At 67.0% G+C, this 55373-nt stretch carries 52 protein-coding genes (1 of these 52 running past the window's edge); 34 read left to right on the forward strand and 18 right to left on the reverse strand.

Annotated elements, in window-relative coordinates; genetic code table 11:
• Window positions 1–468: 468 nt before the first annotated feature.
• A complete protein-coding gene (locus AB4Y43_RS31425) occupies window positions 469–1110 on the reverse strand; it encodes a C39 family peptidase (RefSeq protein ID WP_368619137.1) in 642 nt (213 codons plus the stop codon).
• Between the two features lie 321 nt (window positions 1111–1431).
• Between AB4Y43_RS31425 and AB4Y43_RS31430 the strand changes: the two genes are divergently transcribed.
• On the forward strand, window positions 1432–2286 hold the full coding sequence (locus AB4Y43_RS31430; RefSeq protein WP_069268748.1) for a helix-turn-helix domain-containing protein: 855 nt from the start codon (window positions 1432–1434) through the stop codon (window positions 2284–2286).
• A 37-nt stretch (window positions 2287–2323) separates the two neighbouring features.
• Here the strand turns inward: AB4Y43_RS31430 and AB4Y43_RS31435 are convergent, their stop codons facing one another.
• Window positions 2324–4174, reverse strand: coding sequence for a hybrid sensor histidine kinase/response regulator (locus AB4Y43_RS31435; RefSeq protein ID WP_368729589.1), 1851 nt, complete (start codon window positions 4172–4174; stop codon window positions 2324–2326).
• 52 nt (window positions 4175–4226) lie between these two features.
• Complete coding sequence (locus AB4Y43_RS31440) at window positions 4227–4763, reverse strand: molybdopterin-dependent oxidoreductase (protein ID WP_368729561.1); 537 nt, start codon at window positions 4761–4763, stop codon at window positions 4227–4229.
• Between the two features lie 283 nt (window positions 4764–5046).
• On the opposite strand from AB4Y43_RS31440, the gene AB4Y43_RS31445 reads away from it, so the two are divergent.
• On the forward strand, window positions 5047–5994 hold the full coding sequence (locus tag AB4Y43_RS31445; protein WP_342950261.1) for a phosphoribosyltransferase: 948 nt from the start codon (window positions 5047–5049) through the stop codon (window positions 5992–5994).
• Between the two features lie 12 nt (window positions 5995–6006).
• Here AB4Y43_RS31445 and AB4Y43_RS31450 read toward each other — a convergent pair whose 3' ends face one another.
• Complete coding sequence (locus AB4Y43_RS31450; RefSeq protein WP_368729562.1) at window positions 6007–7683, reverse strand: ATP-binding domain-containing protein; 1677 nt, start codon at window positions 7681–7683, stop codon at window positions 6007–6009.
• Window positions 7684–7900: 217 nt separating this feature from the next.
• Between AB4Y43_RS31450 and AB4Y43_RS31455 the strand changes: the two genes are divergently transcribed.
• Together AB4Y43_RS31455 and AB4Y43_RS31460 are read left to right on the forward strand one after the other, a co-directional pair.
• Window positions 7901–8527 carry a glutathione S-transferase family protein gene (locus AB4Y43_RS31455; RefSeq protein WP_069268745.1) on the forward strand — a complete coding sequence of 209 codons (627 nt, stop codon included), beginning with the start codon at window positions 7901–7903 and terminating at the stop codon, window positions 8525–8527.
• A 57-nt stretch (window positions 8528–8584) separates the two neighbouring features.
• On the forward strand, window positions 8585–9208 hold the full coding sequence (locus tag AB4Y43_RS31460; protein ID WP_368729563.1) for a Fur family transcriptional regulator: 624 nt from the start codon (window positions 8585–8587) through the stop codon (window positions 9206–9208).
• Window positions 9209–9316: 108 nt separating this feature from the next.
• Here AB4Y43_RS31460 and AB4Y43_RS31465 read toward each other — a convergent pair whose 3' ends face one another.
• The 3 genes from AB4Y43_RS31465 to AB4Y43_RS31475 form a co-directional block, all read right to left on the reverse strand.
• Window positions 9317–9727, reverse strand: a complete 411-nt coding sequence (locus tag AB4Y43_RS31465) for a response regulator (RefSeq protein WP_069268743.1) — start codon at window positions 9725–9727, stop codon at window positions 9317–9319.
• 198 nt (window positions 9728–9925) lie between these two features.
• A complete protein-coding gene (locus tag AB4Y43_RS31470) occupies window positions 9926–11488 on the reverse strand; it encodes a deoxyribodipyrimidine photo-lyase (RefSeq protein WP_368729590.1) in 1563 nt (520 codons plus the stop codon).
• An 89-nt stretch (window positions 11489–11577) separates the two neighbouring features.
• Window positions 11578–12306, reverse strand: coding sequence for a TetR/AcrR family transcriptional regulator (locus tag AB4Y43_RS31475; RefSeq protein ID WP_368729564.1), 729 nt, complete (start codon window positions 12304–12306; stop codon window positions 11578–11580).
• Window positions 12307–12403: 97 nt separating this feature from the next.
• On the opposite strand from AB4Y43_RS31475, the gene AB4Y43_RS31480 reads away from it, so the two are divergent.
• Window positions 12404–13969, forward strand: a complete 1566-nt coding sequence (locus tag AB4Y43_RS31480; protein WP_368729565.1) for an MDR family MFS transporter — start codon at window positions 12404–12406, stop codon at window positions 13967–13969.
• A gap of 260 nt (window positions 13970–14229) precedes the next feature.
• Window positions 14230–15534, forward strand: coding sequence for an MFS family transporter (locus AB4Y43_RS31485; RefSeq protein ID WP_368729566.1), 1305 nt, complete (start codon window positions 14230–14232; stop codon window positions 15532–15534).
• A gap of 18 nt (window positions 15535–15552) precedes the next feature.
• Here AB4Y43_RS31485 and AB4Y43_RS31490 read toward each other — a convergent pair whose 3' ends face one another.
• The gene (locus AB4Y43_RS31490; RefSeq protein ID WP_368729567.1) at window positions 15553–16971 is read right to left on the reverse strand and encodes a PLP-dependent aminotransferase family protein; all 1419 of its coding nucleotides are present in this window, start codon (window positions 16969–16971) and stop codon (window positions 15553–15555) included.
• 123 nt (window positions 16972–17094) lie between these two features.
• On the opposite strand from AB4Y43_RS31490, the gene AB4Y43_RS31495 reads away from it, so the two are divergent.
• The 4 genes from AB4Y43_RS31495 to kch all read left to right on the forward strand — a co-directional run bounded on the left by AB4Y43_RS31495 (window position 17095) and on the right by kch (window position 20838).
• Window positions 17095–18018: a DMT family transporter gene (locus AB4Y43_RS31495; protein WP_368729568.1), complete on the forward strand. Its 924-nt coding sequence runs from the start codon at window positions 17095–17097 to the stop codon at window positions 18016–18018.
• A gap of 97 nt (window positions 18019–18115) precedes the next feature.
• Complete coding sequence (locus AB4Y43_RS31500; protein WP_368619142.1) at window positions 18116–18652, forward strand: N-acetyltransferase family protein; 537 nt, start codon at window positions 18116–18118, stop codon at window positions 18650–18652.
• 123 nt (window positions 18653–18775) lie between these two features.
• On the forward strand, window positions 18776–19660 hold the full coding sequence (locus tag AB4Y43_RS31505; protein WP_069268735.1) for a mechanosensitive ion channel family protein: 885 nt from the start codon (window positions 18776–18778) through the stop codon (window positions 19658–19660).
• Window positions 19657–20838: a voltage-gated potassium channel protein gene (gene kch, locus AB4Y43_RS31510; protein WP_368729569.1), complete on the forward strand. Its 1182-nt coding sequence runs from the start codon at window positions 19657–19659 to the stop codon at window positions 20836–20838. The genes AB4Y43_RS31505 and kch overlap by 4 nt, the downstream gene beginning before the upstream one ends.
• Before the next feature lie 18 nt (window positions 20839–20856).
• Here the strand turns inward: kch and AB4Y43_RS31515 are convergent, their stop codons facing one another.
• Window positions 20857–21438 carry a putative glycolipid-binding domain-containing protein gene (locus tag AB4Y43_RS31515; RefSeq protein WP_368729570.1) on the reverse strand — a complete coding sequence of 194 codons (582 nt, stop codon included), beginning with the start codon at window positions 21436–21438 and terminating at the stop codon, window positions 20857–20859.
• Window positions 21439–21634: 196 nt separating this feature from the next.
• Here AB4Y43_RS31515 and AB4Y43_RS31520 point away from each other — a divergent pair, with 196 nt between their 5' ends.
• The 7 genes from AB4Y43_RS31520 (at window position 21635) to AB4Y43_RS31550 (ending at window position 27485) form a co-directional block, all read left to right on the forward strand.
• Window positions 21635–22582 (forward strand): urea transporter, encoded by a 948-nt coding sequence (locus AB4Y43_RS31520; RefSeq protein ID WP_368729571.1) that lies wholly within the window; start codon window positions 21635–21637, stop codon window positions 22580–22582.
• 10 nt (window positions 22583–22592) lie between these two features.
• Complete coding sequence (locus tag AB4Y43_RS31525) at window positions 22593–23369, forward strand: class II aldolase/adducin family protein (protein ID WP_368729572.1); 777 nt, start codon at window positions 22593–22595, stop codon at window positions 23367–23369.
• Window positions 23370–23411: 42 nt separating this feature from the next.
• Window positions 23412–23600, forward strand: coding sequence for a 4-oxalocrotonate tautomerase (locus tag AB4Y43_RS31530; protein WP_028205614.1), 189 nt, complete (start codon window positions 23412–23414; stop codon window positions 23598–23600).
• 407 nt (window positions 23601–24007) lie between these two features.
• Window positions 24008–25447, forward strand: a complete 1440-nt coding sequence (locus AB4Y43_RS31535; protein ID WP_368729573.1) for a cytochrome ubiquinol oxidase subunit I — start codon at window positions 24008–24010, stop codon at window positions 25445–25447.
• A 37-nt stretch (window positions 25448–25484) separates the two neighbouring features.
• Window positions 25485–26489 carry a cytochrome d ubiquinol oxidase subunit II gene (gene cydB / locus AB4Y43_RS31540; RefSeq protein ID WP_254319536.1) on the forward strand — a complete coding sequence of 335 codons (1005 nt, stop codon included), beginning with the start codon at window positions 25485–25487 and terminating at the stop codon, window positions 26487–26489.
• Window positions 26464–26619 carry a hypothetical protein gene (locus AB4Y43_RS31545; protein WP_321927253.1) on the forward strand — a complete coding sequence of 52 codons (156 nt, stop codon included), beginning with the start codon at window positions 26464–26466 and terminating at the stop codon, window positions 26617–26619. Before cydB ends, AB4Y43_RS31545 begins: the two co-directional genes overlap by 26 nt.
• Before the next feature lie 86 nt (window positions 26620–26705).
• The gene (locus AB4Y43_RS31550) at window positions 26706–27485 is read left to right on the forward strand and encodes a hypothetical protein (RefSeq protein ID WP_342950247.1); all 780 of its coding nucleotides are present in this window, start codon (window positions 26706–26708) and stop codon (window positions 27483–27485) included.
• Window positions 27486–27492: 7 nt separating this feature from the next.
• Here AB4Y43_RS31550 and AB4Y43_RS31555 read toward each other — a convergent pair whose 3' ends face one another.
• Window positions 27493–28197, reverse strand: a complete 705-nt coding sequence (locus tag AB4Y43_RS31555) for an isoprenylcysteine carboxylmethyltransferase family protein (RefSeq protein WP_246089213.1) — start codon at window positions 28195–28197, stop codon at window positions 27493–27495.
• A 46-nt stretch (window positions 28198–28243) separates the two neighbouring features.
• The gene (locus tag AB4Y43_RS31560; RefSeq protein WP_368729574.1) at window positions 28244–29110 is read right to left on the reverse strand and encodes an arylamine N-acetyltransferase; all 867 of its coding nucleotides are present in this window, start codon (window positions 29108–29110) and stop codon (window positions 28244–28246) included.
• A 321-nt stretch (window positions 29111–29431) separates the two neighbouring features.
• Between AB4Y43_RS31560 and AB4Y43_RS31565 the strand changes: the two genes are divergently transcribed.
• The 6 genes from AB4Y43_RS31565 (at window position 29432) to AB4Y43_RS31590 (ending at window position 37358) form a co-directional block, all read left to right on the forward strand.
• The gene (locus tag AB4Y43_RS31565) at window positions 29432–30946 is read left to right on the forward strand and encodes a carbohydrate porin (protein ID WP_368729575.1); all 1515 of its coding nucleotides are present in this window, start codon (window positions 29432–29434) and stop codon (window positions 30944–30946) included.
• Between the two features lie 94 nt (window positions 30947–31040).
• A complete protein-coding gene (locus AB4Y43_RS31570; RefSeq protein ID WP_069268726.1) occupies window positions 31041–32201 on the forward strand; it encodes a hypothetical protein in 1161 nt (386 codons plus the stop codon).
• Window positions 32202–32203: 2 nt separating this feature from the next.
• Entirely contained in the window at window positions 32204–33511 is a 1308-nt protein-coding gene (efeB, locus tag AB4Y43_RS31575; protein WP_368729576.1) for an iron uptake transporter deferrochelatase/peroxidase subunit, read from the forward strand.
• A gap of 105 nt (window positions 33512–33616) precedes the next feature.
• Entirely contained in the window at window positions 33617–34573 is a 957-nt protein-coding gene (locus AB4Y43_RS31580; RefSeq protein WP_368729591.1) for an iron ABC transporter substrate-binding protein, read from the forward strand.
• Window positions 34574–34627: 54 nt separating this feature from the next.
• Window positions 34628–36271 carry an iron ABC transporter permease gene (locus tag AB4Y43_RS31585; protein WP_342950265.1) on the forward strand — a complete coding sequence of 548 codons (1644 nt, stop codon included), beginning with the start codon at window positions 34628–34630 and terminating at the stop codon, window positions 36269–36271.
• A 37-nt stretch (window positions 36272–36308) separates the two neighbouring features.
• The gene (locus tag AB4Y43_RS31590; RefSeq protein ID WP_368729577.1) at window positions 36309–37358 is read left to right on the forward strand and encodes an ABC transporter ATP-binding protein; all 1050 of its coding nucleotides are present in this window, start codon (window positions 36309–36311) and stop codon (window positions 37356–37358) included.
• Here AB4Y43_RS31590 and AB4Y43_RS31595 read toward each other — a convergent pair.
• On the reverse strand, window positions 37346–38215 hold the full coding sequence (locus AB4Y43_RS31595) for a LysR family transcriptional regulator (RefSeq protein WP_069268722.1): 870 nt from the start codon (window positions 38213–38215) through the stop codon (window positions 37346–37348). The two genes, AB4Y43_RS31590 and AB4Y43_RS31595, sit on opposite strands and share 13 nt — an antisense overlap.
• 136 nt (window positions 38216–38351) lie before the next feature.
• On the opposite strand from AB4Y43_RS31595, the gene AB4Y43_RS31600 reads away from it, so the two are divergent.
• The gene (locus tag AB4Y43_RS31600) at window positions 38352–39278 is read left to right on the forward strand and encodes a DMT family transporter (RefSeq protein WP_368685595.1); all 927 of its coding nucleotides are present in this window, start codon (window positions 38352–38354) and stop codon (window positions 39276–39278) included.
• A 21-nt stretch (window positions 39279–39299) separates the two neighbouring features.
• Here the strand turns inward: AB4Y43_RS31600 and AB4Y43_RS31605 are convergent, their stop codons facing one another.
• The gene (locus tag AB4Y43_RS31605) at window positions 39300–40601 is read right to left on the reverse strand and encodes an MFS transporter (RefSeq protein ID WP_368729578.1); all 1302 of its coding nucleotides are present in this window, start codon (window positions 40599–40601) and stop codon (window positions 39300–39302) included.
• 217 nt (window positions 40602–40818) lie between these two features.
• Here AB4Y43_RS31605 and AB4Y43_RS31610 point away from each other — a divergent pair, with 217 nt between their 5' ends.
• Genes AB4Y43_RS31610 through mdcH form a run of 8 tightly spaced genes read left to right on the forward strand, consistent with a single transcriptional unit; the run spans window position 40819 to window position 47821 of the window.
• Entirely contained in the window at window positions 40819–41610 is a 792-nt protein-coding gene (locus tag AB4Y43_RS31610) for a GntR family transcriptional regulator (protein WP_368606190.1), read from the forward strand.
• Window positions 41594–43267 carry a malonate decarboxylase subunit alpha gene (gene mdcA / locus AB4Y43_RS31615; RefSeq protein WP_069268719.1) on the forward strand — a complete coding sequence of 558 codons (1674 nt, stop codon included), beginning with the start codon at window positions 41594–41596 and terminating at the stop codon, window positions 43265–43267. The genes AB4Y43_RS31610 and mdcA overlap by 17 nt, the downstream gene beginning before the upstream one ends.
• Before the next feature lie 5 nt (window positions 43268–43272).
• Window positions 43273–44229, forward strand: a complete 957-nt coding sequence (locus AB4Y43_RS31620) for a triphosphoribosyl-dephospho-CoA synthase (protein ID WP_368729579.1) — start codon at window positions 43273–43275, stop codon at window positions 44227–44229.
• Window positions 44217–44519, forward strand: coding sequence for a malonate decarboxylase subunit delta (locus tag AB4Y43_RS31625; protein ID WP_042265098.1), 303 nt, complete (start codon window positions 44217–44219; stop codon window positions 44517–44519). Before AB4Y43_RS31620 ends, AB4Y43_RS31625 begins: the two co-directional genes overlap by 13 nt.
• Entirely contained in the window at window positions 44516–45397 is an 882-nt protein-coding gene (locus AB4Y43_RS31630) for a biotin-independent malonate decarboxylase subunit beta (RefSeq protein ID WP_368729580.1), read from the forward strand. The genes AB4Y43_RS31625 and AB4Y43_RS31630 overlap by 4 nt, the downstream gene beginning before the upstream one ends.
• Entirely contained in the window at window positions 45394–46209 is an 816-nt protein-coding gene (gene mdcE, locus AB4Y43_RS31635) for a biotin-independent malonate decarboxylase subunit gamma (protein WP_368729581.1), read from the forward strand. The genes AB4Y43_RS31630 and mdcE overlap by 4 nt, the downstream gene beginning before the upstream one ends.
• A complete protein-coding gene (locus AB4Y43_RS31640) occupies window positions 46209–46886 on the forward strand; it encodes a malonate decarboxylase holo-ACP synthase (RefSeq protein ID WP_368729582.1) in 678 nt (225 codons plus the stop codon). Before mdcE ends, AB4Y43_RS31640 begins: the two co-directional genes overlap by 1 nt.
• Window positions 46883–47821: a malonate decarboxylase subunit epsilon gene (gene mdcH, locus AB4Y43_RS31645; RefSeq protein WP_368729583.1), complete on the forward strand. Its 939-nt coding sequence runs from the start codon at window positions 46883–46885 to the stop codon at window positions 47819–47821. Before AB4Y43_RS31640 ends, mdcH begins: the two co-directional genes overlap by 4 nt.
• Before the next feature lie 134 nt (window positions 47822–47955).
• Here mdcH and AB4Y43_RS31650 read toward each other — a convergent pair whose 3' ends face one another.
• Both AB4Y43_RS31650 and AB4Y43_RS31655 read right to left on the reverse strand, forming a co-directional pair.
• Window positions 47956–48552, reverse strand: a complete 597-nt coding sequence (locus AB4Y43_RS31650) for an alpha-ketoglutarate-dependent dioxygenase AlkB (RefSeq protein WP_368729584.1) — start codon at window positions 48550–48552, stop codon at window positions 47956–47958.
• A 115-nt stretch (window positions 48553–48667) separates the two neighbouring features.
• Window positions 48668–49003 carry a hypothetical protein gene (locus tag AB4Y43_RS31655; protein ID WP_069268713.1) on the reverse strand — a complete coding sequence of 112 codons (336 nt, stop codon included), beginning with the start codon at window positions 49001–49003 and terminating at the stop codon, window positions 48668–48670.
• 445 nt (window positions 49004–49448) lie between these two features.
• On the opposite strand from AB4Y43_RS31655, the gene AB4Y43_RS31660 reads away from it, so the two are divergent.
• Both AB4Y43_RS31660 and AB4Y43_RS31665 read left to right on the forward strand, forming a co-directional pair.
• Complete coding sequence (locus AB4Y43_RS31660; RefSeq protein WP_069268712.1) at window positions 49449–50606, forward strand: metallophosphoesterase; 1158 nt, start codon at window positions 49449–49451, stop codon at window positions 50604–50606.
• A gap of 102 nt (window positions 50607–50708) precedes the next feature.
• Window positions 50709–51800: an AI-2E family transporter gene (locus tag AB4Y43_RS31665; protein WP_069268711.1), complete on the forward strand. Its 1092-nt coding sequence runs from the start codon at window positions 50709–50711 to the stop codon at window positions 51798–51800.
• A gap of 8 nt (window positions 51801–51808) precedes the next feature.
• On the opposite strand, the gene AB4Y43_RS31670 is transcribed toward AB4Y43_RS31665, so the two are convergent.
• The 3 genes from AB4Y43_RS31670 to AB4Y43_RS31680 all read right to left on the reverse strand — a co-directional run.
• The gene (locus tag AB4Y43_RS31670) at window positions 51809–53248 is read right to left on the reverse strand and encodes a heavy metal sensor histidine kinase (RefSeq protein WP_368729585.1); all 1440 of its coding nucleotides are present in this window, start codon (window positions 53246–53248) and stop codon (window positions 51809–51811) included.
• Window positions 53245–53934, reverse strand: a complete 690-nt coding sequence (locus AB4Y43_RS31675) for a heavy metal response regulator transcription factor (protein WP_042265081.1) — start codon at window positions 53932–53934, stop codon at window positions 53245–53247. The genes AB4Y43_RS31670 and AB4Y43_RS31675 overlap by 4 nt, the downstream gene beginning before the upstream one ends.
• A gap of 148 nt (window positions 53935–54082) precedes the next feature.
• Window positions 54083–55373, reverse strand: partial view of an efflux transporter outer membrane subunit gene (locus tag AB4Y43_RS31680; RefSeq protein WP_368729592.1) — the 3' portion only. The gene runs 215 nt beyond the window's last position; the window shows 1291 of its 1506 coding nt (coding positions 216–1506); its start codon lies off the right edge, out of view; it ends in the stop codon at window positions 54083–54085.

Genomic DNA, 55373 nt, shown 5'->3' on the forward strand with positions numbered 1-55373 from the left:
CCTGCCACAGTTCACATCTCGACGTAAATGGTGAATGGCTCCGGAGCGTCTGTCACCTCGCACCTTCAAAGGTAGTGACAAGGCGCTCATCCTTCCGGCGGCGCTGCGCGCGCCGAATGGCATAACCGAAAACTATTGGTGCGCGTGCGTTCTCGCGAAGCTTGACAATCCCCCCCTGGTTTCCCATGCAGACCCAACCGCAGCGAGCGTAGCGAGCAGCGGAATGAATGACTGCCTTGTCACTCACTTTGGTGGTGCGAGGTGACAGACGCTCCGGAGCCATTCACCATTTACGTCGAGATGTGAACTGTGGCAGGCGCTAGCGGTTTGAGCGGCTTTCTTTGCCTACTTTCTTTGCCGCCGCAAAGAAAGTAGGTGCCGCCCCGCACAGGGGCAACGCCTGCATACCGACGCGAAAACAAGAAAAGGCCAAAGCAGCCAGGAACCACAAAAAAAAACCACGCGCGATCAGCACGGCCGCCTAAGCGCCATACCCCGCCGGGCATGAAACCGTGCAACCGTCTCATAGGGCAGCCAGGCGTCAGCCTGGTACGGCGCGATGCCCGAAGGATTGTGAAACCACACACCGCCATCGCCACGTCCGTGCAGCAGGATCAGATGCCCGCCCCGGCCGGGGTCCATCCGCTCGGGATAGCGGATCTCGGGGCTCACGGAAACGATGGCGAGCGTTTCGGCATCAACGCGCCCTGCACTCGCCGCAATGTCCTCGTCGATCATTACCTCCACGTGCACGCCGAACGCGGCTTCCACCCATCCGGCGAACGGGCGGTAGATCAAGCCATCCACGCCGCCATCTTCGCGCACGCGATATACACCGTGCCGCAACGCCTCTTCGAGCATCTGCGCGCGCGGCGCATGCGCGACGCCCCAATAGTCGAGCGCCGATTCGAGGCAGGTCAGGCCGCACAAGCGCTTGGCCCAGAAGCGATAGGCGTCGGCCTCGGTGAAGCCGCTCGCCCGCCAGCGCGGGTCCTCGCACGGGTCGGCGCCACGCTCGACGATAGGCGCCACCCAGTCGGCGCTGCCCCACTGGCTGTAATACGGCACGCCTTCATGCCGCCATGTCCCGCCGTTGCGCACGTCGTCCAAACGATACCCCTCGCCCCAGTAAGGTTGATTCGCCGCGCGCGAGCGCACGGCGTTCAAAATCGTGCATCTTCGCAGTCGCGCGCCGTCCCCGCAATGCCGCGAATATCGCAAGCCATGTGTAAACGAAGCCGAATATACGCTTACATTCCCGTATTCGGCGCCGCATTACATTTCGCTAAAATAACGCCGTCGTCTGGCATTTTATGCGTTTAGAATATCGTGCTCCCGTGCGCAGGCCGCAGGAGGTCCGGTCAAACCGGCCCCGCGGCACCACGGCATGATCAATCAGAAACTGAATCCACGAATCTCCCTTCAAGCAGTATGTCGAACGTTGCATACACAACCGACTCGGCCTCGGTGGCGGAGCGCGTACGCGAGCTGATGAGCCGTCACGGCATCGGCAAGCGTCAGCAAACGACCGAGCTGTGCCGGATTCTTGACCTGAGCTTTTCACAGGGGCACCGCAAGCTGCGCGGCAACAGCCCGTGGACGCTCGCGCAGATCAAGAAAGTGGCCGAAGCGTTCGGCGAACCCGCGGGCCAGCTGTTCGGGGCGCAACTGCTCGACCCCGGCATGGTCGGGGCCAGCGCTCAAGAAGCGATCCTCTGCGTGAGCGCCGCCGAACTGCCCTGCACCGCCTGGATCGGCGCACCGGTCGAGGCGGGCAGCCGCCCCGACTTCGTCGCCTACGAAAAGCAGGGCCAGTGGCGCGTGGTGCGCCCGGACGGCGCGCTCTACCAGAACGCGCGCGAAGTCCACAAGATCGAGATCTACCCGCGCCGCGCCGAGTCCGACAAGCCGCTCATCGCCGTCGTGGACGACGACCGCTCTTCCGCCGACAACCTGCGCGACTACCTCGAGCACAGCGGCTACACGGCGCTCGCGCTCTACGGCCTCGCGGCATTCAACGAAGCGCTCGAAAACAACGTGTTCGACGGCGTGGTGATCGACTGGCTGTTCGGCAGCCAGACCGCCGCGGAGGCGATCCGCAGCGTGCGCGCCTCCGAGAACCCCGATGCGCCCATCTTCGTGCTCACCGGCGAACTGCTGACCGGCAAGGCCAGCGAATCGGAGATCAGCCAGGTCGTACGCCACTACAACGTGGCCTGCTACGAAAAGCCGGCGCGCATGGCGATTCTCGTCGCCGATCTTTCGAAGCGGCTCAACCGCGGCTAACGCCGCGTTTTGCTCGCTCAACCCGCTCCCGCGCCTTTCACACCGCCGCCCGCGGCGCGCTCAGCGCGCGCTGCAACGCCGCGCGCAGCACCTCGTAATGCACCGGCTTCGTGAGCCGGTCAAAAAACGGCGCGCCCTCGCCGCCCGGCGTCTTGCCCGCAGTGTCCGGAAGCGCCGCCAGCCCCGCCACGTCGGCGCTCACCGCGATCACGCGCGGCTGCGCGAGCACATCCTGCGCGGCCTCGAGCCCCGCCACGAAGTCGTAGCCGTCGCGGCCCGGCATGTGCAGGTCGAGCAGCACCACGTCGCACACCTCGTGCGCGAGCAGCGCGAGCGCGCTGTCGGCGTCGCTGGCCGCGAGCGCGCGGTAGCCCATGTGCGCGACCATCTCGCAGAGCGAATCGCGCACGAGCGGGTTGTCGTCGACGACGAGCACCTGCGGCAGCGCCCGCGCGGGCAGCGCCGCTTCGGCCACGGCCGCGGGCGCCGGCGGCTCGACCGGCGTAACGGGAATGCGCACGGTGAAGGTCGTGCCTTTGCCCACGCGGCTTTGCGTCTCGATCGTGCCGCCGAACAGCTCGACGAGGCCGCGCACGATCGCGAGCCCCATCCCCGCGCCTTCATAGCGCCGCGAGCGCGACGTGTCGAGCTGCGTGAACTCCTTGAAGATGAGCGGAATCTGGTCCGGCGCCACGCCAGGCCCCGTGTCGCCGACGACGATCACGAGCGTGTCGCCGCCAGCCGGTTTCGGCGCGCCCTCTGCGTCCTGTGATGGCCGCGGAACCCGCGCGGGCGCCTGCAGCCAGAATTCGAGCCGCACCTTGCCGCGCTCCGTGTAGCGGATCGCGTTCGTGACGAGGTTGCCGGCGATCTGGCGAATCCGATGCGGGTCGGCCACCACGCGCCGCTGCGGGCCCACCCACGCATGCTCGAACACGAGCCCGCGCGAGCGCGCCGCCTGCTCGTTCTCATCGACGATCGACTGCAGCAGTTCGCGCGGCTCGAACTCTTCCTGGCGCAATTCGAGCTTGCCCGCGCCGAGACGCGCGTAGTCGGTGAGGTCCTTCATCTGCGCTTCGAGCTGGCGAGCCGCGGTTTCGAGGCGCTGGATCACCTTGCGGTCGGCTTCCGAATGCGAGTTGAAGCCGAGCAGCTCGATCGACGAGACGATCGCGTGCAGCGGCGTGCGCAGTTCGTGGCTGATCATGCCGAGGAAGGCGTCCTTCGCCATGCTCGCCTCGCGCGCGGCGCGGCTCGCCTGGTGCTCGGCTTCGAGCGCCGCGCGCTGCTGGTGCAAGAGGCGCGTGCGCCGGTAGCCGTTCATCACGAGCAGCACGCCCGCCGCCGCCGAAAGCACGAGCAGCACGAGCCCCGAAGCGAACAGTTCGCGGCGCTTGGCGATGAAATCGTGCCGGATCGCCTCGCGCTCGGTCACGTCGGCGAAACGCCGGTTCAGCGCGAGGTCGGTCACCTGGGTCCAGTGCAGGTCGAGCGCCATGAGCATCGGCACCGCGCGTTCGGGGTTGTCCGCGAGCGTGGCGATTTCGGCCTCGAATGGCGAGATCGTCGCGGCCAGAATGGCGAGATCGGCGTCCTGGCGGCGCTTCAGGCCCGGCGTCGAGTCGAGCGAGAGCGTCGAGCCCTTCATCACGTTGAGCTTCGACTGCAGCACCTCGTAGCGCAGCCGCACCTTGTCGAGATCGCGGTCGATGCCGTCCGCGAACATCAGCAGCTGGCTCTCGAAGCGTGCGTAGGCGATCTGGAGCTGCGCGGCGTCCCAGTACAGGCCGTCGTAATTGCCCGTGATGCGCTGCACGACCTGCGGATTGAGCAGGTTCGCGTAGAGCAGATAGCCGACCGCCACCACGGGCGGCGCGAGCGCCGCCATCCAGATGATCGCCTGCAGCAGGCGTCGCAAGGGACGTTGTATCACCCGCTACTCACCGCTTGATCGTCATCGACTTGATCTGCCACGCGAACTTCGAGTCACCGGCCGCGCCGTCGAGCTCGAGCGGATGCTGGTCGCGTGGGTAGATCAGGAACAACGGGCCGAAATTGCTTACCTTGAGGCGCTGGCCGTTCATCTCATAGGCGACCACCACGCCATAGCGCGCGGCGTCGGCCACGGGCACGACACAGGTGTAGTCGTCGAGCGTATGGATCTCGATCTCGCTGCCGTAGGCGCCCACGGCCTCGAGCACGTCCGAAAGCAGCGGGCCCGTGAAGGTCGAGCGCGGCGTCCAGGTCGTGGCCGTCGTGATCGAATGCGCGGGCAGCGCGAGCAGCTGCGCCTCGCTGAAGTGATACGCCGTGTGGGACGCGTTGTTGGTCACGCGCACCTCGCCATCGACGTCGAGCGAGAGCGCACCCGCAGAACCCGCCGCCTGCGCGGAAGGTGCAAAAAACGGCGCCGCACCCGCGAGCGCCACCACGGCGGCCCAGCGCCGCCAGCCTGGCCATCCCTTCCCATGCCACATCTTGCCCGAGCCCTTTCGCGCGATGATTCGCGTCGTTTTCGTGTGTCTTTGCGCGGCGCTACGCGACATTTTGCGGTAATGCGCCGCTTTTTCCTGCTGCGTTTCCCTCGTTTTCCTGCTACCTCCACCCACCATGCCAGCAGGCGCTGGTGAGCATAGGCATAATATCGTCAAACATTGTGCTGACAATAGCCGTCTTTTTCTCGTACACCGCTATCGGAAACGCGCATTGCGCAGTTGCCGCGCGCTTGCCGATTACGCGCTTCGACACCCAATTCAACCCATGGATAAACCTGTCGTTCCGCTCACCTACGAACAGCTCGATCACTGGGTCGAGTCGCTGCAGCCGGCGCTGATCGCGGAGGAATTCGACCTCGTGGTCGGTATCCTGCGCGGCGGCGCGCCGCTTGCGCTGATGGTTTCGCACGCAACGGGTGCGGCTGTCGCATTCCTGCGCTACGACCGCGCCACGCGCGAAGTGCGCTGGGACTCCACGCTGCCGCTACCCGAACCGGGCTCGAAAGTGCTGCTCTGCGAGGACATCGCGGGGCGCGGCCATACGCTCGTGGACTGCATCGCGTTCCTGAGCGAGCACGGGCTCGTCGTGCGCACGCTCACCGGCGCCTACGACGACCTCAGCCGTCTGCGCCCCGATTATTCGATCGACGCGAGCGGCTATTTCGCGCTGTTCCCGTGGGAGCGCCAGGCCTACACCGACCGTTATCGCGCCGACTGGATCCGCGATGGCGACGGCGACGGCACGCGCATGGCCGACGACCACGAGTACGCGGTCTACGCCATCGATCTCGATGGCGTCCTGCTCCCCGACCTCCCGATTGCGCGCTACGACGAAGACCTCGTCGCCGCGCTCGCCGAGCGCGACGAGCTGGTGCCGTTCGAGCGCCTGCCCGGCATCGACATGAAACGCACGCGCGCGATCATCACGGGGCGTCCGGAGATCGACCGCGAGCGCACGCTCGCCTGGCTCGAACGCCACGGTTTCGGGCACCTCGAACTGATCATGCGCACGCCGGACGAACACGACGACACGGCCGCGGCCGTGGCTGCGCACAAGGCCGCGGCGGCCATCCGCAGCGGCGTCACGCACTTCATCGAGAGCGATCCGGTGCAGGCCATCCTGATCGCCCAGACCGCGCCGCTCCTGCGCGTGATCTGGTGGAACGCCCAGGCGCGCACGGGCACGCTGATCGGCGCCTCGGCCTGGAGCTGAGCGAGCCGGCGCTTAGACGCCGCCGCGCCGGCCCTCGATGAATCGCGCGGCGCGCGGCGACGCCACCACGATGAGCTTCATGGCCGCACGCGTCGCGCCGACGAAGAGTTTGCGCGCGGCGCGTTCGTCGAATGACTCGAAGTCCACCTCGGTCAGGATCACGCACGGCGCGGACTGGCCCTTGAAGCGGTAGATCGAATCGAGCAGCACATCGCCCTCGCGGTACTGCGGATTGCCGAACAGGTCGTATTGGCCGGTGAAGCTGCGCAGCCGGTGCGGGCCGAGCTGATCGAGCGTCGCGAACAGCGAATGCTCGCGTCCGCGCCAGGAAAGCACGACGATGTCCTGCTTGCGAAAGCCCAGCGAAAGCGCCTGCGTAATCGCGCGTTTCGTGACCAGAACCACCCCAGGTTCCGCGCCCGGTCCGGCTTCATGCTCGTCCCAGCTCGCCACGGTCACCTCGGAGCCGTCGAACGGACTCCCCGCGGCGAGCTGCGCGATGGCGGGCACGGTCGGTCCGGCCACGTCGCGCAGGAATGCGAGGATGTCGCGCGGGCTGCGGTAGTTCGTGGTCTCGCGCAGCACGGTCCAGCCCGCCAGCGCGAGCGGCTCGCGCACGTACAGGTTCTGCAGCGGATCTTCGAGCCACCACCATGCAGCGTCCGGCCGCAGCAGACGCCCGAGTGCGCCGACCCACGGCTCGTGGAAATCCTGCCCTTCGTCGACGATCAGCACGTCGAACTGCCAGCGCTCGGCAATCGGCATCTCGCCGAAGCGCTGCACGAGGTCGTCGAACGCGCCGGCGCTCGCGAAGTCGGGCACGTGGCCGCCGTCGCGCGCGACCCAGTCGCACAGCTGGTGATAGGTCGCCACCTTTGCCCCGGGCGGCGCGAGCTGCGCGATGTGATCCGCAAGCGGCCGGTTGAAGCACACGTAGAGCGTGCGCGCGCCGCGCGCCACCGCGTCCTTCATGACCTGCACGGCTAGTTGCGTCTTGCCCGAGCCCGCCGTGCCGATCACGCGCAGCCGGAACGGGGCGAATTCGAGGCGCCGCGCCCACGTGGCGAGGCCGCCCGCGAGCCGCGTGACGAGCGTGCCGGCCGCGCCGAGCAGCGCGCTGGTGTCGGGCGTGAGCGAAAGTTCGTCGGCGAGAAAGTGATGGATCCTGGCGGCGCACGGCAGGCGCGGCTCGTCGGCGGGTATGGCTTCGAGCACGATGGCGGCGAGCTGCGCCTTGCGCGTGGCGTCGACGATGCGCGCCGGGTTCACGCCCGCGATGGCAGGCTCCCGCACCACGTGGTCGGGGCAATAGAACAGCTCTTCGAGCACGTAGGTGCCCGCGCCGAACGACGCCGTAAAGCGCCGGTGCAGCCCCTCGACCGTGCGTGCCAGCGCGATCGCCACGTTGCGCTCGGTTTGCATGTACGCCTTGACGAGCCCGCCTGGCGTTTCGCGCAAAAAGCCGGTTTTCTGCTCGACGATCATCACGCGCCCAGCCGGGCTGACGATCACGAAATCGGCCTCGCCGAAGACCGAAAAGCCTTCGGAGAGCCGCGTCCAGTGCACGCCGTGATAGACGGTGTAGCCATTCGGCAAACCGCGGGCGAGCGCGGCGAGCGTTTCGCGCTCGCGCGCGGCGGCGCCGGTGGCTTCGAGATGCTGCCAGTCGTCGGGGACAATGCGGGCCATGGGCGGATCTCGGACGGATGTTGAGGTTCGTGGCGGCCGCGCAGGCAATCGAGGGAGCGGTGCCGCACTAAGCGGGCGCGGCAGCGGAACTCCCGGCGCCGCGCAGCGCCTATTCTACGAAATGCCTGGCTGCGCAAATAAACCGCGCGAGAATCGTGTATCGTGGCGGCCTGCGCCAGGCTTGACCCTTTTTCCTCTTGCAAGGAGTACGCGCCAGATGATCACGATCTGGGGACGCGCCAATTCGGTGAATGTCCAGAAAGTCCTGTGGTGTTGCGATGAACTCGTGCTGCCGTTCCAGCGCATCGACGCGGGCGGCTCGTTCGGTCATCTCAACGAGCCTTCCTATCTCGCCATGAATCCGAACGGCAAGGTCCCGACGATCACCGACGGCACCTTCGTGCTGTGGGAGTCGAACGCGATCCTGCGCTATCTGGCGATGGAGTACGGCCCTTCGAGCCTGCTCTACCCGACCGACCCGAAGGTGCGCGCCTCGATCGAGCGCTGGCTCGACTGGTCGATCGGCACGCTCGCGCCCATCGAGCGCCCTGTGTTCCTCGCGCTCGTACGCACGCCGCCCGAAAAGCGCGACACGGCGAAGCTCGCGGCCGACTTCGATCAGCTGACCCCGCTTTGGCGGCTGCTCGACCACCATCTGCAAGGCCGCTTCTTCATGGAAAACGAGCGCTTCTCGCTCGCCGACATCGTACTCGGCGCGTACGCGCGGCGCTGGTTCGGACTCGAAGGCGTGGAGCGCGAGCCGCTGCCGAATGTCGAACGCTGGTATCAGCGCATCGCGCAGCGTCAGGGCTTCCGCAAGTACATCGATCTGCCGCTCACCTGAGCCGTCGCTCCATGGCGGCGCGGGCGGGCCGGCGGCGCGCCCCGTATAATCGCAAGCATGAAGACAGCAAAACCGTCCCCGGACGCCCCTGCCCTGCATAGCGACACCGAGGCGCACGACCACGCGCACGGCCATGCCCACTCGCACGACGGTGTCAAGGGCGCTTCGGTCGAGTCCGCGCTCGCGATGGCCGAGGCCTATTGCCGCGAGCGCGGCGAAAAGCTCACGCCGATCCGCCGCAAGGTGCTGGAGTTGCTGCTGGCCTCGGGACGCGCGACCAAGGCGTATTCGCTGCTCGACGAAATGCGCCAGATCCATCCGGGTTCGGCGCCGCCCACGGTTTACCGGGCGCTCGACTTCCTGCTGTCGGCGGGGCTCATCCACCGCATCGAATCGATCAACGCGTTCGCCGTGTGCCACGACCTCACGCAGTGTCAGCACGGCATTCTCGTGGTGTGCCAGCGGTGCGGCAACGTCACCGAGTTGCACGAGCCCAAGCTGCGTCAAGCGTTAGTTGCGCAGATCGAGGCCGCGGGCTACCGGCTCGCCGGCGACGGCATCGAACTCAAGGGTCTCTGCGCGCAATGCCAGGAGAGCCAGGCCAATTCGGTCGACAAGGCCGCACAGCCGGGCGCCGCTGCGGCGCCCGAAGCCACTGCGCAGCCCTCGTCCGTTAGCTAACCGTTCTTGCCCGCCGTTCAGCGCAGGCAACAGATCGCCCGCGCCGCATGTCGCGGCGCTTCAGTCCGTCAGCACCCACACCTTTCGCGCCGCGCTACGCGCGCGGCGTCATAGCGACTGGCGCGCGTCGATCGCGTCGCTCAGCAGCGTCACCAGTTCGTCCGGCCGGGCCGGCTTGGTCATGAAGTGCTGGAAGCCTTCGCCGATGCTGCGCAAACGCCAGCTTTCGTCGGTGTGGCCCGTGAGCGCGACCGCGACGGTCGGAGCATGGTCGCCGCGGATTTCGTAATCGCGCAGACGCTGGATCAGGTAGAAGCCGTCCATCGCCGGCAGGTCGAGATCGCAGACCACGGCGTCGGGGTGCAGGCTCAGGGCCGCTTCGACACCGGTTTCAGCGTCTTCGACCGCCACGACATGCGCACCCTCCGCCTCGAGTAGCGAAGTCAGTGACGCCCGGCTGTGCGGGTCGTCTTCGACGAGGACGATGGTCGTCCGGTCGAGCTTGTGTACTGCGTTCATTGTGTTTGCTTACATGCCTTTCTGTCTGTCAGGCCGAGTGCCGCAAGGCTACGGGCCCGGAGTCACGCCGGGCGCACGGCAACGCGGGCCGTCCTGATAGAGCAATCTTAATGCCGTCCGGTTCCTGCGTGCCGCGCGTGCGCCCATCCGCGCCGCGCACGATAGCCGCATCACAAGACAGCCCGATGACGGCCGCGCTCACGCTTTGCCGCCCTGTTTTTTGTCCTGCGTTGAACTCTGTCGCGAAGCGGCAAGGCCCTTGGCCTTGCCCGTTTGTGCATAGGCTTCGAGTGCACGCTGGCGCGCCAGTTCGTGCTCGACGACAGGTTCGGGATAAGTTTTGCCGAGGCGCACGCCCGCCGCTTCGAGCTGCTGCGCGCTGGCCTTCCACGGCTGGTGCACGAGCGCATCGGGCAGGCCCGCCAGCTCCGGCACCCAGTGCCGCACGTAGGCGCCGCGCGGGTCGAACTTCTGGCCCTGCAGCACCGGATTGAAGATGCGGAAATACGGCGCGGCATCCACGCCCGAGCCCGCCACCCACTGCCAGTTGGCCGGGTTGCTGGCCGGGTCGGCGTCGACGAGCGTGTCCCAGAACCACGACTCGCCTGCGCGCCAGTCGATCAGCAGATGTTTGCTCATGAACGATGCCACGACCATGCGCACGCGGTTGTGCATCCAGCCTGTGTGCCAGAGTTCGCGCATGCCGGCATCGACGAGCGGATAGCCGGTCAGCCCCCGCTGCCACGCTTTCAGGCCAGCGGCGTCCTTGCGCCACGGCATGGCGTCGAATGCGGGACGCAGGTTGCGCGTCGCCAGATCGGCGTAGTGAAACCGCTGGTAATGGCAGAACTCCCGCCAGCCCAACTCGCTCGCGAACTTTTCGGCGCTCGCAGCGCGGCGCGCCGATCCACGTCCGTGCGCGTGCTGCGCCGCCTTGAGCGCCGCCCAGACCTGGCGCGGCGAAATCGCGCCGACGGCGAGATACGGGGAGAGGCGGCTCGTGGCCGCGTCGCCGGGTTCGTCGCGCTCACCGGCGTAGGCGTCGAGGTCGGTGGCGAGGAACGCGCGCAGGCGCTCCAGCGCGGCTTCCTCTCCCGCAGGCCAGGCCGCGCGCATGCCGCCCGACCAGTCGGGCGCGCGAGGCGCCAGGCCGAGCGCGTCGAGTTTCGATGCACGTTGGGTAAGACGTGCTGGCAGCGATTGAAAAATCATCCGTTCGGGCTCGCCTTCCGGCGGCGGCGGATCGCCCATGCGCAGGCAGGCGCGCCAGTAGGCGCTGAAGACCTGGAACGGCTCGCCGGACTGATTGAGCACCGTCCATGGCTCGTTGAGGAGCTGGGCGCCGAAGCTTTCCGCACTGACGCCGCGCTCGCGCAGCGAGGCTTTGAGGGCGCGATCGACCTCGCGTTGCGCCGCCCCGTAGCGGCGGTTCCAGTACACGGCTTGCGCGCCGGTGTCGGTGACGAGGGCGTCCAGCGTCGCCGCTTCGTCGCCCTGCAAGAGCAGCAGGCGGCCGCCGCGCACAGCCAGCGCCGCTTCGAGCGCGCGCAGCGATTCATGGCGCCACCAGCGCGCCGCCCCGCCCTCCGGGCGCTCGCCCGAGGCATGCGGATCGTGAATCCAGACGCAGATCAGCGGCAGGCCGCTCGCCGCGGCCTGCGCGAGCGCGGGCTGGTCGGCGAGCCGGAGATCGTCGCGAAACCAGACGATGGCGGGGGCTCGATGCGCAGAAGCGCGGGAAGCAGCAGCAGAAGAAGACAGACCGGACCTCGACCGGGAAACATTCGCGCGGCACCGCGCACGGGGCGTGCCGCAAAGGTCCCGGAGCGTACCACGGCGCGCGCTGGCGGCTAATCCGTATCAATGCCCGTATCGGTGCGTGCGTCGATGCGCCCTGGCCCCACGCCCTGGGTGATGAGCGCGACCGCATGGCGCGCGACCGCCTCGACGCCCACGTGCGGCTGCTGCGCGTCGCCGCGCCATATCTGGCTGGTGGCGAGCGGCAAGAGCGTCAGGCCCATCAGCGACTGGAACAGCAGCGCAGGCTCCAGCGCCGCGTTGAGCCGGCCCTCGCGCTGCCAGCGCGCAATGGCCGTGTGGGCCGTTTCCTGGTGCTCGCGGCCGAGGCGCTCGAGCATGCGCTGGCGCAGCACGCCGCCCTCGCTGATGACGTCGCGCACACACAGCGGCGGAAACCACGGATTGCGCTGCCCCAGCGCCACGAAGCGCTGCACGAGCGCAGTGAGCGCCGCCACGGGATCGTCGGGATGCTCCGCGAAGATGTCGCCAAGCGACTCGCGCAGCGGCACGAAACGCTCGTCGATCAGCACGTCGATCAGTTGATCGCGCGTCTTGAAGTAGTAGTGGACCATCGCCGGCGTCACGCCCGCCTCGCGGGCGATGGCAGCGAGCGAGGTGTCGAGGATGCCCTGGCGCGCGAACAGCGCGAGTGCGGCTTCGATCAGACGCGCGCGCTGTTCCGCCCCGCCCACGCCGCCGCTCGGCCGGCCGGGACGGCGCGCGGCGGCCCGGCCTGGCGTGCCGCCTGCGCTGTCGAGAGAAGGTTCTGGCGCGTTCATAGGTGTCCTGCCCGGTAACAAAATGAATTTTGACCAACTGGAATAATTGTCCTAATATTAACCTCCGAATTAATTAATTTCAAGATTGACGGACACGATGAAACCCAGCACGAAACACCCTGTGCCCGCTACGGCGGGGGTCGGCGCTCACGCGAATGCAGCGGTGCTGGCGTCGGGCCCGGCTGCCGATACCGGCGGCCATCCACCGATCCGGTTGCTGTTTCCGGCGCTCCTGCTCGTCATGCTGCTGGCCGCGCTCGACCAGACCATCGTCTCGACGGCGCTGCCCACCATCGTCGGCGAGCTGGGCGGGCTCGATCGGCTCTCGTGGGTCGTCACGGCCTACCTGCTCACCTCGACGATCGTCGTGCCGCTCTACGGCAAGTTCGGCGACCTGTTCGGGCGCAAGATCGTGCTGCAGGCCGCCATCGTGATCTTCCTGATCGGTTCGGCACTTTGCGGCGTGGCGCAGAACATGGAGCAGCTGATCGTGCTGCGCGCCTTGCAGGGCATTGGCGGCGGGGGCCTGATGGTCGTGACGATGGCCGCCATCGGCGACGTGATTCCGCCCGCTCAGCGCGGCAAGTATCAGGGCATGTTCGGCGGCGTGTTCGGCATCGCCACGGTGATCGGGCCGCTGCTCGGCGGCTTTCTCGTCGAGCATCTGTCGTGGCGCTGGATTTTCTACATCAACCTGCCGCTCGGCGCGATCGCGCTCGTGGTGATCGGCGCGGTGTTCAAGCCGCGCGCCGCGCACGTGAAGCACGTGATCGACTACATGGGCGCGGGCTGGCTCGCCGCCGCCCTCACCTGCCTGATCCTCTTCACGAGCGAGGGCGGCTCGCTGCTGCCGTGGACGTCGCCTACGCTCTGGCTCACGCTGCTGCTCGGCATCGTCGCTCTCGCGGGCTTCATCCACGAGGAAAAGCATGCCGCCGAGCCCATCATGCCGCTCGAACTCTTCCGCCAGCGCACCTTCGTGCTCGCGAGCCTGATCGGCTTCATCGTGGGCGTGTCGCTGTTCGGCTCGGTTACGTTCCTGCCGCTCTATCTGCAGGTGGTGAAGGGCTCGACGCCCTCGCAGGCCGGCATGCAGATGCTGCCGATGATGGGCGGCGTGCTCGTGATGTCGATCATCACGGGCCGCATCATCAGCAAGATCGGCAAGTACCGCATATTCCCGATCGTGGGCACGGCGCTCGTGGCCGTGGCGATGATGCTGCTCGCGCGCCTGCAGATCGACACGCCGATTCACCTCATGTATGTCTACATGGGCCTGCTCGGCTGCGGCCTCGGCATGGTGATGCAGGTGCTGATCCTCGCCGTGCAGAATGCCGTGGAATTTCGCCACATGGGCGTGGCCACATCGGGCGCGACGCTGTTCCGCTCGATCGGTGGCTCGGTCGGCGTGGCCGCGTTCGGCGCCGTGTTCTCCCACGGGCTGCACGCGCGGCTCGAAAAGGTGCTCACGGCCGACGTGGAACTGCCGCAGCCGCTCACGCCCGACGTGATCCACCATCTGCCGCCCACGCTGCACGCGCAGTATCTCGATGCATTCGCCGGGGCGTTGCACACGGTTTATCTCTCGGCTGCGGTCGTGGTGGTGTTCTCGTTCGCGCTGTCGTGGCTGCTGCGTGACGTGCCGCTGCGCAAGCAGCATTGAGCGCGCTTCGCCTGCTTTTCCCCTCCAGCCAGCGGCTCCCCGCTGGCTTTCTTGTGCCTCGCGAGCACGCATCACGCCGGCCTGATGGGGCCTGCTCGGACCCCGTTCGCGACATCATTACATTTTCCACACATTTAATTACAGTTAGCTAAAATCGCGGGCATCGCGCGCCGGGACCCGGCGGCGCGCGATGCAACTCTCGCGACGGCCGCATGACGGCCGTTCGCCATAAAACACACAAACCAGGAGAAGACCCGCCCATGGACGTCCAGACCGACCCAACCACGCTATCCGCGCAAGACACGAGGCGACGCGTATTCGCCATCGTCGGCGCCTCGTCGGGCAATCTCGTCGAGTGGTTCGACTTCTATATCTACTCGTTCTGCGCGCTGTATTTCGCGCCCGCGTTCTTCCCGAGCGGCAACAGCACCACGCAGCTGCTCAACACCGCCGGCGTGTTCGCCGCGGGCTTCCTCATGCGCCCGATCGGCGGCTGGCTGTTCGGCCGCATCGCCGACCGCCACGGCCGCCGCAGCGCGATGATGATCTCGGTGCTCATGATGTGCGGCGGCTCGCTCGTGATCGCCATGCTGCCCACCTACGCGCAGATCGGCGCGTTCGCCCCGTTCCTGCTCCTCGTCGCACGGCTCTTCCAGGGGCTTTCGGTGGGCGGCGAGTACGGCACGAGCGCGACCTACATGAGCGAGGTCGCGCTCAAGGGCCGACGCGGCTTCTTCGCGTCGTTCCAGTACGTCACGCTGATCGGCGGCCAACTCTGCGCGCTCCTCGTGCTCGTGATCCTGCAGCAGACGCTTTCCACCGAAGAACTGAAGGCCTGGGGCTGGCGCGTTCCGTTCGTGGTCGGCGCATTCGCCGCGCTGATCTCGCTCTATCTGCGCAAATCGCTCGACGAAACCTCGACGAGCGAGTCGCGCCACAAACGCGACGCAGGCACGATTCGCGGCGTCTGGCAACACAAGGGCGCGTTCTTGACGGTGGTGGGCTTCACCGCAGGCGGCTCGCTGATCTTCTACACGTTCACGACCTACATGCAGAAGTACCTCGTGAACACGGCCGGCATGCACGCGAAAACCGCGAGCAACGTGATGACCTGCGCGCTCTTCGTCTACATGCTGATGCAGCCGGTGTTCGGTGCGCTGTCCGACAAGATCGGCCGCCGCACGTCGATGATCCTGTTCGGCGCTCTCGCAGTCATCGGCACAGTGCCGCTCATGCATGCGCTCAAAGACGTGGCGAGCCCCGTGGCCGCGTTCGCGCTGATCACGGTGGCGCTCGCGATCGTCAGCTTCTACACGTCGATCAGCGGCCTCATCAAGGCGGAGATGTTTCCGCCCGAAGTGCGCGCGATGGGCGTGGGCCTCTCGTACGCGGTAGCAAATGCGCTGTTCGGCGGCTCGGCCGAATACGTCGCGCTGTGGTTCAAGTCGGCAGGCAGCGAGTCCACGTTCTACTGGTACGTGACCGCGCTGTGCGCGATTTCGCTGATCGTCTCGTGGCGCATGCGCGATCCGTCGAAGGAAGGCTATCTGCGTCACGAACCGTGATGCTCGGGCGCAGCCGCTTCATGCCGGCTGCGCCACGCGCTCCATCGCACGCTGCAATGTTTCGTAGACCTTGGGACGATTGCACTGCGAAACATTGAAACGCAGAAAATCGCTCGCGCTGCGCGACACGCTGAACACGTTGCCCGGCGCGAGCACCACGCCGTCCCCCAGCGCCTCGCGCGCGATCTGCGCCGCGTCGAGTCCGTCCGGCAACTGCGCCCATACGAATAGGCCCGCCTGCGGCCGCGTCCATGCGCTCAGGCCCAGCGCCGAAAGCCGCTGCAGCGTTTCGCCCATGGCGTCGGCGAGCTTCGCGCGCAAGCCGTCCAGGTGCCGCCGATACGTGCCGTCCACGAGCAGGCGGTGCACGAGTTCCGCCACCATCTCCCCGTTGCCGAACGAGACCGCGAGCTTGAGATCCACGAGCGGCTCGATCCAGTCGGCGCGCGCCGCGATGAAACCGCAGCGCGCCGCGGCAGACATCGTCTTCGAAAAGCTGCCGATCGTCACGACGCGCGCGAGCCCGTCGAAGGCCGCGAGGCGAGGCGCGGGCTCGATTTCGAAGTCGGCGAAGATATCGTCCTCGACGATCAGAAGGTCGTGCTCCTCGGCGAGCTTGAGCAGGCGATGCGCGACGGCGGGCGCGAGCGTCGCGCCGGTGGGGTTGTGGACCGCCGAGTTCGTCACGTAAAGGCGCGGGCGCGATTCGGCCAGCGTGCGCTCGAACGCGGCGAGATCCGGGCCCGTCGGCGTGTACGGCACCCCGACCACGCGCACGCGATGCGCGCGCAGCAGCGCCTGGAAATTGAAGTAGCACGGGTCGTCCACGAGCACGGTGTCGCCCGGCTCCAGCAGAAAGCGGCACAGCAGGTCGAGCGCCTGGGTGCCGCCGTCAGTCAGCACGATCCGCTCGGGCGCGGCCTCCACGCCGTGCTGACCGAGCCGCCATGCCAGCTGCTGGCGCAGCGCCGGCAGGCCGAGCGGCGACGCGTAATCGGTGAGCGGCGCGCGCGGGTCGCGTGCAAGGGCGCGCAGCGCGCGCCGCACGGCGTCCTGCGGCAGCCACGAGGCGGGCAACCAGCCGCAGCCGGGACGCAGCGCGTCGGCCTCGGTCTGCAGCGACTGGCGCGTGAGCCAGAGCGGATCGATCTCGCGGTCGAGCTGCGGCCCGAGCGCGGCGAGCGCGAGCGGCGGCGCGTGCCCGGCCACGAAAAATCCGGCGCCGCGCCGCGCGACGAGCACGCCTTCGGCGACGAGGCGCTCGTAGGCCTCCACCACCGTCGAATTCGACACGCCAAGCTGCCCGCTCATCGCCCGGATGGACGGCACGCGCGCGCCCGCAGCCAGCGAGCGCGCGGCAATGCGCTCGCGCAGCGCCTGCATCACCTGCTCGACGCGCGTCATGGGCAAGGCTTGCGTCCTCGCTCTGTCTTTCATCTGTACTGCTCCGTGTTCAATACAGTTTGAACAAATTGTACTGATCTGTAGCTTACCTTCCCGCGGCGCGGCGCGCATCATCAGCGGACCGATCACCGATGCTTCTCTTGCCCAAGCCCATCCATGCGCAAAACGCTCGATTCCACCACCGATGGCTGGCTCTGCGGCCTCGCAGGCGTCCTCATCTTCAGCGGATCGCTGCCCGCCACGCGGCTCGCCGTGCTCGGCTTCGCCCCCGTGTTCCTCACCAGCGTGCGTGCGACCATCGCGGGCATGATCAGCGTGCTGCTGCTTCTTGCGCTGCGCGCCGCACGGCCCGCGCGCGCCGAGGTCTGGCCGCTCGTCATCGTCGCGCTCGGCGTGGTGGTGGGCTTTCCGCTCCTCACCGCGCTCGCGCTCCAGCACGTGAGTTCGGCGCACGCGATCGTGTTCGTCGGCTTGCTGCCGCTCGCCACGGCCGTGTTCGGCGTGTTGCGTGCGGGCGAGCGTCCGCAGCCGGCCTTCTGGATCTTTTCCGCGGCGGGCAGCGCCGCCGTGGTGGCGTTCGCGCTGCGTCATGGCATCGACGCCTCGCCGCTCGGCGACGCGCTCATGCTCGGCGCGATCATCGTGTGCGGGCTCGGCTATGCGGAAGGCGCGCGGCTCTCGCGGCGCCTGGGCGGCTGGCAGGTGATCTGCTGGGCGCTCGTGATCTCGCTGCCCGTGATGGCGCCGCTCGCGTGGTGGCTGCGGCCCGCGTCGTTCGCCGCGGTGGGCGCGGCCTCGTGGTGGGGGCTCGCCTATGTGTCGCTCTTCAGCATGCTGATCGGCTTCGTGTTCTGGTATCGCGGGCTCGCGCTCGGCGGCATTGCAGGCGTCGGGCAGTTGCAGTTGCTGCAGCCGTTCTTCGGCTTCGTGCTCGCGGCGCTGCTGCTGCACGAAGCCGTGCCGCCCGCGATGATCGCCGTCACCGCCGTGGTGATCGCGTGCGTGGCAGGCGCGCGGCGCTTCGGGCGCGCAGGCAGCGCTTCCGCTGTCGCGAATCGCGCGGGCACGCAGCGCGTCTAGACCGGGCTTTTTTGGCACGCTTCAAAAGCGCGCCTGCGCGAGGCATAGTGAGGAACGCAAACCTCCTTCTCCTTTGCCTTCGCGCTCGCTCCAACCGATGAACCCACACCCCGACGCGCTCGTGCGCGACGCCACTGCCGACGACTTTCCCGCCATCGCCGCGATCTACGCACACCACGTGCTGCACGGCACGGCGTCGTTCGAGGAGACGCCGCCCACGCTCGACGAACTCCTGCGTCGCCACGCCGCCGTGCGCGAACATGGCCTGCCCTGGCTCGTCGCCGAGATCGACGGCCAGGTGGCGGGCTACTGCTACGCCACGCCCTACCGCCCGCGGCCGGCGTACCGCTTCACGGTCGAAGATTCGATCTATATCGACGAGGCGTTTCGCGGCCGCGGACTCGGCCACACGCTGCTCAACGCGCTGATCGAGCGCTGCGAGGCGGGCCCGTGGCGGCAGATGATCGCCGTGGTCGCCGACCCGCGCGGCGGCTCGCTCAAATTGCACGAGCGCCTGGGCTTCTCGCTGACCGGCACGCTGCGTGGTGTCGGCTTCAAGCACGGCGAGTGGCGCGACACCGCGCTCATGCAGCGCACGCTCGGGCCGGGCGCGGACACACCGCCCAAGGGCTGACGCCCGGCGCTCAAGCGCATGGCGGCACGCCACACGCGCGCCGCCAGCGAAACGCCGCTCGTACAATACGTCCTTTCGCAACGGAGCCGGACCCACGGCTCCGCAGACAAGGACTGATTCGCCATGCAACCCCTCCTCGAACACCTGCACCCGTCCAACTGGGGCTTCCTGTGGGACGCGCTCTCCGCGCTCGCGCTGCGCTTGTGCGCGGCCTTCGCGATCCTCTGGTTCGGTTGGTGGCTCTCCCGGCGCGTGGGCAACTGGATCAAGCGGCGCGGCGGCGGCATCGATCCCACGCTGCGCCCCATCGTGCGCGACACCGCCGTGTGGGGCGTGCGCCTCGTCGCCGTGATCGGTGCGCTTTCGCAAATCGGCATCCAGACCGCCAGCATCGTCGCGGTGCTCGGCGCGGCCGGCCTCGCCATCGGTCTCGCGCTGCAAGGCACGCTGCAGAACATCGCGGCCGGCATCATGCTGTTGCTGCTGCGGCCGTTCAAGGTGGGCGACTATATCGATGGCAGCGCCGGCGCCAGCGTCGCGGGCACCGTCGAGGAAGTGAACCTCTTCACCACGCGCCTCACGAAACCGGACGGCATCTGCGAATACGTGCCGAACAGCGCGCTGTGGAGCAATTCGATCCGCAACTACAGCCGCAATCCCACGCGTCGGCTCGACCTCGAAGTGGAAGTGTCGGTGCGCGACGACGTGAACCGCGCCATCGACGCATTGCGCACGCTCGCCGCCGCCGACCCGCGCGTGCTGGCCTCGCCCGCGCCGCAGGTGATGGTGACGCGTTTCGACGACAGCACCGCCGTGCTCAACGTGCGCGTGTGGTCGAACATCGACACCTTCTGGGAGATGCGCTGGGAGCTGTCGCGCAAGGTCCGCCAGGTGCTCAATGACGCGCACTGCTCGCTGCCCCTGCGCACGCGCGAGTTGCACATCGTGCAGACGCAACCGGCGCAGCCCGAGCAACCGACACAGCCGACGCAACACGCGCAGCAATGAGCGCGTACGCGCGCCGCCCGCGCGGCTACGCCAGAGGGCTCGTGCCGCACGGCTACCTGGCCGTGCTGCTGGTGATCGACGGCCTGCTGCTGGTGCGCCCGGTCGCGCAGAAAGCGCTCGAACACGCGCGCGGCAACTGGTTCGACGACTGGATCACGCTCATCAACGCGTTCGGCGTGCTCGCGCTGCCCCAGGCGCTCGTCGCGACCGGCCTCACGATGATGTCGTTCGGCATCGCGCTGCGGGCGCGCGTGGCTTGGGTGCTTTCACTGGTGCTGCTCGCTGGCGCAGCCAGCATCTGTCTGTGGGGCGACTATCGCAGCCACGCGCTCGCCGGCTTCTCGCTCGCGCTTGCCTGCGCGCTGATCTACTACTGGCGCCATTTCGATCGCGCGAGCGTCGCCGCGGGCTCGCTGTTCGCATTCCTGAGCATTGGCTCGTTGGTCGTCTATGCGGTGTTCGGCTCGCTGTATCTCGGCGACGATTTCGACCCGCCTATCCGCAACCTCGTCACGGCGTTCTACTTCTCGATCGTGTCGATGTCCACGGTCGGCTACGGCGATATCGTGCCGCGCTCGGACACCGCGCGGCTCTTTACGGCTTCGATCATCGTGCTCGGCATCACCGTGTTCGCGACGTCGATCAGCGCTGTGATCGGGCCCGTGATCGGCGGCCATTTGAAACGCATCGTGAAGGGAGGCATTTCCAACGTGACCCGCAAGAACCACTATTTGATCGTCGGTGCGTCGCCGCTCGCACATAGCGTGTACGCAGGGCTCCTCAAGCGCGGCTACGCGGCGACCGTGATCGTCGCGCCCAATATTCCGCACAACTATCCACCGGAGGCCGATCTCATCGTCGGCGATGCGAGCGACACCGCCACGCTGCACAACGCGGGCGCTGAAACCGCGCTCGCCGCGCTCGCGCTGCGCTCGGACGACGCCGAGAATGCCTTCGTGATTCTCGCCATCAAGGAGATCGCGCCGAAGGTGCGCACCGTGGCGCTCGTCAACGACAGCCGCAACCTGCAGCGGCTGCGCCTGTTGCAGCCGGATATGGTGTTTTCGCCGCAACTGCTCGCGGGCGAACTGCTCGCTCGCACGCTGAACAACGAAACCATCGACAACACGCTGGTCGAACAACTGCTGTTCGGCAAGAGTCCAGGCGGCGCGGTGTAAGCGTGGTGTCGCCGCGTGCTATCGGTCCGGCGGCGGCAGACGCCGGAACAGCGTCGGATAGTCGATCACGAGCCCATCTTCATCCACGCGCAGGTTCGCCGTGAAGTCGCGAAAGATGCCTTCGTAGCGATACTCGCGGTCGCGCTCGATGCACACATAGGCCTGCTCGACAGGCTTGGGCTCCAGTTCGGGCGCGGCGATGTACACCACACGGATCGGCTGGCGCTCGCCGCGCGCGAGGCCCAGACGCCGGATCGGCAGCGTGTTCGTGTACGGCGTCGCGGCGATGTCGATGTCGATGCAGCCGTCGAGCGCTTCCAGTGCGCGCCCCTCGCCATCGGTCCAGTGGCCCTTGCCGTCGCTGTGGAGCACGAGCGAGCCGTCGCCCATCACGCGAAACGCAGCCCAGCGCACGCGCCACTGCGCGTCGCACTCGATGGCGTAACACAGGCCATAGGACTTGCCGTAGCGCTCGCCGATGACCACGCTTTCCGCGCGGATCGTGTCGCCTTTTTCGCCAAACTTCGGGCCGCAATGCGCATCGAACGCCAGATGCTCGATACCCTCGCCCGTCTCGGATGCCCAACGCACTTCACGCATCGTTCGCCTCCCGTGCAGACTGTCTCTGGATAATCACGACAACCGCCTTGCGCGTATCGTAACCCGTCAACAAATAGCGACTATCAACCCACGCGCATGCGCGAGGCGGTCCGCATCCCCTATGCTCGCACTCTGGCCGGCCCTGCGCCTCGCACGGGGGCCGCACCGGCCCGTACCCGCCCGCCACGCCTTCGCCATGTCCGCCCGATTTTGCGCCGCTTCCGGCGCCACCGCCCGTACTGCCGATACCGCCGCCGTCGGTGCGCTTTTGCGCAGCCTCGGCCAGATCGTGCTGCAGGCGCATGCGGGAACGGGCGCGTGCCTGCTCGCAGCGCTCGCGCTCACCGACTGGCGGCTGGCTTTCGCCGCCCTGCTCGGCGCCGCGGCGGCCAACGTCTGCGCGGTCGTGGCGGGCCATGCGGACGCGGCGATCCGCGACGGCCTCGCAGGCTACAACGGCGCGCTCGCCGCGCTCGCGGCGTTCACCTTCGTCGGCGATGCGGGCACGGCGGCCGCGCTTGCCCTCATCGCGGGCGGTGCGAGCGCGTGGATCGCCGGGCCATTGGACCGCCACCTCGCGCGCGCCCCGCTCGGGCTGTATTCCGTCCCCTGCCTCATCGCGACCTGGATCTGGCTGCCGCTGCACCCGGGCAGCGCTCCCGTCGCCAGCGCAATCGCCGCAGCCCCGCTGGCCCCGCGCGGCACACCGCCCGCCGCGGCCGCACACGCCGCCGCCGGCGTGTTGAGCGGCCTCGCGCAGACCACCTTTGCCTCGGGCGCAGCGGCGGGCCTGTGCGTGCTCGCGGGCCTCGCCTGGTCGTCGCGGCGCGCGGCCGCCTATGCGCTCGGCGGCGCGGCGCTCGCGAGCACGCTCGAACTCGCGTGCGGCGCGAGCCCGGACGCCTTCGGCGCGGGCCTCGCCGGCTTCAACGGCGCGCTTGCCGCGCTCGCGGTCTGCGCGCTCGGCACGCGCGCCGCGATCTGTGCGACCATGCTCGCCGCAGCCCTGCATCTGGCCGCCGTGCGCTGCGGACTGCCAGCGCTGACCGCGCCGTTCGTGCTGGCAAGCTGGAGTGTGCACGCGGCAGCGCGACGCCTGCGCCCTGCGCTATCGACGCCGCCTGAAGAACCCATCGTCCGCTGAAGGAATCGCCATGTCTTTCGCCCATCGTCCGACGAGCACCTGCGCCGAGACCGCGCCGCGCTCCACCGCCGAGCAGCAACTGCGCGTCGATCTCGCCGCCGCTTACCGCCTCATCGCACTCAACGGCTGGGACGACCTCATCTACACGCATGTTTCCGCCGCCATACCAGGCGAGGCGGGCCGCTTCCTCCTCAATCCGTTCGGCCTCGCCTTCGACGAAGTGCGCGCCTCGAACCTCGTGAAGATCGACACCGAAGGCCGTATCGTCGGCGCAAGCGAGCACCCCGTGAACGCCACCGGCTTCGCGCTGCACGCGGCCGTGCATCTTGCGCGGCCCGACGCCGTGTGCGTGATGCATCTGCACAATACCGCGGGCATTGCCGTATCGATCCAGCGCGACGGCCTCCTGCCCGCCTCGCAGCACGCGCTGCGTTTTTTCGGCCAGCTCGCGTGGCACGACTATGAAGGCCTCGCCTTCACGCCCGCCGAAGGCACGCGCCTCACGGCGAGCCTCGGCGCGCAACCGGCCATGCTGCTGCGCAATCACGGCACGCTCACCACCGGCCGCACAGTGGCCGAAGCCTACGTGCTGATGGCGACGCTCATCAAGGCCTGCGAAATCCAGCTGCAGGCTCAGGCCGGCGGCGTGCCGCTCGTCGTGCCGCCGCCCGGGGTGGCCGAACGCACGGCCGAGCAGTTGCGCGACGGCGGCGCGATCGAAGGCGTGCTCGAATGGCCCGCGCTGTTGCGCAAGCTCGATCGCATCGATTCGTCATACCGCGACTGATCGCGCCCATCCATCGCTTCACTCACTTTCAAGGAGACCCGCATGCCGACATTCCACATCGAAATGTTCGAAGGCCGCAGCGTCGAACAAAAACGCCAGCTCGCCGCCGCCCTGACCGAGACCACCTGCAAGGTGCTCGGCGTCGAGCCGCAATCCGTCGACATCATCTTCCACGACGTGAAGCCGGAAAACTGGGCGACGGCCGGCAAGCTGTGGAGCGATCCGCGCTGACGCCACTTCTATCGCATTCCTGATCTTTACCGCCTGGCGCCGTACGCGTCGCTCGCGCCGCCAGGCGCGCCTGAACTCTCCCCCGCACGAATCCTGACGCCGCACGCCGAGGCACGTTGCCGCACCCGATGCGGCAGCGCGGTGTATTGACGCATCGCGACGCTCTGCGCACATCCCCGCTGCGCAACGAGTGTTTAATCTAAATTGATCTGTATCAATGCGTTAGCGCAGGTTTTCGTCCCTTTGATATTGACGACTGCGACACGCTGGCGCACGTCGCAGCGCAGCACAACCTTCGCCGTTCCCCTACGCTTACGTCCATCGCACGAGAAGCGCAGCGCCCCCACTGCCTCGCCGTGCGACGTTTCTTCCGCGCTTTTCCCGGTAAGCAAGCAACAGGCACGTACATGCACACGTCACTTTCCGCCTTCGACCTGGCCCGGCTGCAGTTCGCCTTCACCGTTTCGTTTCACATCGTCTTTCCGGCGCTCTCCATCGGCCTCGCGAGCTTCATCGCCGTGCTCGAAGCCTGCTGGCTCAAAACGCGCCAACCGTTCTACAAGGACCTCTGCCTGTTCTGGTCGAAGGTCTTCGCCGTGGCCTTCGGCATGGGCGTCGTCTCAGGCGTCGTCATGAGCTATGAGTTCGGCACCAACTGGTCCGGCTTCTCGTCGTTCGCGGGCCCCATCACCGGGCCGCTGCTGATGTACGAAGTCATGACCGCGTTCTTTCTCGAAGCGGGCTTCCTCGGCATCATGCTGTTCGGCTGGAACCGCGTAAGCCCGCGTGCCCACTTCGGCGCGACGCTGATGGTCGCCATCGGCACGCTCATCTCCACGTTCTGGATTCTCGCCTCGAATAGCTGGATGCAGACGCCGCAAGGCTTCAAGATCGTCGATGGCCATGTCGTACCGGTGGACTGGTTCAAGATCATCTTCAATCCGTCGTTCCCGTACCGCCTTGCGCACATGGCGATCGCCGCGTTCATCGTGGCCGCGCTCGTGGTGGCTGCGAGCGGCGCATGGCATCTGCTCAAGGGGCGGCGCGACCCCGCCATCAAGAAGATGTTCTCGATGGCGCTCGGTCTGCTGCTCGTGCTCGCGCCGGTGCAAGCCTTCGTGGGCGATGCGCACGGCCTGAATACGCGCGAATATCAGCCCGCCAAGATCGCCGCGATTGAAGGCATCTGGGACACCGAACCAGGCGGCACCGCGCTCAATCTGTTCGGCATTCCCGACATGCAGGCCGAGACGACACGCTACGCCGTTTCCATTCCGCACCTGGGCAGCCTGATCCTCACGCATAGCTGGGACGGCGAGATCAAGGGACTCAAGTCCTTCCCCGCCGACGAGCGGCCCAATTCGCCGCTGCTGTTCTGGAGCTTCCGCGTCATGGTCGGTTTAGGCATCCTGATGATCCTGCTCGGCGTGATCGGCTGGGTGCTGCGCCGCCGCGGCACGCTCTACGAATCGCGCTGGTTTCAGCGCTTCGTGCTCGCCATGGGACCGACGGGCTTCATCACGCTGCTCGCGGGCTGGGTCACGACCGAAGCCGGCCGTCAGCCCTGGGTGGTCTACGGCGTAATGCGCACGGCACAGGCAGTGTCGCCGCTCACGGCGCAACAAGTTGGCATATCGCTGATGGCGTTCGTGGCGGTGTACTTCCTCGTGTTCGGCACGGGAATTTACTATCTGCTCAAACTTCTGCGCAAAGGTCCCGCGCTGCCCGACCCGAAGCCGCATACGCCCCGCGAGCCACATGAACCGCGCGTGGCCCACCCTGCGCTCAGCGCGAGTCAGACCGCGCGCCGCCCCATGTCCGCCGCCGATCAGCTGATCGACGCCTGAGGCTCCCCGCATTCATCGTTACGAGGCTAGCAAGCAAATGGATGTCACCGTCATCTGGGCCGCGATCATCGCGCTCGGCGTTCTTCTCTACGTGGTGCTGGACGGCTTCGATCTCGGCATCGGCATCGTGTTTCCGCTCTTTCCCGACGAGGATGAGCGCGATCTCATGATGAACACGGTCGCGCCCGTGTGGGACGGCAACGAGACCTGGCTCGTGCTCGGCGGCGCGGGGCTCTTCGCCGTGTTCCCCGTGGTGTACTCGACCGTGCTCTCCGCGCTCTACCTGCCGCTCGTGTTCATGCTCGCGTGCCTGATCTTCCGCGGCGTGTCGTTCGAGATCCGCGCCAAGGCCAATCGCACGAAGCACTTGTGGGACCTCGCGTTCATCGGCGGCTCGACGGGCGCGGCGTTTTTCCAGGGCATCGCGCTCGGCGCGTTCCTGCAAGGCATTCCGATGGACGGCGGCCAGTTCGCCGGCGACGCCTTCGGCTGGCTCACGCCCTTCAGCCTGCTCTCGGGTTTCGGGCTCGTCGCGACCTATGCACTGCTCGGCTGCTGCTGGCTCGTGGCGAAGACCGAGGGCGACCTGCAGCGCCGCCTGCGCAAGCTCGTCTGGCCGCTCACGGTCATGCTGCTCGGCTTCATCGCGCTCGTGAGCCTGTGGACGCCGCTGCAGGACCCGGCCATCGCTGAACGCTGGTTCCGTTCGGGCCTCTTCTGGCGTCTCGCGCCGGTGCCGCTGCTCGTGCTCGCCTGCGCCGCGTGGATGCGTTGGGCCGTGCATGCGCGCCATCACAAGACGCCCTTCATCGCAGCTATCGGTCTCGTGCTGCTCGGCTATGCGGGCCTGCTCGTGAGCCTGTGGCCGTATGCGATTCCGCAGGGCCTCACGCTGTGGGAAGCGGCCGCGCCGCGCGAGAGCCAGATGTTCACGCTCGCGGGCGCAGCGTTCATTCTGCCGATCATCCTCGCGTACACGATGCTCGGCTACTGGGTCTTTAGAGGCAAGGTGCGTCATGGCGACACCCATCACTACCACTAACACGGTGCGCCGCGCGCTGCCCGGCTGGCTATGGTTCGTACTCCTCTGGTGTGCGGGCGTGGGCGCGGCGGTCTCGCTCGGGTTCGCGTTCAAGGTCTTCATGAACCTCACGCTGTTCGCCGTGAAGTGAGTTGCACGCGCGGATTCGCACGAGCGCCCTTGATTTCGCGGCGCCGCGTTAGACTGTAGGCTCTCTGTTACCCGTGCGAAAACCTCATGCAACAGATGACCTTCATGGAATGCGTCAAGCGCGCATGGGCGAGCGCCTGGCAGGCCGCCGTGCAAATGCCGGTTCTCCTTGCGGGAACGTTTGTGATCTACGCGGCGCTCGGCTGGTTCGGGCTTGCCGGGCGGCCCGTACCGGCGGAAGGCGCAACGCCTTCCGCCGGACTCATTGCGCTCGGCAATCTCGCCTCGCTCCTGAATTCGCTTCTCTACCTCTGGTTCACGCTCAAGATCTCGCGCTTCGTGCTGCTAGGCGAGCGCAGCGCGCCGCTCATGCCGGCCGGGGCCAGGCCGTTCCTGCGTATTTTCGCGGTCGGTCTCATTCTGGCGGTCGCGCTCGGCGCCTTCGCGCTCTTGCTGTGGGTCGTGCTGCGGCCTCAATACCAGGGCGGCGCCGCGTTCCTCTTTCTGGTGGTCATTGCGATCTGGATGTTCGTGGCGGTGCGCCTCTCGCTGCTCTTTCCGGCGCTCGCCGTCGGCAGCAAGATCGCCTTCAGCGCCGCCTGGCGCGACAGCCGCGGGCATTTTTGGAGCCTCTTTGGCGTCACCTTCGTCGCCGCGCTGCCCATTGCGGTGTGCGGCCTGATCGTGCTGATCGGTATGGGCCTCGCGGGCGTCACGCCTGAAATCGTGCGACAGCCGGCGTGGCTCACCGCGCTCGCCATTGGCCAGAGCATCGGCAATATCGTGTTTGCGCTGCTCACCACCACGGCACTTGCCTGGCTTTATCGGCGTTACGCGCAAGCCTTGACTTCGCCCTCCACGAGCTAATCTCTCATTACCAGATGCCCGGCACGAAGCGATAACGCACACGCGCCAGATACTCGCGGTAGCCGGGCAGATTTTCCGCCAGCGTTTGCTCTTCGCGCACCGCGCGATAGCCGATCCCCACGACCATCACGGGCACGCACGCAAGCCCCCACCACGAACCGAGCATGAGCGGCGTGCCGACGAGAAAGAGCAACGCGAAGCCATACATCGGGTGACGCACATAGGCATACGGTCCGGTATCGCTGACTGTGTGCCCGCGTTCGCTCTGAATCTTCACCACGGGCGCCGCAAAGCGGTTCGCCGCGAACACGGCGCGCGTCGCGTAGATATCGACGAAGATGAAGATGGCGCCGAGCACGCTGAGCCATAGCGGCACGCGCGACCAGCCCATGCGCACGGCGTCGATTCCCATCAGGCAGAGCCACGCGCAAAATCCCACCGAAACGCACAGCATGAACACGCGATCCCACGGCTGTTGCGTGCGCTGCGCGAACGGCGCGAGCCGCTCGACCAGGAGACCCGGATCTTCGCGCCCGAGCCACAGGCCGATCCACACGCCGCACAACGCCCACTCGATGAGCCAGAGCCATGCCGCCGTCCACGCCAGCGTGCCCGCCGAAACGAACAACAGCACGCCCATCAATCCGAACCAGACTACGACTTGCACGAACAGCTTCGCCATTAGCGCTTTCGTCATTTTCAGCTCAGTCATGATGCCCTCCTTGCGCGCGGGGACGCTGACTCGCGTTCGCTCGCGCCTACTGCGTGGCGCTGTGCGACGTCATGCGCGCATATAGCGCGTCGGCATCGATACGCTGCGCCGCGTCGCCGCCCGCGAGATCGATGCCGAAGCGTTCGCGCAGACAGTGCGCGAGTTCCGCTCCATTGGCGAGGTTACGCTCCTCGCTCACCTGGCCTTGCGCATCGCGCTCGGTAAAACGCTCGTTGAACAGGATCGCGCGGCCGCCTTCGCGCGCGATGCAGGCGATCAGACTGAACGTGAAGAACGACTCGGGCGACGCCGACGTGTACCAGTTCGCCACTTCGTAATCGACCCACTCGGCAGGCGTCAATTCGAAGCGATAGAGATCGAACCACTTCTCGCCATCGTGCAATTGCAGCTTGCGCTCGTTCGCCGACAACGTCACGAGCCGCGCCGGTTCGTGCGGCGTCGGCTGTTCCGCATCGGTCGAGAACGAGAGCGGCGCGCGCAGCGTCGCGGCACCGAAGCCGCCGTCGACGAGCCAGGTATCGCCCTGCGCCTCCACGCGCAGCAGCATATGCGTGCGCGGCGTGCGCGCGCCGGGCTCACGACCGTACAGCACACGTGCGGCGAGCGGGGTGACCGTAAAACCCAGTTGCATGAGCACGTGCGCGAGCAAGGTGTTGTGCTCGAAGCAGTAGCCGCCGCGCCGCTTCGTCACGAGTTTCGCGACGATGTCCGGGAGCTTGATCGATACGTGCCGTCCCGCCAGCGGATCGAGATTCTCGAAAGGAATGGCAAGCGGGTGCAGACGCTGGAGTTCGCGCAGCACGGCGAGTGTCGCGGTGCGTGGACCGTCGTAGCCGATGCGGGCGAAGTACGCGTCGAGATCGAGTTCGTTGCCTGGGGAAATGTCGGTCATGGAGCCAGCTTGTCTTGAAGTTTGTGCGGCAAAACATGCGTACGCACACGCGATGATAAGCGACTTCATTCGCCTGACTGATTCATCAAACGCTAACGATCTGTAATCTGTAAATACACAAATGAAAGAACTTCGCAAGAAATCCTGTGATCCTGCGTAAAACAGGCGTAAGACAGTTGCGAATCATTCTCGTTTTTGTTGACGCTCGCATTTACTGTTAGTACGATGGCGCCGTCTGGAGATGTCGGGTATTCAGCGGCTTGCGAATAACAAACGCCAACGCGATCAATCAAGCGAACATTTCAATAAGTAAGGAATACGATGGAATTGACCCGAACCGTCCGCGTGCCTGCGCTCGCCTGCTCGCGCAGCGCAGCGCCGGGCCGCCCGGCGCGTCGGCGCGCACCGGCGTGGCGCGCCATTGCCGTGCTTGCCGCGAGCGTGACTTTCGCGAGCGGAGCCGCACGCGCCCAGAGCAACGCGAACCCCGACGCCGCGCCAGAAGCGCCGGAAGCCGACCTCGCCATTCAGGCGCAGCCGTCGAACTTCTGGACGGGCTTCTGGACGCGCCAGAACATGCTCGGCGACATGGGCGGCTTGCGGCCGTGGCTCGGCAAATACGGGGTGACGTTCCAGCTCACGGAGACGAGCGAGTACCTCGCGAACCTGCGCGGCGGCCTCAAGACCGGCGGCGCGTACGACGGCCTCACAACGGCAACGGTTCAGGTCGACACGAGCAAGGCGCTCGGCATTCCGGGCGGCCTCTTCAACGTGAGCGCCCTGCAGATCCACGGCACCAACCTGAGCACGTCGAACCTCGGCACGCTGAACACGGCGAGCGGCATCGAAGCGACGCCGACCACGCGCCTGTGGGAGCTGTGGTACCAGCAATCGTACTTCAACAAGCGCCTCGACGTGAAGATCGGTCAGCAGAGTCTCGACCAGGAATTCATCGTGAGCCAGTACGGGGCGCTCTTCATCAACACGATGTTCGGCTGGCCGGCGCTGCCTTCGTACGACATGCCCTCGGGCGGTCCCGCCTATCCACTCGCCGGTCTCGGCGTGCGCGTGCGCGGGCAGATCACACCTTCGTTGACGGCACTCGCAGGCGTGTTCTCAGGCGACCCGCTCGGCAACGATCCGAACAACCTTAGTGGTACGAACTTCAATCTGCGCAACGGCACGTTGTGGATCGGCGAGCTGCAGTACGCCATCAACCAGCCGTCCGAAGGCGAACTGGTCAGCGCGGACAATCACGGCCTGCCCGGCACCTACAAGGTTGGCTTCTGGTACAACACCAACTCGTTTGCCGACCAGCGTTTCGACAACACGGGCCTTTCGCTCGCGAATCCGGCTTCGACCGGCATCCCGGCGCAGCACCAGGGCAACTACAGCTTCTATGCGGTGGCCGACCAGATGATCTGGCGTCCCGATCCGGACGAGCCGCGCAGCATCGGCGTATTCGCGCGCGTGATGGGCGCGCCCGGCGACCGCAATCTCGTGAGCCTCGCGGCCAACCTCGGCATCGTCATGAAGGCGCCGTTCAAGGGACGCGATAACGACAGCGTGGGCCTTGCCGCCACCTACATCAAGGTCGGCAACAACGTGCACAACCTCGACCTCGACCAGCAGATGTTTACTGGCGGTCCGTACGGCGTGCGCACGCAGGAAACCGCGCTCGAAGCCACCTATCAGTATCAGGTCACGCCGTGGTGGATTCTCCAGGCTGACGCGCAATACACGTTCAACGCGGGCGCCGGCCAGAATCCGCAGGATCCGACCGCGCCGCTGCGCAATACGTTCGTGATTGGCGTGCGGACCAACATTACGTTCTAAGCCCACGCAAGCGCAACCGACCCATGTTCAACCCCAAGTCCTCGCGTTTTCCTGCCGGCGTGCGCGCCGGCCGCGCGAGGCACGGAGATTCAGTATGAAACACGCTACGCGCACGCTCCTGCAATGCACGGCCCACGCGGTCCGCTCCGCGCTCGCGCTTGCCGCCGCGGCGGCGCTCGCCGGCGCGCCGCTCGCCGCTCACGCCGACCCGCAGGGCCTGCTCGAGACCGTCAAGCATCACACCACGCTCATCAACACCGTGCCCGACAACGGCGACCAGAACCCGTATGCGATCTTCGTCGCGCCGGTTTCCTCCGGCGCGGTGAAAGAAGGCGACGTGCTGGTCGACAACTTCAACAACGCGGCCAACCTGCAGGGCACCGGCAGCACGATCATCGACTATCACCCCGACACGAAGCAGATGTCGCTGTTCGCGACGATTCCGCGCGATCTCAAGGAGTGCCCGGGCGGCGTCGGCCTTTCGACCGCGATGACGATGCTCAAGTCGGGCTGGGTCATCGTGGGTAGCACGCCGAGCAACGACGGCACGACCGGCACCAAGGGCGCGGGCTGCATGATCGTGCTCGACAGCAGCGGCAAGATTGCCAAGGTCATCAGCAGTCCCAACATCAATGACCCGTGGGGCAACATGGCCGTGGTCGACAACGGCGACCACGCCACGCTGTTCGTGAGCAATGCGGGCTTCGGCGTCGGCGGCGCAGACGGCAATCCGCCCGTGTTCAAGCAGGCCACGGTGCTGCGGCTCGACCTCGACATCCCGAGCGGCCAGGCACCGGTCCTGAAGAGCGAAACCGTGGTGGCGAGCGGCTTCGGCGCGCAGGCAGACAAGGGCGTTTTCCTCGTCGGCCCGACCGGCCTCGCGCTTTCGGCGGACAACAAGCTGCTCTATGTGTCCGACGCAATCGGCAACCGCATCAACGTGATCGAAGACCCGCTCACGCGCGACACGAGCGCGGGCGTGGGCCGCCAACTGACCGCCGATGGCCTGCTGCACCGTCCGCTCGCCATGATCACCACGCCGCAGGGCCACCTGCTCGTCACGAATGCCTTGAACGGCCAGGTCGTCGAGATCGATCCGGCCGCGGCAAAGCAGCTGTACGCGCGCTGGATCGATACGGACAAGGCGCAAACGCCTCCGGGCAACGGCGATCTTTTCGGCATCGCGCTGACCCCGGCAGGCGACGGCTTCTACTACGTGGAAGACGACGTGAACACTCTCGTGCTGGCTAAATAATCATGTCCTCCGACGATACCCCTAACCAACCATCGCGCCCCGCGCGTCGCGGCTTCCTGAAAGCCGGCGCTGCGCTCGGCGCGAGCCTCGGCGCAGGCGCGGCCACGAGCGGCCTCGCCCAGGCCGCCGAGGCAAAGCATCACGCGATGCCCGCCGACCCGATGCTCGCCGTCGAGCCGTTCTACGGCGAGCACCAGGGCGGCATCGTGACGCCGCAGCAGGCGCACACGTATGTCGCGGCCTTCGACCTCACGACGACCTCGCGCGACGACGTCATCAACCTGCTGCGCAAGTGGACCGAGTCTGCGGCGCGCATGAGCCAGGCGCAGCCCGCTGCCGCGCTCGACTACACCGGCGACGACCACCCCGCGGCCGACTCCGGCGACGTGCTGGGCCTCGGCCCGGCGGGCCTCACGGTCACCTTCGGCTTCGGCCCCGGCATCTTCGCGTCGCAGGACAAGGATCGCTACGGTCTCGCGCGCAAGCGCCCCGCCGCACTCGTCGACCTGCCGCGCTTCAACGGCGACCAGCTGATCGCGCAAAAAACCGGCGGCGATCTCTTCGTGCAGGCGTGCGCCAACGATGCGCAAGTCGCTTTCCACGCGGTGCGCCAGCTCGCGCGCCAAGGCTATGGAATCCTGACGATGCGCTGGGGCCAGGCGGGCTTTCTCTCGGGCCCGCGCGCGCAAACACCGCGCAACCTCATGGGCTTCAAGGACGGCACGAACAACCCGCCGACCACGGACCCGAAGGCGATGAACCAGTTTGTCTGGGCCACCGCCGCCGACGCGCCCTGGATGCAGGGCGGCACCTATACCGTGGTGCGCCGCATCCGCATCACGCTGGAGCACTGGGACCAGATGGAACTGGGCTTCCAGGAGCAGGTGTTCGGCCGCCACAAATACAGCGGCGCGCCTCTCGGCCAGATGAAGGAGTTCGACAACGTCGATCTCGAGGCGCAAGACAAGGACGGCAATCCGCAGATTCCCGAGAACTCGCACGTGCGTCTCTCGAACCGCGCGTCGAACAACGGCGCGCAGATCCTGCGCCGCTCGTACTCGTACAACGACAGCACGGACTTCTACATCGAGCGCTGGCCGCCGTGGCGCCAGGAAACCGAATATGACGCGGGCCTCATCTTCATTGCCCACCAGGGCGACCCGCGTACGGGCTTCATTCCGATCAACGAAAAGCTCGCGAAGTTCGACATGATGAACCAGTTCACGACGCACGTGGGCAGCGCGATCTTCGCGTGCCCGCCCGGCGCGAAGGCGGGCTCGTTCATCGGCGCGGAGCTGTTCAGCGCCTGAGATCGCTTTAGTTCAATCGATAACAACGGACAACGAAGCAATATGAAATTATCCATGATGCGCGCGCCGCTGTGCGCCGCCACCCTCTCGCTCGCGCTTGCCGGCATGCTGCCGCTCGCCGCGCACGCGGCCTCGATCACGCTCTACAACGCACAGCACGAGCAGGTCGTGAACCAGCTTGCGAAAGACTTCCAGCAGCAGACCGGCATCGACGTGAAGATCCGTAGCGGCGAAGGCCCGGCGCTCGCGGCCCAGCTCGTCGCCGAAGGCGAAAAGACGCCCGCTGACGTCTACTTCACGGAAAACTCGCCTGAACTGATGCTGCTGGAAGAAAAGGGTCTGCTCGCCCCCGTGCAGAAAGCGACGCTGGCGGTCGTGCCCGAACGCTTCAACTCACCGCAAGGGCAATGGGTGGGCGTGACCGCGCGCGAGAACGTGCTTGCGTACAACACGGCCAAGGTGCAGCCCGCGCAATTGCCGAAGTCGATTTTCGATCTCGCCAAACCCGAATGGAAGGGCAAGGTCGGCATCGCGCCGAGCGACGCCGACTTCCTGCCGCTCGTCGACGCCGTGCTCGCCGTGAAGGGCGAGGCCGCCACGCTCGAATGGCTCAAGGGTCTCAAGACCAACTCGCAGATCTTCGACGACGACGAAGGCGTGGTCGCTGCCGTGAATCGCGGCGCGGTCGCCACCGGCATCATCAACAACTACTACTGGGACCGCCTGCACGCGCAGATCGGCGACAAGAAGACGCAAAGCGCCGTCGCGCACTTCGCCGATGGCGACGTGGGCGCGCTCGTCAATGTTTCGGGTGCCGCCGTGATGAAGTCCGCGCACAATGTGGACGGGGCACAGAAGTTCCTCGCCTATCTCGTGAGCGAGCGCGCGCAGAAGCTGATGGCGCAGGACCACATCAGCTACGAGTACCCGCTGCGTCCCGGCGTGGAGAGCGACCCCATCAACAAGCCGTTCGAGCAGCTGAAGCCGCCCGCGCTGACCATCCAGCAGCTCGGCGACGACAGCCAGGCGGGCAAGCTGCTGCGTCAGGCTGGCCTGCTGTAATCGGCATCGAGTACAAGCAATATCGTGAGCGAAGCAGTGACGACGGCGCAAGCCGTGCCAAAGTCTCATCAAGTCGATGTCGCGGGGGTCCCGCCCCTGCGCGCGCGGCGGCGTGCGCCGCGAGCGCTCTTCGCCGCCGCCGCGCTCGGCCCGCTGCTGGTGCTGCTGCCGCTCGCGCTGACGTTCTGGCGCGCGCTGTCCTTTGGTCTGGCCGACGCCGCCGAACTGATCTTCCGGCCGCTGGTTGGCGAGTTGCTCGTCAACACGCTCTCGATTACCGTTTCGGCCACGCTCGCCTGTGCTGTGCTCGGCACCGCGGTGGCGTGGCTCGTCGAGCGTACCGACGTGCCGGGGCGGCGCGCCTGGGCGCTCCTCGCCGCCGCGCCGCTCGCCATGCCCGCTTTCGTCACCAGCTACGCGTGGGTCTCGCTGAGCCTCGATTTGCAGGACTTCCTCGGCGCGTTCATCGTCATCACGACGGCCTACTTCCCGCTCGTCTATTTGCCCGTGGCCGCCGCGCTGCGCGGCCTCGATCCCGCACTCGAAGAATCGGCGCGCGCGCTCGGCTGCAACCGCTGGGCTGTTTTCGTGCGCGTCGTGCTGCCGCAACTGCGTCCCGCGCTGTTCGGCTCGATGCTGCTCGTCGCGCTTGGCGTGCTCTCCGAATTCGGCGCATTCACACTGCTGCGCTTTCGCACGTTCACCACCGAAATCTACGCGGAATACCGCACGAGCTTCGATGGCGGCGGCGCCTCGCTGCTGGCCTGCGTGCTGATCCTGCTCTGCCTCGTGTGCCTCGTGCTCGAGTTCCGCGTGCGCGGACGCGCGCGCTACGAGCGCGTGGATCGCGGCGCGCGCCGCGTGAGCGTGCGCCATGCGCTCGGCCGCTGGCGCTGGCCTATGGCGGCGGGTTTCGTCGCGCTCAATGTGGCGACGCTAGGCGTGCCGCTCGCGATGATCGGCTACTGGCTCACGCAGCCCGGCGCCGCCGCCATCACGCCCGCCGATGTCTCGCCTGAGTTGCTGGTTTCGACCACGTTCGCCTCGCTGCGCCTCGGACTCACGGCCGCGTTTTTCACCACGCTGCTCGCGCTGCCGCTCGCGTATTTGCTCGCGCGCCATCCCGGCCGCGCCGCCACGTTTCTCGAACGCACGGCCTTCATCGCGCAGGGCGTGCCCGGTCTCGTCATTGCGCTTGCCATCGTTTCCCTCGCGGTGCGCGCGCTCGAACCGCTCTACCAGGGCACCACGCTGCTGATTACGGCGTACGCGATCCTCTGTCTGCCGCTGGCTCTCGTTAGTGTGCGCGCGGCGCTCCTGCAAGCACAGCAGCGCCTCGAAGATACGGCGCGCGCGCTCGGCCTGGGATGGTTCGCAACGTTGCGCCGCGTCGTGCTGCCGCTCGCGGGTCCCGGCCTCGGCGCGGCGGCCTCGATGGTATTCATCTCGGTGGTCACCGAACTGAACGCCACGCTGCTGCTCGCGCCCATCGGCACGCACACGCTCGCCACGCAGGTCTGGACCGACACCTCGACGCTCGCCTTCGCGGCCGCCGCGCCCTATGCCGCGCTCCTCACCGCACTTTCGCTCGCCGCTTCGGGTCTGCTGTTCGCGTTTGCGGGCCGCTCCGCGCTCGCGGGCCATGCAACGGTCAATATGCCGGTCGATACGATCAACGCGCCGCCCGACGACGCCTGAGCCTCAGTTAGCCCGAAAGTTAGCCCCAAGTTAGCCCATGAGCACACTTCGCATTTCCGGCCTGAAAAAGGCCTTCGACGGCCATCCGGTCCTGCACGGCATCGATCTTTCCGTGCGCTCGGGTTCGCTCGTCGCGCTACTCGGGCCGTCGGGCAGCGGCAAGACCACGCTGCTGCGCGTGCTGTGCGGCTTCGAACGCGCCGACGCCGGCACGATCGAGATCGGCGGCCGCCGCGTCGCCGCAGACCGGCTGCATCTGCCGACCGAGCAACGTCATATCGGCTACGTGCCGCAAGAGGGTGCGCTCTTTCCGCACCTCACGGTTGCCGAGAACATCGTGTTCGGCCTGCCGCGTGCGCAGCGGCGCACGCAGCATCGCGTGGCCGAATTGCTCGAACTCGTCGGTCTTCCGGAATCCTATGCTTTGCGCGCGCCGCAACAGCTCTCGGGTGGCCAGCAGCAGCGCGTGGCGCTCGCTCGCGCGCTCGCGCCCTCGCCCGGCCTCGTGATGCTTGACGAACCATTCTCGTCGCTCGACGCCGCGCTGCGCGTCGAAACGCGCGAAGCCGTGGCGCGCGCGCTCGCCGCCGCCGGCGCGACCGCCGTGCTCGTCACGCACGACCAGGCCGAGGCGCTCTCGCTCGGCCACGAGGTCGCCGTGCTGTGGCGCGGCAAGCTGCTGCAGAGCGGGCCGCCGCAAACGCTGTATCGCCGCCCGGCCACGCGCGAACTCGCGGCCTTCATCGGCGAGGCGGTGCTACTACGGGGAACGGTGGCCAACGGGCGGGCGCATTGCGTGCTCGGCGCGCTGCCGATCCAGCCAGACCAGCATGCGGCAGAAGGCGCCGTGGATGTGATGCTGCGCCCCGAGCAGATCGACGTGCTCCCCGAAACCGACCAGCGCGACGGCGCGCTCGAAGCGGTGGTGCAGGCCATCACCTTCCAGGGCCAGGACGCCGCGCTCACGCTGCAATTGATCGATGCGCACGCAACGGTCCGAGCGCGCGTGCCCGGCTATCGCACGCCGCGCGAAGGCGAGCGCGTGCGGCTCGCGGTGGGCGGAGAAGTGAGCGTCTATCCGCGCTGACGCGGCACCGAAAGGTCCTGCACCATCTGCTGCGCGAGGTAGTCGCAAGTCGGCCGGTTCGATTTGACACTGCGCGCCACCACGATTTCCAGTGGCTCGATCTTCGGCAGACCCTGCGCCTCGCCGAGGATCGCGAAGCGCGCCGGCACGCTGCAGCGCGTGAGCGCGACGATCGCAATGCCCGCCTCCACCGTCGCCGTCAAACCCATCAAGCTCGCACTGCTATATGCAGCGCGGTAGCGGATGTGCGCGCCGTCGAGCGCCGCCACGGTATGCGCGCGCGCCACGCTGCCGTGCTCGTAGAGCCCCACCGGCAACGGCGACATGGCAAGCGGCGCGGGATCGGTGGCGGACCCCACCCAGACCATCTCCTCGGCGCGCACGAACTCGCCGCGCATCTTGCGGTCACGCGTGACGAACGCGATGTCGATCTTGTTGTCCGCCAGCATCGGCCCGAGCGCGACGCTCTGCGCACAGACGATCTCGATCTCCACATGCGGATAGAGCGTCGAGAAGCGCCGCAACACCGGCGAAAGCAGCGACGCCATATAGTCGTCAGGCGCGCCGAGCACCACGCGCCCCGTCACCTCGGGCCGCACCAGCGCCGCCCACGCCTCCTCCTGCAGATCGAGCGCGCGCCGCGCATATTCGAGCAGCGTGTTGCCCGGGCGCGTGAGCGCGAGATTGCGCGTATCGCGCGTAAATAGCGTGGTGCCCAGCATCTGCTCGAGCCGCTTGACCTGCATGCTCACCGCCGCCTGCGATCGATGCACGGCCACGGCACCCTTCGTGAAGCTGCCCGCATCCGCGACGGCGGCGAAGGTGCGTAGCAAATCGATGTCGAATTCGGGGTTCATACGCTGGCTGGCCGGGTCGCGGCCTATTCATAAGCTGCGTTGATGGAATTCTTCAATTTAATTCGTTTGCCCGCGCCCCGCAACCGGCGAATACTTAACCTGTCTCCAACCCCCTTTCGATCCCCCCGCTCCGGCCATGCAATCCGAACATCACGGCAACCGTCAGCAAGGCGTCTTCATGCTCGCGGGCGGCGGCCTCCTGATGGGCACGATCGGCGTGTTCGTCGAGGAGGCGCGTCTCGGCGCCCTCACGCTCGTGTTCTTCCGCTGCTTTTTCGGCATGCTCGCGCTCGCCGGGTACTGCGCGTACAAGGGCTGGCTCTCGCCGCGGCAGTTCACGCGCCGCACGCTCACGCTCGCGGTGATTTCAGGCGTGCTGATGGTCACGCAGTGGGTGGCTTTCTTCGACGCGATCCATCGCACGAGCATTGCCGTTTCGACGGTCGTGTTCCATGTGCAGCCGTTCTGGGTCGTGCTGATGGGCGCGGCGATCTTTCATGAGCGGCTCGGCGCCGACCGGCTGGGCTGGATCGGCATCGCGTTCGTGGGGCTCGTGCTCGCTTCCGGCGTGCTCGCCGAAGCCCATGTGGCCGATCGCACGAGCTACATGATCGGCATTGGCGAGTCGCTGGGCGGTTCGGTGCTCTATGCGAGCGTCACACTGATCGCCAAGAGCCTGCGCAACTTTCGCCCGCATCTGCTCACGCTGACGCAATGCGTGGTGGGCTCCGTGTGCCTGCCGCTCATCGCGCCATTTTTTGCGCCGCTCGAACTCGTGCATATCTCGGCCACGCAATGGGGCTGGCTCGTGGGCATGGGGGTGCTGCACACGGGGCTATCGTACGTGCTGATCTACGGCGCGCTGCCGATGTTGACCACGCCCGTGATCGCCGTGCTGCTGTTCGTATATCCGCTCACTGCGATCGCCGTCGATGCGATCGTCTACGGTCGCGCACTGAGTGTGCCGCAGCTTGCGGGCATGGCGCTGATCGTGGCGGCGAGCCTCGGGGTCAATCTCGGCTGGCGCCTGTTGCCGCCGAGGCTCGTGAAGGCGCGGCGCTAGCCAACGCGCCGCATATCGGGCTCATGAAGGCAGCGTTTGACCCTTCGTTTCCGGCGCGAACGGAATGATCAGAAGCCCGAGAACGAAGGCCAGCGCCGTGAGCGCCACCGGCACGCCGAGCGTATGCATACGCAGCACGGCCGCGCCAAGCAGGAAGTTCACGCCCGCGCCCACGAAGCGGCCAAACGACGTGCAGAACGCGAACGCAGTAGCACGCACGCGCGTTTCGAACTGTTCAGGCAGCCACAGGCTGAACAGCGCGAAGTTGCCGCCGAAGAAGCCCAGCACAAAGAGCAGCGCGATGAACGGCACGAGTCCGTTCTGCAGGTAGAACGCCCAGCCGAAGCTCGCCGCGATCGTCACGGCCATGCCAGCGAAATAGACGGCAAGCGTCCACCTGCGGCCGATGCGCTCGGCCATGGGCGGCAGTGCGAGACAACCCAGAATCGTGCCGATCGACAGGATGCCCGTGGCGATAGAAGCCGTGCGGATCGCCTCGGCCTTGTTCGCGCCCGCCTTCGTCGCCAGCTGGATCACGGCGGACGGCTCATAAACCGCGCCTGCCCACAACCCGATGATCGCGATGGTCAGCAGCGCGCACGCCACCACGGTGCGCAGGCGGTAGACATCGCCGAAGATTTCACGCAGCGGGTGGCCGCGGTGCTCATGGCTCGCCTCCGACTTCTGCCACTTGGCCGGCTCCTCCACGCGCGTGAGCACGAGAATGGCCACCACCACCGGCACCGCACCCGTGAGGAACATGGCGCGCCAGCCGAAGTGCACGCCGACCGTGTAGTTAAGCGCGGCCGCAATGAAGAAGCCCGCGTAGTACCCCGTCTGCAGATAGCCCGCGCCCATCTTGCGACGGTCTTCGGGCCACGATTCGGCCACGTAAGTGCCCGCGAGCGCCCACTCCCCGCCGATGCCCACGCCCGCGAGAAAGCGATAGATGCCGAGCGACCAGACGCTCTGCGCGGTAGCCGAAAGTCCCGTGAAGATCGCAAACATGAAGATAGTGCCGGCCAGCACGCGCGTGCGCCCGAAGCGGTCCGCAAGCGGCCCCCAGATGAAGGACAGCCCCCAGCCCACGAGGAAGAGCGCGAACAGGATCGAGCCGGCAAGCCCGATGTTCGCCGCACTCGCCTCATAGCCCGAGCGCGGCAGCAGCTCCGTGAGCGCGGGCGTGAGCACGAGTGCGTAGATGAACGAGTCCATCCCGTCGAGCGTCCAGCCTGCCCAGGCGCCCCAGAAACCGGCGATCTGCGACCGGTTGAGCGGTGTCTTGGTGCGAGTTCGCCGTGCGGACTCGGTGATCGAATTCATGATGCTCCTCTCTCCATTGATGCCTCGCCAGCCCACGCAGCAAGATGCGCACGCACGCCGCGAAACGCGGAAATGCAGGCCGCGGCAGTGCCGGCCCTCTTCAGGAACTCCCTGTAAGCCCCCGTTCTTCTTACCCGTCTATAGTGAATCTGGTGTTTCGGCGTTGCGGGTTTTCGAGGCTTTCGCCTTGGTCGTTTTATATATAATATTTGATCTCATGAGCGACGCAACGAATGGTTTTCCCCTGGAAGGCGCGGCAGCGCCTCGCACCAGCACCTCGCGCATGATCGCCGACGCCCTGCGCAGCGCGATCGTCGAGGGCAAGCTCGCGCCCAATGCGCCGCTGCGCCAGGACGCGATCGCGCGGCATTTCTCAGTCAGCGCGATCCCCGTGCGCGAGGCGCTGCGCCAGCTCGCGAGCGAAGGCTGGGCGAAGATCGAGGTAAACAAGGGCGCGAGCGTGGCCTCGCTCTCCGCCGACGAAGCGCGCGAGATCTACGAGATCCGCTCCGCGCTCGAAAGCCTCGCGCTCGGCCTCGCCATTCCGAATCACACGAGCGCCACGCTGCGCGAAGTGACCGCGCTGGCCGCCGCCGCGAAACGCGAACGCGATCCGTCGCTCTATGTCGCGCGCAACGAGGCTTTTCACATGAACCTCTACGCGCCCGCCGGCCGCCCGCAGCTCATGGAGATGCTCACCGCCCTGCATCGCCGCGGCGAACGCTATCTGCGCCTGAAATTCGGCTTTCCCGAATACAAGGGCGAATCCGATAGTGAGCACGCCGAAATTCTCGCCGCCGTGAAGCGCGGCGACGTGCCCACCGCGCAAAAGCTCGTGGCCGAGCACCTGCTCGGCACGGGCGAACTCATCTACCGTTTCCTGACCGAGCGCGCCGCGCTGCCTGCAGTGGCAACTTCAGTGCCACCTTCGGTGCAAACTGCCGCCGCAAAACCGCGCGCCGCCTCTTCCCGCTCACGGAGCCGAACTGCCGATGAAGCCTCAAGCTGATACGCCAACCTCGCCTGACCTCGCGCCGCGTTCGTGGACCACGCGCCGCGACGACAAGGCCCGCCGCCTCGCCGCCGTGTCGGGCTGGCTCGAAGACGGCGTCCTGCCCGCCTCGCGCATGACCGATGCGCTCGAACTGCTGATCCGCCCGGGCGACCGCGTCGCGCTGGAAGGCGACAACCAGAAGCAGGCCGACTTCCTCTCGCGCTCGCTGGCCAAGGCCGATCCGGCCAAGGTCAACAACGTTCACCTGCTCATTTCGAGCATCAGCCGCCCCGAGCATCTGACGCTGTTCGAGCGCGGCATCGCGCACCGCGTGGACTTCGCGTTCGCGGGGCCGCAGAGCCTGCGCGTCGCGCAACTGCTCGAAGACGGCCAGCTCGAAGTGGGCGCGATCCATACCTATGTCGAGCTGTACGCACGCATGTTCGTCGACCTGATTCCCCAGGTCGCGCTGCTGTGCGCCGAGAAAGCCGACCGCCACGGCAATCTCTACACCGGCCCGAACACCGAAGACACGCCGACCATCGCCGAGGCCGCCGCGTTCAGCCAGGGCATCGTGATCGTTCAGGTCAACGAAATTGTCGATGAACTGCCGCGCGTGGACATTCCCGGCTCGTGGGTCGACGTGGTCGTGCAGGCCGACCGCCCGTTCGCGGTCGAGCCGCTCTTTACGCGCGATCCGCGCCACATCGGCGACTTGCAGGTGCTCACCGCGATGATGGTCATCAAGGGCATTTACGCGCCCTATGGCATCGCCGCGCTCAATCACGGTATCGGCTTCGACACCGCCGCGATCGAATTGCTGCTCCCCACGTACGGCGAATCGCTGGGCCTCAGGGGCAAGATCTGTCGCAACTGGACGCTCAATCCGCACCCCACGCTGATTCCCGCCATCGAATCGGGCTGGGTGGAAAGCGTGCATTGCTTCGGCAGCGAAGTGGGCATGGAAGCCTATATCGCCGCGCGGCCCGATGTGTTCTTCACGGGCAGCGACGGCAGCCTGCGCTCGAACCGCGTGCTGTGCCAGCTCGCGGGGCAATATGCCGTGGATCTCTTCATCGGCTCGACGCTGCAGATCGACGCGGACGCGAATTCGTCCACCGTCACGCGCGGCCGGCTCGCGGGCTTTGGCGGCGCGCCGAACATGGGCCACGATCCGCGTGGTCGGCGCCATGCGAGCGAAGCATGGCTCAAGCTGCTCAAGGACAACGGCCCGGTTTCGCGCGGCCACAAGCTCGTTGTGCAACTGGCGGAAACGTGGAAGAAAGGCGGCGAGCCGACCTTCGTCGACGAACTCGACGCCATCGCCGTGGGCCAGAAGAGCGGCATGCCTGTCGCGCCCGTGATGATCTATGGCGACGACGTGAGCCATGTCGTGACCGAAGAAGGCATTGCGCACCTGCATCGCGCAGAGGGCATCGACGAGCGCCGCGCCGCGCTCGCGGCCGTGGCGGGCGTGACGCCGATCGGCCTGCGCGCCCAGCAGCAGAAAACCGACGAACTGCGCCGCCGCGGCATCGTGCAGTTCCCCGAGGATCTCGGCATTTTGCGCGGCGAAGCCAAGCGCTCGCTGCTCGCGGCACGCAGCATCGACGATCTGGTGACGTGGTCGGGCGGGCTCTATACGCCGCCGGCCCGATTCCGTAGCTGGTAAGCGCGATGCGTACGCTTCCTCTTACGGTGCTTGCCGAGGGCTCGGCGGGTCTCGCGCGGCGGCTCCCGTGCGCCAGCGACTCGCGGCCGTCCTCCTCCGCCGCACAGCTCGCCCGCTTCGCCCGCGACGCGCTGATCGAAGAGGCGCGCCTCACGCCCAAGCCCGCGCTCGTGGACGCACGCGGTAGCGGCGCGCACAGCGATCTCGATCTCGCGACGATGCTGCGCTCGGCGCATGCGCTCGAGCCCACGTTCGAAGCGCTCGCGCGCGCTTCGCGCCGGGCCGCGCCCGGCACGGCGCTGCGCACCGATCTCGCACGCATCGGCCGTGCCGGCGAAGCCGCGATGATGCGCGCGACGCAAGGCAGCAACGCGCATCGCGGCGCGATCTGGATTGTCGGTCTGCTGGTGGCGGGCGCGGCGATCGTGCATACGCCGCAAAGCAGCGACAGCGAATTTGCCCACGCGGCGCACATCTGCGAAACGGCTGCACAGATCGCGCGCTTCGACGACCTGCTCGCGCAGCCCGTGCAAAGCAACGGCGAGCGCGTGCGTCAGCGCTACAACGTAGGCGGTGCGCGCAGCGAAGCGCAAGAGGGTTTTCCGCATGTCGTGCGCGTGGGCCTGCCCGCACTGCACGCCGCGCGCGCGCGAGGCCACGACGAAGCCCACGCGCGCGTGGACGCCTTGCTCGCGATCATGGCCTCGCTCGACGACACCTGCGTGCTGCATCGCTCGGGGCTCGCCGGGCGCGAGGCCGCTCGAGCGGGCGCGCAGCGCGTACGGGACGCGGGCGGCCTTGCCACGCAAGCCGGCCGCGCCGCGTTCGATGCGCTCGAACGCGCGTTGCTCGCACTCAACGCATCGCCGGGTGGCGCGGCCGATCTGCTTGCCGCGACGCTTTTCATCGACAGACTGGTTCAGCACCGCATGGGCGGGAGGACGGTTTCATGGAACAACTGACATTCGACTATCCGGCGCAACGCGCCGTGACGACGCGCGCCCACGTGGGCGTGGTGGGCTCGGGCGATCTCGAAGTGCTGCTGCAGCCCGCGAGCGACATGCAGGCACGCGTGGTCGTGCATACGAGCGTGGACGGCTATAGCCACATCTGGAAGAGCGTGCTCGACCGCTTCTTCACGCGCTACGACGGCGCGGCGCTCATCGAGATCAACGACTTCGGCGCCACGCCCGGCGTGGTGGCGCTCCGTCTCGCGGAAGCCGTGGAAGCCGCGCAGGAGGCGCAGTCATGAGCAGCACGAATCAACCGATGCCCGGCGCGCTGCTGCGCGAGAGCTTCATCGAACTGAGCGCGCGCGAACGCGCGGCCGCCGTGCTGGACGCGGGCACGTTCCGAGAACTTCTTGGGCCCTTCGACCGTATCGAATCGCCGTGGCTGCCGTTGCAGGGCATCGTCTGCCAGGCCGACGACGGCGCAGTGATCGCGCGCGGCACCATCGACGGGCAGCCCGCTGTCGTAGCCGCGATCGAATCGGCATTCCAGGGCGGCAGCATCGGCGAAGTGTCGGGCAGCAAGATCGCCGCCGCACTCGAACTGGCGCTCGCCGACTGCGAGCGCGGCAAGATCGTGCGGCCCGTCATCCTGTTCGAAACCGGTGGCGTGCGTTTGCAGGAGGCCAATCTCGGCCTCGCTGTGATTGCGGAGATCCAGTCGGCCATCGTCGCCTTGCGCGCGCATGTGCCCGTGGTCGGCGTGATCGCGGGCATGGTGGGTTGTTTTGGCGGCATGTCGCTCGCGGCGGCCCTGTGTTCGACGCTCGTGATGACGAAGCAAGGCCGCCTCGGCATGAATGGCCCTGAGGTCATCGAGCAGGAAGCCGGCATCGAGGAACTCGATTCGAGCGATCGCCGTCAGGTGTGGCAATTGATCGGCGGCGAGCAGCGCGCGCAAACCGGTTTCGCCGATGCGCTCGTCGAAGACGCCGTGGACGACGTGCGCGCCGCCGTGCGCGCGGCGTTTGCACAAGGCGCGCCCCACACGCCGCGCTCGGCGGATGTGGATGCCACGCTCGCGAAACTCGCGCAGATCGATCCCGCCAGCGTCACCCCAGAAACGATGCGTGCGGTGTTCACCGCTTCGCTCCTGAACCTGCGCGGAGAAAACGCATGAACGACACGACGACGAGCCGCGGCGTACGCTGGCTGCGCGCCCTCGCGGGCGTAGACACACAAGGCGCGTGCGTGCAATACGCCGACGCGCCGCTCGACGACGAGACCGCGCGCTTCATCACCGTCGCACCCGATCCCGCGAACCGCTTTCCGCGTGCGCGCGACAACGTGGTGGGCCTCGAACAGGGCTGGCGTCTCGCGAAGGCGGTGCGCGAAGCGATTGCCGAGGACGCCGCGAGCGGCAAGCGCCGCCCCATCATTGCGATCGTCGATGTGAAGAGCCAGGCCTACGGCTATCGCGAGGAGATGCTCGGCATTCACCTCGCCTGCGCCTCGGCCGTGGACGCCTACGCGAGCGCGCGGCTCGCGGGGCATCCCGTAGTGGCGCTGATCGTCGGGCCCGCCATGTCGGGCGCGTTCCTCGCGCACGGCTATCAGGCCAACCGCATCGTCGCGCTCGACGCGCCCGGCACGATGGTCCACGCCATGGGCAAGGAAGCGGCGGCGCGGGTCACGCGGCGCAGCGTCGAGGACCTCGACGAGTTGGGCGAAAAGATCGTGCCGATGTCGTATTCGATGGCTTCGTTCGCGAAGCTCGGTCTGCTCGACGAGTTGATCGAAGGCGTCGATGCCGACGTGCCGAGCGATGCGCAGATTGCACGCGTGCGCGATGTGCTCGCACAGAGGGTGCGGGAAGCACGCGGCGACAAGAGCGGCCTCGCGCATCGTCTGCAAGGCGCGTCGGCGCAGCGTACGCGTGCGGCATCGATCGAGGTGCGCAAGCGCCTCGCGCAACAGTGGGGCGCCAGCTGATGCGCGTGTGCGCCGCCCCGCCGTTCGCTGCCGACGCGCCGCGCGTGGACGACACGCGCTGGCGCGCGCACGACCTGCTGCGCATCGCGCGCCATACCCCATCAGGCGACGAGCCGGATTGGGTACGCGGCGCGCTTGCGCGCGCGCCCTGGGTGGTCGTGCGGCGCACGTGCGCGGCGGCGGGTTTCGTGGCTGTGGGCGTGCGCGGCAGCGTACGTTCGGAGCGCTTCGGCACCTGGCTCAATACTGAGGATATCGAATCATCCGCCAGTCCGGAGGATCTGCTCGGCGTTGAGCCGCTTCGCGCACGCCGCGCATTGCCTGCGTTCATCGCGCTTGCTACCCTGCGCACGGGCGCCTCGCCATTGCGCAGTTACGTTTGGGGCCCAACGGGCAGCGCCGGCTTCGAACTCGCCACGGGCGTACCCACCCTCACCGCATCGAGCGATCTCGACATCCTGATTCGCCTGCCGCAACGCGTCTCACGCGCGGCGATCGAGTCGCTTGCGCAGACGCTCGCGCAGGCCGCCAGCCGCGCAGACACACGCATCGACGCGCAACTCGAAACGCCCGCAGGCGGTGTCGCGCTCGTCGAACTCGCTGCCCACAAGCCGCGCGTGCTCGCGCGCGCTTCCAGCGGCGCGCGACTTGTCGCCGACCCGTGGCAAGCCGCATGACGCTCGCCCTGCTCTTTCCGGGCCAGGGCGCGCAAAACGCCGGCTTCCTCCACAGGCTGCCGCAACACGACGCCGTGCGGGCCACGCTCGACGAGGCGTCGGCGGTACTCGGCTTCGACGTCCTCACGCTCGATAGCGACGACGCCTTACGCTCCACGATTGCCGTTCAGATCGGCCTCGTGGTCGCGGGCGTGGCCGTGGCGCGTGCGCTCGCGCACGAAGGACTCGCGCCGCAATTCAGTGCAGGGCTTTCCGTGGGCGCCTATGCGGCCGCGGTAAGCTGCAAGGCCCTGGCGTTTGGCGACGCACTGCGGATGGTGCGCAAACGCGCCGAGTTGATGGAAAACGCGTGGCCCTCGGGCTACGGCCTCACGGCCGTCGCGGGGCTGAGCGAGACGCAGGTCGAAACGCTCGCCGATGCGCATGCGCGCGAAGGCGGCGAGCGAGTGTACGCGGCGAACGTCAACGCGCCGCGCCAGATCGTCGTGGCCGGCGCCGACGGCGCGCTCGAAGCCTTCGCGGCCCGCGCGCTCGCCGCTGGCGCGCGCAAGGCGCAACGGCTCGCGGTGGCCGTTCCTTCGCATTGCGAACTATTGGCCGATGCCGCCGATGCGCTCACCGAGTGGGCGCGCGACATACCGTTTCGTACGCCGCGCAGCGTCTACGTCGACAATCGCGGCGGCAGGCCCCTCTACACCGCCGACGCCGTCCGCGCCGATCTCGCCACCAATATGCGCTACACGGTGCGCTGGTACGACGCGCTCACCGTCATGATCGAGTCGGGCGCAAGCGTGCTGGTCGAAGCGCCGCCCGGCCAGGTGCTCACGGACATCGCGCGCGAGCACTATTCCGAGGTGAGCGCGCTCGCGGGCTCGAGTTTGCCGCTGGAGCGTCTCGTCGCAATCGTGCGGCGCCGGCTCGGCCAGGACGGCTGATCGCTGCGCAAATGCCGAGTTGGCGTTTATGCGCATAAATTCTTATTTTATTTTTAGTGCGCAGCCACTCGCGCGAGCGTAGTCCGCGCACTGAACATCGGCGATTTAATACCCTTCCACAGCGATCTAGACGTCTATTTCCGCAAACCCGGCGTGACCACGCGAAACGTGAGGTTCACGCGTTCGCCGCTCACGGCGGGCTCCTTCGGCACGCGATGCCGCCATTGCGCCTGGGTCTTGCCCTGCATCACGAGCAGGCTGCCACTCGTCAGCTGAAAAGAACGCACCACGCCCGTCGCGTTGTGGCGCAAGTCGAAGCGCCGCGTCGCACCGAGGCTCAGCGAGGCAATCACCGGCTCGGGGCCGAGTTCGGGTTCGTGGTCCGCGTGCCAGCCCATGCTGTCCGTTCCCGTGCGGTAACGGTTGAGCAGCACGCTGTTGAAGCGAACGCCGCAAAGCGCAGAGATGGCGTCGCGCAGCTCGGCTACCTGGCTCGTCCACGGCTGCGGGATGTTTCGGATGCCTGAATAGACGTACACCGCGCCTTCGTCGCCCTGCCAGGCCGTGAGGCGCGGCTGGTCCACCCAGCCGCCGGGCGTGCGAATACGTTCCTGGCGCCAGTCGGCCTCGGCGATGATGCGCGCGAGCGCCTCGGCGGCCGCCTCTGGCGCGAGCCATGACGGATGCCATGCCACGTCAGGGGCAGGCGTATCGTCGAAAAGATCGAACATCGGGAGTGCTTCTATCGAGCGGGAAAGCACACAGTTTCGCATGGCGCGAATCCGGCCGCCGCCCGCCCTCGCCTCCCGCAGGATTGCGAATCAACAGAAACGACAAACAGGCGATTCAGGTGAGCAGTGCGATGTAGAACACCGCCGCGCCGATGAGCGCGCCGACGAAGCAGAAGCCTTCGGCGGGTTCGTCGGTGGTGCGGGATCGCAGCCAGGCGCCCAGCACGCCAAACATACCCGCAATACCGAGCGCGACGAACACCATCACGACATCGAACAACGCGCTTCGGCCAATTTCGAGAATGTCGATGTTCTTGACCGCGATATACAGCGCGATGGCCATGATCGACAGAACGACCATCGGCAGCATGACATGGCTGCCTTCGTGCCCGACGTGACGACCATGCAAACCCTCATGCAGCCCATGTGCGACCGGCCGGATTCCTTTCATGATCCGTCTCCCCCAGAGCGCCCGAAACCACGCGGGCCTCATTTCGAGCATAGTCCATCGCAAGGGCCGATTCAATGGACGTTTAATAGAGTGCGCTCGGCCCCAACGGGAACATAGTGCGACGGGTGAGATCGCGGTGGCAATCCAGGGTAATGCCGCACTGCCACAGTCGGAGGCGGGAAAGCGTCAAGGCCTACGCATACACGCATGCATGTATGTCGATGCACGATAGGGAAAGCCGTCGATGATGCATCGCAGCGCGCAAACCCCAATCCGCCGCCGTCTATCGGCACGAAGTCTGCTGCGCCGGTAAAATGCAACGCAGCCTACCTCTACTGCCCGGTCGGCCGGGTTTCGACCGGGCCTCGATGGTTGGGCTTTGCTGCAGCGCGCCGAGCCCGGCACGCCAGCCCACGCCGGTCCGCTCCCATCCGTTCGCGCCGCCATGCCCCGACTCTCCTTTCTGGTCCGCTTCATCGCCATCGGCGTGCTGCTGCATGTTTATGTCGGCTTTCGCCTGATTCCCGACCTGAGCGTGCCAGCCGCCGGCAAGTGGCTCGCCGTGCTGTGGCTCGTGCTCTCGGTGCTGTTCATCCCGCCCGGCATGCTCGCGCGGCGCTTCAAGCGCCAGCCGCTCGGCGACCGCCTCGCCTGGATCGGCATGCTCGCCATGGGCTTCTTCTCGTCGCTGCTCATGCTGACGATCGCGCGCGACATCGTGCTCGCCTCGGCCATGACCGTGGAGGCACTGTGGCCCAAAGCCATCGATCTCGCGGGCTGGCGCACCGTGAGCGCCGCCGCGGTGATCGCGCTTGCGTTCCTCTCCTCCGGGTTCGGCTTCTTCAACGCGCGGCGGCGTGCGCGCGTGCGCAACGTCGAGGTGCCGATTCGCGGCCTGCCCGCCGCGCTCGACGGCTTCACGATCGTGCAACTGAGCGACATCCACGTCGGCCCGACGATCAAGCACGGCTACGTCGACGCCATCGTGCGCGCCGTGAACCAGCTCGACGCCGACGTGGTCGCTATCACGGGCGACGTGGTGGACGGCAGCGTGGCGCATCTCGCCGCGCACACCGCGCCGCTCGGCAAGCTCAACGCGCATCATGGCGTGTATCTCGTGACCGGCAACCACGAGTACTACTCGGGCGCGGACGCCTGGATTGCCGAGTTCCGCCGCATCGGCCTCACGGTGCTGATGAACCAGCATGTGGTGATCGAGCATGGCGGCGCGCGGCTCGTGCTGGCCGGCGTGACCGACTACACGGGCGGCCAGTTCGATCCCGCGCACCGCAGCGATCCGGCCGAAGCGCTGCGCGGCGCGCCCGCCGACGTCAACACGCGCGTGCTGCTCGCGCACCAGCCGCGCACGGCCCACGCCGCCGTCGATGCGGGCTTCACGCTGCAACTCTCCGGCCACACGCACGGCGGCCAGATTTTCCCGTGGAATTTCCTCGTGCGGCTGCAGCAGCCGTTCACGGCGGGCCTCGAAAAACTCGGCAGCCTATGGGTCTACACGAGCCGCGGCACGGGCTACTGGGGGCCGCCCAAGCGCCTTGGCGCGCCTTCGGAAATCACGCGCGTGCGGCTGGTGGGCGCACAGTGAACCCCTGGGCGCGCTGCGCCCGACGGCCCGCGCGGCCTTGCCGGTATCATCGGACGATGCCGCCGTTCGTCCGCCTGCCGCTTTAACTGGAATCCATCGCACATGGAAGGCAACAAGCAGCTTCACCAGACATCGTTCTATTTGCTGTTGTTCACGGTGTCCATCGCGCTTTGCTTCATCCTCGCGCCGTTCTTCAGCACGGTGCTCTGGGGCGCCATACTTGCATTGATCTTCCAGCCCGTGCAGCGCCGGCTCGTTGCCCGGCTCGGGCGGCGGCGCAATATCGCCGCGCTCATTACGCTCACCATCTGCCTCGTCATCGTGATCTTTCCGCTCACGCTGGTGACGGCCACGCTGGTGCAGCAGGTCGCCTTGGCCTATCAGGGGGTGCGAAGCGGCAGCCTCGACTTCGGCGCCTACTTCACGCAGATCGTCCATGCCATGCCCGAGTCGATTCAGAACCTGCTAGCGCGCTACGACCTCATGGATCTGCCCGGGCTGCAGCAGCGCCTTTCGGCGGGCGCCGCAGAGATCAGCCAGTTCGTCGCCACGCGTGCTTTCTCCTTCGGGCAGAACACGCTGCAATTTCTGGTGAGTTTCGGCGTGATGCTCTATCTGTTCTTTTTCCTCGTGCGCGACGGCCGCGAAATTTCGCGGCTCGTACGCGACGCCATTCCGCTCGACGAGCAGCACAAGCTGCATCTCATGCGCAAGTTCACGACGGTGATCCGCGCAACGGTGAAGGGCAACGTGGCCGTGGCGGTCGTGCAGGGCGGCCTGGGCGGTATCGCGCTCTGGGTGCTCGGCATTCAGGGGGCGCTGCTGTGGGGCTTCGTGATGATGCTGCTCTCGCTGTTGCCCGCCGTGGGCGCGGCGCTCGTGTGGGGGCCCATTGCGATCTACTTCCTTTCCACGGGCGCGGTGGCGAAGGGCGTCGGGCTGATCGTCTTCGGCTCCGTCGTGATCGGCACCGTCGACAACGTGCTGCGCCCCGTGCTCGTGGGCAAGGACACGCGCCTGCCTGACTGGGTCGTGCTGATCTCGACGCTCGGCGGCATTTCGCTCATCGGCATCAACGGCTTCGTGATCGGGCCGCTCGTCGCCGCGCTTTTCATCAGCTGCTGGGACCTGCTGCGCAAGGACCAGCACAACATCGAAAACGAAAGCACGCCCGTGGAAGACGAGCCCGTCTAAGCGCGGCGCTATGGCGAAACGTGCAGCGGCACGCCGGCGCGGCCCTGGCGTGCAACACCGGCAACAGGCGCTTCGGGCGTTTCGGCGCCGTCCACGGCAACCGAAAAACCGAACGTGTTGATGCCGTCCGCGCTGCGCACGAACACCGTGCCGCCGTGCATTTCCGCCACGGCCTTGACGATCGACAGCCCGAGCCCGTGATTCTCGTGGCTGTTCGAGCGCGCCTCCTGAATGCGGTAGAAGCGGTCGAAAATATGCTCGCGCGTGACCGGATCGAGCGGCTCGCCGGGGTTCGACACGGCGATCTCGACGTGACCGTTCTGCGGCGCGACCGTCGCGCGCAACGTCGTACCGGGCTGCGAATGCTGGATCGCGTTGACGAACAGATTGCTCACGGCGCGGCCGATCAGCGATGTATTCACCCAAGCCCGCGCATCGCCCTGCACTTCCACGCGCAGCTGTGCCTCTTCCAGCGGCATCTCCAGAAAATCGAGCATGCGTTCGATCTCCGAGCGCAACGACACTTCCGTGAGGTCGGTCGCGCGTTCGCCGCGATCGCTGCGCGAGAGGAACAGCATGTCGTTCACGATCACGCGCAATCGTTCGAATTCCTCAAGATTCGACTGCAGCGTCTGTTGCAGTTGTTCGACCGAACGGTCGCGCGTGAGTGCCACCTGGGTCTGGCCAATCAGGATGCTCACCGGCGTGCGCAGCTCGTGCGCCACATCGGCGTTGAATGATTCGAGCCGCTCGTAGGCCTTGTCGAGACGCTCCAGCGCGCCATTGAACGATGTGGCGAGTTCGTGCAGCTCCTCGGGCAGTTCGTCCGAGTGCAGACGCTGGCGCCGGTTCGACGGGCTCAACTGCGAGGCCTCGCGCGAGAGGCGCGTGAGCGGGGCGAGTCCGAAGCGCGTCACCGCGCGGCTCAGCAGCGCGACTGCAATGGTGGACAGCGCGATCAGCACGCCGAGCGCGATGCCGAAGCGCCGCAGCATGCCTTCGGTGCGCACGCAGTCGCTGCCGACCACGAGTTTCACCTGAGGCCGGTCGCCGCTCGCGGGTACGATAAAGGTCGTCGTGATGATGTCGTAGCTGCAGCCGGGCGGGCGCACGAGCAGATGATTCGGGCCGACGTCGCCGGTGACCTTGCCGACGATGGGCGTACCGAAACGAAAGCGCGGATCGGGGCCTTCGACGTAGTAATGCATGCGGCTGTCAGCAGGCGAGAGGTCGCGCAGCTTTTCCTGCACGAAGGCCCACTTCTGCACGTCCGGTGCGTGCGAAACGATCAGGCTCGCAATGCGCGCACGCGTGTCGAGCGTTTCGCGCAACTCGTTGAAGAGTTGACGCTGCATCAGGAAGAAGAGGCCCGCGCCCGTGAGCGTGAACACGATGAGCGACACCGCTGCGAACATCGCCGAAAGCCGCAGCGAGATCGAGCGTTTCATGACGTCTGGCCTCCTTCCTCGCGCACTTCGAGCACGTAGCCCATGCCGCGTATGGTGTGCAGCAGCTTTGCCGCGTGCGGGCCGTCGAGCTTGGCACGCAGCCGCTTGATCGCCGTTTCCACCACGTTCGCATTGCTTTCGAAATTCACGTCCCAGACCAGCTCGGTGATGAGCGTCTTGGAAAGAATCTCGCCGCGCCGACGCGCGAGCACCGAAAGCAACTGGAATTCCTTCGCCGTGAGATCGAGGCGCACACCGTCACGCGTCGCGCGGCGGCTGATGAGATCCACCTGCAGATCGCCCACCGAAATCAGCGTGGACTCCTGCGTGCGTGCGCGCCGCGTAAGCGCGCGCAGCCGCTCGACGAGCTCGAGGAAGGAGAACGGCTTGGTGAGATAGTCGTCGGCGCCGTCGCGCAGACCGTGCACACGGTCGTCCACGCGGTCGCGCGCCGTCAGCATGATGACCGGCGTGTCCTTCTTCGTGCGCACGGCGCGCAGTACGCCGAAGCCGTCGAGCTTCGGCAGCATGACGTCGAGCACGATCACGTCGAAGTCGTACTCCGTGGCCATCCACGCGCCTTCCTCGCCGTCCATGGCGACATCCACGACCCAGCCCTGCTCCGTGAGTCCGCTACGCAAGTAGTCGACGACCTTGCGCTCGTCTTCGATTACCAATACTTTCATGCCCGCCCTCCTCTTCGCGCGCTGCCCTGGCGGTGCCGGCCGACGCGGCCCGCGACCGCCGTTGCGCGCTTTTATATACCCTGGTGCCGGGCCCGCTCAAGCCCTCTTGTAGCTCTCGTATGCCCCGTTTTCAGCCCTTGCGTGCGACTCAGCTTCTGCCCTCGGCCTTCGGCACTTCGCGGCACGTGCCCGCGCTGCAGGCCAGCTCGCGGTCGTCGGCGCTCCAGCCACCGCCCAGCGCCTTCGCGAGAAAGACCACCGTGGCGACCTGCTGGCCGTGAATCTGCACTTCCTGGCGCTCGCTGGCAAGCAACTGCTGCTCCGCGTTGAGCACGTCGATGAACGCGACGAGGCCGCCCTGATAGCGGTCGTTGGCGAGTTCGAACGACTTGCGTGCGTCGTCCACGGCCGACTGACCGTCGGTCGAGGCACGTTCCAGCACCGAAAGGCCCGTTACCGCATTTTGCACCTCCTGGAACGCGGTGAGCACGGTCTGACGATAAGACGCCTGCGCCGACTCGTAGCCCGCTTGGGCGAAATCCACGCCCGCCGCGCGCTTGCCGCCGTCGAACAGCACCTCGCTGGCCGTCGCGCCCACCGACCACATCAGGCTCGGCACGGAGAAAAGGCCGCCAAAACGCGTCGATTCCCAGCCGAAAGTGGGCGAAAGGGTGATGTCCGGAAAGTACGCGGAACGTGCCACGCCGATCTGCGCATTGGCCGCGGCCATCGCCCGCTCGGCCGAGGCCACGTCGGGCCGCCGCTGCAACAGCTCGCTCGGCAGCCCGGTGGGAAGCGCCGGCACCGGCAGCGGCGTCACCTTCTGCGCGATCGTGAATTCGGGCGCGGGCTTGCCGACCAGCACGGCAATGGCGTTCTGCTCCTGCTGTCGCTGGTTTTCGAGCAGATGCACCTCAGTTTGCGTCGCCGCAAGCTGGGCCTTTTGCTGCAGCAGTTCGAGACCCGAAACCGCGCCGAGATCGTGCTGCGCGGTCACGAAGTCGAGCGCCTTTTGCTGCAGTTGCGCCGAGCGGTTCACCACGTCGATCTCGTTGTCGAGTTCGCGCATGGCGAAATAGTCGGTAGCGAGCTCGGCGGTGAGCACGAGACGCGCGTTGACGAGATCGTCGCCGGCCTGCTGCGTCGACGCCTGCGCCGACTCCACCATGCGCCGGATGCGTCCGAACAGATCCAGCTCGTAACTCACGGTCGCGCCGACGGTGACCTGGTTCTGCACGGTCGACGTGTTGGGCGTCGCGTAGTTCGTGAGCGGCCGGTTCGCGGAAATGCGCTCGCGCGCGAGGCCCGCGTCGAGCCCGACCTGCGGGCTTTGCTGCGACGACACCGAAGCCAGCGTCGCGCGTGCCTGCGCGTAGTGCGCGGCGGCCACGCGCAGCGTCTGGTTCTCGGCGAGCGCCGCGGTTTCCAGACTGTCGAGT

The organism is Paraburkholderia sp. BR10872 (assembly GCF_040965835.1).
GTDB lineage: Bacteria > Pseudomonadota > Gammaproteobacteria > Burkholderiales > Burkholderiaceae > Paraburkholderia > Paraburkholderia nodosa_A.

Excerpts from the sequence above, each read along its gene's own strand:
- cydB (WP_254319536.1), top strand. The coding sequence starts at position 25,485 with ATGGATGTCACCGTCATCTGGGCCGCGATCATCGCGCTCGGCGTTCTT.
- AB4Y43_RS31605 (WP_368729578.1), bottom strand. The coding sequence starts at position 40,601 with ATGAATTCGATCACCGAGTCCGCACGGCGAACTCGCACCAAGACACCG.
- AB4Y43_RS31505 (WP_069268735.1), top strand. The coding sequence starts at position 18,776 with ATGCAACCCCTCCTCGAACACCTGCACCCGTCCAACTGGGGCTTCCTG.
- mdcH (WP_368729583.1), top strand. The coding sequence starts at position 46,883 with ATGACGCTCGCCCTGCTCTTTCCGGGCCAGGGCGCGCAAAACGCCGGC.
- efeB (WP_368729576.1), top strand. The coding sequence starts at position 32,204 with ATGTCCTCCGACGATACCCCTAACCAACCATCGCGCCCCGCGCGTCGC.
- AB4Y43_RS31440 (WP_368729561.1), bottom strand. The coding sequence starts at position 4,763 with ATGTGGCATGGGAAGGGATGGCCAGGCTGGCGGCGCTGGGCCGCCGTG.
- AB4Y43_RS31580 (WP_368729591.1), top strand. The coding sequence starts at position 33,617 with ATGCTGCCGCTCGCCGCGCACGCGGCCTCGATCACGCTCTACAACGCA.
- AB4Y43_RS31515 (WP_368729570.1), bottom strand. The coding sequence starts at position 21,438 with ATGCGTGAAGTGCGTTGGGCATCCGAGACGGGCGAGGGTATCGAGCAT.
- AB4Y43_RS31660 (WP_069268712.1), top strand. The coding sequence starts at position 49,449 with ATGCCCCGACTCTCCTTTCTGGTCCGCTTCATCGCCATCGGCGTGCTG.
- AB4Y43_RS31565 (WP_368729575.1), top strand. The coding sequence starts at position 29,432 with ATGGAATTGACCCGAACCGTCCGCGTGCCTGCGCTCGCCTGCTCGCGC.
- AB4Y43_RS31500 (WP_368619142.1), top strand. The coding sequence starts at position 18,116 with ATGAACCCACACCCCGACGCGCTCGTGCGCGACGCCACTGCCGACGAC.
- AB4Y43_RS31670 (WP_368729585.1), bottom strand. The coding sequence starts at position 53,248 with ATGAAACGCTCGATCTCGCTGCGGCTTTCGGCGATGTTCGCAGCGGTG.
- AB4Y43_RS31445 (WP_342950261.1), top strand. The coding sequence starts at position 5,047 with ATGGATAAACCTGTCGTTCCGCTCACCTACGAACAGCTCGATCACTGG.
- AB4Y43_RS31590 (WP_368729577.1), top strand. The coding sequence starts at position 36,309 with ATGAGCACACTTCGCATTTCCGGCCTGAAAAAGGCCTTCGACGGCCAT.
- AB4Y43_RS31530 (WP_028205614.1), top strand. The coding sequence starts at position 23,412 with ATGCCGACATTCCACATCGAAATGTTCGAAGGCCGCAGCGTCGAACAA.
- AB4Y43_RS31555 (WP_246089213.1), bottom strand. The coding sequence starts at position 28,197 with ATGACTGAGCTGAAAATGACGAAAGCGCTAATGGCGAAGCTGTTCGTG.
- AB4Y43_RS31490 (WP_368729567.1), bottom strand. The coding sequence starts at position 16,971 with ATGAAAGACAGAGCGAGGACGCAAGCCTTGCCCATGACGCGCGTCGAG.
- AB4Y43_RS31485 (WP_368729566.1), top strand. The coding sequence starts at position 14,230 with ATGGACGTCCAGACCGACCCAACCACGCTATCCGCGCAAGACACGAGG.
- AB4Y43_RS31640 (WP_368729582.1), top strand. The coding sequence starts at position 46,209 with ATGCGCGTGTGCGCCGCCCCGCCGTTCGCTGCCGACGCGCCGCGCGTG.
- AB4Y43_RS31630 (WP_368729580.1), top strand. The coding sequence starts at position 44,516 with ATGAGCAGCACGAATCAACCGATGCCCGGCGCGCTGCTGCGCGAGAGC.
- AB4Y43_RS31620 (WP_368729579.1), top strand. The coding sequence starts at position 43,273 with ATGCGTACGCTTCCTCTTACGGTGCTTGCCGAGGGCTCGGCGGGTCTC.
- AB4Y43_RS31675 (WP_042265081.1), bottom strand. The coding sequence starts at position 53,934 with ATGAAAGTATTGGTAATCGAAGACGAGCGCAAGGTCGTCGACTACTTG.
- AB4Y43_RS31655 (WP_069268713.1), bottom strand. The coding sequence starts at position 49,003 with ATGAAAGGAATCCGGCCGGTCGCACATGGGCTGCATGAGGGTTTGCAT.
- AB4Y43_RS31465 (WP_069268743.1), bottom strand. The coding sequence starts at position 9,727 with ATGAACGCAGTACACAAGCTCGACCGGACGACCATCGTCCTCGTCGAA.
- AB4Y43_RS31550 (WP_342950247.1), top strand. The coding sequence starts at position 26,706 with ATGCAACAGATGACCTTCATGGAATGCGTCAAGCGCGCATGGGCGAGC.
- AB4Y43_RS31570 (WP_069268726.1), top strand. The coding sequence starts at position 31,041 with ATGAAACACGCTACGCGCACGCTCCTGCAATGCACGGCCCACGCGGTC.
- kch (WP_368729569.1), top strand. The coding sequence starts at position 19,657 with ATGAGCGCGTACGCGCGCCGCCCGCGCGGCTACGCCAGAGGGCTCGTG.
- AB4Y43_RS31525 (WP_368729572.1), top strand. The coding sequence starts at position 22,593 with ATGTCTTTCGCCCATCGTCCGACGAGCACCTGCGCCGAGACCGCGCCG.
- AB4Y43_RS31625 (WP_042265098.1), top strand. The coding sequence starts at position 44,217 with ATGGAACAACTGACATTCGACTATCCGGCGCAACGCGCCGTGACGACG.
- AB4Y43_RS31600 (WP_368685595.1), top strand. The coding sequence starts at position 38,352 with ATGCAATCCGAACATCACGGCAACCGTCAGCAAGGCGTCTTCATGCTC.
- AB4Y43_RS31595 (WP_069268722.1), bottom strand. The coding sequence starts at position 38,215 with ATGAACCCCGAATTCGACATCGATTTGCTACGCACCTTCGCCGCCGTC.
- AB4Y43_RS31560 (WP_368729574.1), bottom strand. The coding sequence starts at position 29,110 with ATGACCGACATTTCCCCAGGCAACGAACTCGATCTCGACGCGTACTTC.
- AB4Y43_RS31430 (WP_069268748.1), top strand. The coding sequence starts at position 1,432 with ATGTCGAACGTTGCATACACAACCGACTCGGCCTCGGTGGCGGAGCGC.
- AB4Y43_RS31480 (WP_368729565.1), top strand. The coding sequence starts at position 12,404 with ATGAAACCCAGCACGAAACACCCTGTGCCCGCTACGGCGGGGGTCGGC.
- AB4Y43_RS31460 (WP_368729563.1), top strand. The coding sequence starts at position 8,585 with ATGAAGACAGCAAAACCGTCCCCGGACGCCCCTGCCCTGCATAGCGAC.
- mdcA (WP_069268719.1), top strand. The coding sequence starts at position 41,594 with ATGAAGCCTCAAGCTGATACGCCAACCTCGCCTGACCTCGCGCCGCGT.
- AB4Y43_RS31495 (WP_368729568.1), top strand. The coding sequence starts at position 17,095 with ATGCGCAAAACGCTCGATTCCACCACCGATGGCTGGCTCTGCGGCCTC.
- mdcE (WP_368729581.1), top strand. The coding sequence starts at position 45,394 with ATGAACGACACGACGACGAGCCGCGGCGTACGCTGGCTGCGCGCCCTC.
- AB4Y43_RS31455 (WP_069268745.1), top strand. The coding sequence starts at position 7,901 with ATGATCACGATCTGGGGACGCGCCAATTCGGTGAATGTCCAGAAAGTC.
- AB4Y43_RS31475 (WP_368729564.1), bottom strand. The coding sequence starts at position 12,306 with ATGAACGCGCCAGAACCTTCTCTCGACAGCGCAGGCGGCACGCCAGGC.
- AB4Y43_RS31545 (WP_321927253.1), top strand. The coding sequence starts at position 26,464 with ATGGCGACACCCATCACTACCACTAACACGGTGCGCCGCGCGCTGCCC.
- AB4Y43_RS31520 (WP_368729571.1), top strand. The coding sequence starts at position 21,635 with ATGTCCGCCCGATTTTGCGCCGCTTCCGGCGCCACCGCCCGTACTGCC.
- AB4Y43_RS31435 (WP_368729589.1), bottom strand. The coding sequence starts at position 4,174 with ATGGCGGCGCTCGCGCCGCCCGTGGTGGCGGTCGGCTATCTGCTCTAC.
- AB4Y43_RS31450 (WP_368729562.1), bottom strand. The coding sequence starts at position 7,683 with ATGGCCCGCATTGTCCCCGACGACTGGCAGCATCTCGAAGCCACCGGC.
- AB4Y43_RS31610 (WP_368606190.1), top strand. The coding sequence starts at position 40,819 with ATGAGCGACGCAACGAATGGTTTTCCCCTGGAAGGCGCGGCAGCGCCT.
- AB4Y43_RS31535 (WP_368729573.1), top strand. The coding sequence starts at position 24,008 with ATGCACACGTCACTTTCCGCCTTCGACCTGGCCCGGCTGCAGTTCGCC.
- AB4Y43_RS31665 (WP_069268711.1), top strand. The coding sequence starts at position 50,709 with ATGGAAGGCAACAAGCAGCTTCACCAGACATCGTTCTATTTGCTGTTG.
- AB4Y43_RS31650 (WP_368729584.1), bottom strand. The coding sequence starts at position 48,552 with ATGTTCGATCTTTTCGACGATACGCCTGCCCCTGACGTGGCATGGCAT.